The organism is Cupriavidus yeoncheonensis (assembly GCF_905397275.1).
GTDB lineage: Bacteria > Pseudomonadota > Gammaproteobacteria > Burkholderiales > Burkholderiaceae > Cupriavidus > Cupriavidus yeoncheonensis.
Window position 1 is genome coordinate 1 of sequence record NZ_CAJPUY010000013.1, and the last position, 57078, is coordinate 57078.

Consider the following 57078-nt stretch of genomic DNA (forward strand, 5'->3'; position numbering starts at 1 on the left):
GGAGCACGAGTTCAACGCCAGCACCTTTGCTGGCCGCGTGATCGCCGGCACGGGCTCGGACATGTACTCGGCCATCTGCGGCGCGATCGGCGCGCTGCGCGGCCCCAAGCACGGCGGCGCCAATGAAGTGGCCTTCGAGATCCAGAAGCGCTACGACAGCCCCGACGAAGCGCAGGTCGACATCACCCGCCGCGTCGAGAACAAGGAAGTCGTGATCGGCTTCGGCCACCCGGTGTACACCATTGCCGACCCGCGCAACCAGGTGATCAAGGAAACCGCGCGCCAGTTGTCGAAGGATGCCGGCTCGATGAAGATGTTCGACATCGCCGAGCGCCTGGAGACGGTGATGCGGGACATCAAGAAGATGTTCCCGAACCTGGACTGGTTCAGCGCCGTGAGCTATCACATGATGGGCGTGCCGACCGCGATGTTCACGCCGCTGTTCGTGATCGCGCGCACCTCGGGCTGGGCCGCGCATATCATCGAGCAGCGCATCGACAACAAGATCATCCGCCCGAGCGCCAACTACACTGGCCCTGAGAACCTGAAATTCGTGCCGATCGGCAAGCGGAAGTAAGGCGCAGAAGTAAGGCACAGAAGCAAAGCACGGAAGCAAAGCGCATGTGAGGCTCGCGTCCGCCACATTCCCGCGACTTTGGCCTGATTGTGTAACGAAAGGGCAGGCTGCTTGCCCTGTTTCGCAAATCGTAGAGAATAGCGGCGGAATCTGCCCGAGCCCCGGACCCCTCCGGGGCGTGCCAGACCATAAAGACACAAACTCTGAAAGGTTATTCCTATGAAAAAGCTCATTCTCGCAGCATGCATCGGCGCATTCACCCTCGGCACCGCCGGCACCGTGATGGCCCAGGAACCGGCCCACAAGACCACCACGAAGAAGGCGCCCGCCAAGAAGAGCAGCAAGGCAGCCCCGGCCGCCGCGGCCGCCGTGACGCCGACTGGTGAAAAATGGCAGTGTGAGCTCGGCAACGTCCTCTACATCTCGGGCAACATGCTGCGCGATGAAGTCCTGTCCGTGCACTGGCAAGGCCGCGACTACAAGCTGCCGCGCCAGACCACGGTCACCGGTGCCGACCGCTACTACGACGCGCGCTCCGGCCTGGACCTGGTCGTGATCCCAAGCAAGGCCATGCTGTTCAACCATAACCTCGGCCAGCGCCTGGCCGACGAGTGCCAGAACGCCGAGATGCAAGCCGGCGGTGCCGCCCCGACGCAGGCCGGCGGCCTGCGCGCGCCGGTGACCGCGCCGCTGCTGGCCACGCCGCCGCAGCAACCGCAGTCCGACGCAACCCAGCAGTCGGCTGCACCGAAGCAGTAAGTCCGGTGGCTCCCGGGCCCTGCCCGCCTCGGGCCGGGCCCGGTTTGCCATGCCGGCGGGGGATGGTTGCCGGCATGGCAGTCATTGCGCGAACGCGGTGTTCGCCAGCCACGCGCTGGCGGGCGGCGTGCGCGGCGGTTAGAGTATCAGTCGCAACCGACATCGGACCGCGGTGGTCGCCGTGACGGCGCACGCCGGGGTCAGGTCCGAGCCACCGCAACATTCCTCGACTGGAGTATGGCAATGCCCCACAACCTCAACAAGACGCTAAAAGAATTCAAGATCGGCTCTTCAGGCAAGGGCCAGTTCTATTCCCTGCCCCAGCTGGGCGAGGCGCTGGACGTGGCGATCGACCGCCTGCCGGTGTCGATCCGTGTCGTGCTCGAGTCCGTGCTGCGCAACTGCGACGGCAAGAAGGTGACCGAGGAACATGTCCGCCAGTTGGCCAACTGGAAGCCGAACGCGGACCGCGTCGACGAGATTCCGTTTGTGGTAGCCCGCGTCGTCCTGCAGGACTTCACCGGCGTGCCGCTGCTGGCCGACCTGGCCGCCATGCGCAACGTGGCCGAGAAGATGGGCAGGAATCCCAAGAAGATCGAGCCGCTGGTGCCGGTGGACCTGGTGGTCGACCACTCGGTGCAGGTCGACCATTTCCGCGAGAAGAAGGCGCTGGACCTGAACATGCAACTGGAATTCCAGCGCAACAACGAGCGCTACCAGTTCATGAAATGGGGCATGCAGGCCTTCGACACCTTTGGCGTGGTGCAGCCGGGCTTCGGCATCGTGCACCAGGTCAATCTTGAATACCTGGCACGCGGCGTCCACAAGAAGGACGGCGTGTATTACCCCGACACCCTGGTCGGCACCGACAGCCACACCACCATGATCAACGGCATCGGCGTGGTGGGCTGGGGCGTGGGCGGCATCGAGGCGGAAGCCGGCATGCTCGGCCAGCCCGTGTACTTCCTGACGCCGGACGTCGTAGGCGTGGAATTGACCGGCCGCCTGCGCGAAGGCGTGACCGCGACCGACCTGGTGCTGACCATCACCGAGATGCTGCGCAAGGAAAAGGTGGTGGGCAAGTTCGTCGAATTCTTTGGCGAAGGCACGGCCAGCCTGGCGCTGCCCGACCGCGCCACCATCGGCAACATGGCGCCCGAGTATGGCGCCACCATGGGCTTCTTCCCCGTGGACGAGAAGACCATCGACTACTTCAAGGGCACCGGCCGCACCGAAGAAGAAATCGCGGCCTTCGAGGGCTATTTCCGTGCGCAGAAGATGTTCGGCATTCCGAAGGCCGGCGAGATCGACTACAGCAAGGTGGTCAAGCTGGACCTCGGCACCGTGGCCCCGTCGCTGGCGGGCCCGAAGCGTCCGCAGGACCGCATCGAGATCGGCAATGTCAAGAGCACCTTCAGCTCGCTGTTCAGCAAGCCCGTGGCCGAGAACGGCTTCAACAAGGAGCCGGCCGACCTCGATCGCACTTACCAGACTGCCGATGGCATCGACGTCAAGAACGGCGACGTGCTGATCGCGGCCATCACCTCGTGCACCAACACCTCGAACCCCAGCGTGCTGCTGGGCGCCGGCCTGCTGGCCAAGAAGGCCGTGGAAGCGGGGCTGACGGTGGCGCCGCACATCAAGACCTCGCTGGCGCCGGGAAGCCGCGTGGTCACCGAATACCTGACGGCCGCCGGCCTGCTGCCCTACCTGGAAAAGCTGGGCTTCGGCGTGACTGCCTATGGCTGCACCACGTGCATCGGCAACGCCGGGGACCTGACGCCCGAACTGAACGAGGCCATCATCAAGAACGACCTGGTCGCGGCTGCCGTGCTGTCGGGAAACCGCAATTTCGAAGCCCGCATCCATCCGAACATCCGCGCCAATTTCCTGGCCTCGCCGCCGCTGGTGGTGGCCTATGCCATTGCCGGCAACGTCACGCGCGACCTGATGACCGAGCCGGTCGGCAAGGGCAAGGGCGGCAAGGACATCTGGCTGGGCGACATCTGGCCGAGCTCGGAGGAAATCCACGCGCTGATGAAATTCGCGATGGATGCCAAGACGTTCACGGGCAACTACGAGCAGGTCAAGAAGCCCAGCAAGCTGTGGGGCGCGATCAAGGGCACCAAGGGCCAGGTCTACGACTGGCCCAAGTCGACGTATATCGCCGAACCGCCCTTCTTCGACGACTTCACCATGGAGCCGTCCGGCGTCAGCGCCAGCGTGCGCGGCGCCCGGGCACTGGGCGTCTTCGGCGATTCCGTGACGACCGACCACATCTCCCCGGCCGGCTCTATCAAGGACACCTCTCCCGCCGGCAAGTACCTGCTGTCGCACGGCGTGCTGAAGGCGGACTTCAACAGCTACGGCTCGCGCCGAGGCAACCATGAGGTGATGATGCGCGGCACCTTCGCCAACGTGCGCATCAAGAACCTGATGATCCCGCCCAAGGCCGACGGTTCGCGCGTGGAAGGCGGCCTGACCCTGCACCAGCCGACCGGCGACGAAATGTCGATCTACGATGCCGCCATGAAGTACATCGCCGAGGGCACGCCCACGGTGGTGTTCGGTGGCGAGGAATATGGCACCGGCTCGTCGCGCGACTGGGCGGCCAAGGGTACGCAGCTGCTTGGCGTGAAGGCGGTGATCGCCCGCAGCTTCGAGCGCATCCACCGCTCCAACCTGGTCGGCATGGGCGTGCTGCCGCTGCAGTTCAAGGGCAGCGACAGCGCCCAGACGCTGGGTATCACGGGCAACGAGACCTTTGACATCGAAGGCATCGAGGGCGATCTCAAGCCGCAGCAGGACGTGGTGCTCGTGATCAGGCGCGCGAACGGCGACGAGCAACGCGTGCCGGTGCTGCTGCGCATCGACACGCCGATCGAAGTCGACTACTACAACCACGGCGGCATCCTGCCGTTCGTACTGCGCCAGTTGCTCGCCGCCTGACCGGCTCCGCGTACTGACGCCGCCCGCGCTGCCCGGCCCTGTGCCGGTCAGCGCGGGCGGTTTTCATTGGGCCGGGGCGCCCCGTCCGTCACTTTCCGGCATGCCCGCGTGTAAGTTCCACGCAAGCCAGCGCTGCCACACTGTGCCTCACAAGAACGGCGTTCAACGCCCGGAGGACAGCCAGCCATCCGGCCACGGTCCTCCAGCCCATGATTCCAGGAGACACCATGGTCAAGATCATCATCGCGTTCGTCGTCATCGCCGGCGCCGCCTTCTACCTGCTCAGCAAGGGCGGCGGCGATGTGTCGATGGGCGGTGAGCAGCACGGCACCGAAACCCACGCACCGGCTCCCGCCGAGCAAAAGTAAGCCTGCCGGCAAGAACATGACGCCTGTCCGAGCGGACTGGCGTCCTTCCTGTCGACGCAGCGAGTAGAATACCGTTTTACGCAAAAACGGACGGTTTCTCTATATGGCAGGTTTTCGCCCCAAGGCTTCCCCACGTCTTTCGCCCGATGCCGAGCGACTGGTGGCCGACGCGCTCGCCCTCGATGCGTCGGGCAGCCGCATGGAGGACGCGTACTGGGAACGGCGGCTCTCGCAACGCCTGGGCCGGCTGCTGAAGAACGGCAGCCAGACCGCGCTCGACGCGGCGCTCGAACACCTGTTCAAGCACAACGCTGACGCCTCCGACGTGCTGGCCGAGCAGGCCGAGACGCTGGCCGAATCGGCCACGGTGGAAGTCGACGGCGTGCGCTATGACGCCCTGCTGGTGGCCGCTCCCATCCTGGCGCATACCCGCTATGCCATCCCGTCCGGTTCGCTGAAGCCCGACCTGGCGCAGACCCTGGCCGTGCACCTGCAGGCACATGTGCTGGCCTCTAGCACCAAGGTAGCGCTGTCGCCGTACCTGTACAGCATCGACCAGCTGCCGCGCACCCACAGCGACACCTTTGCCCTCACCCACAAGCTGGCAGCCGCCGCGCTGAGCGGCACCGTGCCCAAGGTGGACCTGCGCGACCTGCCCGAAACCGCACCGATCCTGGCCGATCCGCGCTACCTGCTGGCCGTGGTGGTCGCGCCGCATGAGCAGGGACTATTCCGCTGGCAGGAAGATGCCAAGGAACACCACGCCGAGCGCTCGACCTGCCTCGAACAGTGGCGCAGCCAGGTGCAGGCCACCGTGGCCCTGCTGCTGCCGGGCTGCGAGTTCGAGCTGCTGCTGCCGGATGCCTTCTTCCTGTCCTGCCGCGAATCCGACAAGAGCATCCGTCCGCTGACCGTGCGCGCGGCCGTGAATTACCTGAGCGGCACGCTGGACGTTCCCGCCGGCCAGCTCGCGGCGGTGGTGGCGGCCTTCGGCGAGGAAGTGGTGGAAGAGTACCGTGTCGGCTTCACCATGCGCGGCGAGAAGGATGTGATCTACGGCATCGTCTGGCCGGTCTATGGCCGCGAAGCCGGCGAAGTGGATGCCGACGAAAAGGGCAACCCGCTCGAGCAGATCTGCGAAGAGCTGCGCAATGCCGGTGTCGAGGACATCTTCCGCCACGCCGCGCTGTTCGATCCGGAATACTGCGAAGACTGCGGCACGCCACTTTATGCGGACCGCAACGGCGAGATCGTCCACGCCGAGCTGCCCGAAGACGCGCCGACGCAGCAACCGCTGTTCCACTGAAGCAGGGAATTCGCCTCCGCCAACGCAACGGCCCGCACTGCGGGCCGTTGTGCTATGTGGCTAGCGCCGCGTCACGCAGCGCCAGAGGCCATGGCCCGATGCCGCGTACTTGCGCTCGAATGGCGTCATCGCGGTTTCGGGCTGCCACGCCTCGGTCGCGGACGGACGGCCGAGCATGCCCAGCGCCGTCGCAAACTCGTCGATATAGACCTTCCAGTTGCTGCGGCACTCCAGATAGTCGCCACAGGCCGCCAGCGCGGGAAACACGGCATGCCCCTGCCAGCGTCGTCCGAGGTGCCCGATCTTCGGCCAGGGATTCGGATAGAGCACGTAATGCCGCGCCACCGGCACGTGGTCATCCTGCAGCAGGCGCCACACGTCGACGAGGTCGGCGCGCGCCCAGCAAAAGTTGCCCGGCACAGGCGCATCGCCCCACCAGTCCTTGCCGGCGCCCAGGCGCTTCTCCGACTGGTCCACGCCGATCACGAAATGATCTGGATAGGCCGTGGCAAGCCGGAGCGTGCTTTCGCCCACGCCGCAGCCGGCGTCGAGGATCAGCGGTACGTCGCCGGCCTGCCGCCAGCGCGCCAGCGCCTGGTCCAGCGCCCGCCGGCTCACATCGCCGATCGGCTTGCGAAACGGCTCGGCAAGATGGCGCGCCACGCGCGCCGCGAGGTGTTCGTGTACGTCGGACTGGGCCGAGACAATGGTGGGGGAATTGGCAAACATGGCCGCCATTTTACCGGCGCCAGCCACCCGCGCCTGACCGGAAAGCCTGCATGGATGTCGTTTTGCCGGCACAATGCGGGCAAAATGCCTGACAACCCGCCCATGGCCGCGCGCCCTCCTCGCCCGCGGTCGCCCGGGCCAGCATGAGGAGCCTAGCGCCATGCATTTCCGCCGCCCTTCCACCACTTCCCGCGCCATCCGCACCGTGCTGCTGTGCGGCACCGTCTTCATGCTCCCGGCCGCCGGCAGCGCGCGCGCCGAAGACCTGCGCATCGGCCTGGCGGCCGATGTCACGTCCATGGACCCGCAGTGGAACAACGCCGGCCCGAACAACGCCATCGCGTTGCATATCTTCGAGTCGCTGGTGTTCATGGACAAGAACGCGCGCTATATCCCGGGGCTCGCGCTGTCCTGGAAGCCGCTCAACCCGACCACCTGGGAAATCAAGCTGCGCCCGAACGTGAAGTGGCACGACGGCTCGCCGTTCACGAGCGCGGATGTGAAGGCTTCGCTCGAGCGGCCCGAGAAGCTGGTCAACAGCCCGGGGTCGTTCACGAGCTACACCAAGCCGATCGCGCGCATCGACACGCCCGACGCCCTCACGGTGCGCCTGACCATGAACGCGCCGAACTACGCCAACCTGGCCAATGACCTGAACAGCGTGCCGATCATGCCGAAGAAGGTGGCCGCCACGCTCACGCAGGCCGACTTCGATTCAGGCAAGGCCATGATCGGCACCGGCCCGTTCAGGTTCGTGCGCTTCGCGCGCGGCCAGGAGATCGTGATGGCGCGCAACCCCGACTACTGGGGCGCCAGGCCGGAATGGGACCGCGCGATCTTCCGCATCATCACCGATAACGGCGCCCGCTCCGCCGCCCTGCTGGCGGGCGACGTGGATGTGATCGAAAGCGTGCCGGCGGCCGATGTGGCCAAGCTCAAGCAGAACCCGAAGTTCCGCATCGAGCAGACCGTGTCATGGCGCACGATCTTCTGGCAGATGGACCAGTCGCGCGACAACCCGCCGTACGTCACCGACAAAGCGGGCAAGCCGCTGGGCAAGAACCCGTTCAAGGATGCGCGCGTGCGCGCCGCCATCTCCAGGGCGATCAACCGCGACGCCATCGTCAGCCGCATCATGGAAGGCCTGGCGGTGCCGGCATCGTCACTGGTGTCGCCGCAGATCTTCGGGCACCCGGGAACCAGGCCCGAGGCCTACGACCCCGAAGGCGCGAAGAAGCTGCTGGCGGCCGCCGGTTATCCGAACGGCTTCGGGCTGACGCTGCACGCGACCAACAACCGCTACCTGAACGATGCCGCCGTGGCGCAGGCCACCGCCAGCATGCTGACGCGTGTGGGGATCCAGACGAAGGTGGAAACCCTGCCGGTGGCCGCGTATTTCACGCGCGCGCGCCAGGGCGATTTCTCGTTCGAGATGCTGGGCTGGGGCTCCGCCGCCGCCGACGTGGCGCTGCGCTCGATCACGGGCACGCCCAACCCGCAGACGGGCTACGGCACCTGGAACTGGGGCAAGTACAGCAACCCCCAGCTGGACAAGCTGATCGAAACGTCGCTTACCACGGTAAGCAGCGACAAGGCACGCGAGGACAATGCAAAGGCCGCCGCGAAGTTCGCGCTGGACGACCATGCGATCATTCCGTCGCACAGCCAGCTTGCGATGTGGGCGATGAAGAAGGGCCTGAAGTACGAAGCACGCACCGACGAGTGGTCGCTCGCGCAGTTCTTCCACAAGGAGTGACGGCCCCCCGCTGATGCCCCCGAACCTGGTTCCGGGGCGTCAGGTCACTGCATCAGATCACCAGCTTCGCTTCCTGCCGCGCATTGGCCGCGCGCAGCTTGTTCACCCAGTCGCGCGCCGGCAGCCCGGTCGCCTGCTCCACCACATCGGCACGCGCTTCCAGCGTTTCCCACGACACGTCGATGGGCGGCCCGTTGAAGGCCAGCGCGATGACGTTGCCGTCGTGGACTTCGGGGAACACCAGCACGCGGTTGTCGAACGCATCGCAGATGCGCTCGATATTCTTCGGGAAGCTGTCGTGGTCGCCGAACAGGTTGATGGTCATCACGCCCGGCGACTTCAGGGTACGGCGGCAGGCGCGGTAGAAGGCGGTGGTGTCGAGCACCGGGCCGCGCGCCGTGGCGTCGTACAGGTCCACCTGCAACGCGTCAACCGACTCCGTGCTGGTGGCGTCCATCACATAGTCCCAGGCATCCTGCTCGCGCACGCTGAGGCGCGCATCGTCCTCACGCAGGCCGAACATGCTGCGCCCGGCAATGATCACCGCCGGATTCAGCTCCACCGCGGTCACGCGGGCCCGCGCGAAATGCCGGTGGCTGAACTTGGTCAGCGCCGCCGCGCCCAGCCCGAGCTGCGCCACGTGGAAGTCCGGCGCGGACGGCGACAGGAACAGCAGCCAGGCCATCATCTGCTGGGCGTATTCGAGTTCGATGGCATCGGGCTTGCGCAGGCGCATCGCGCCCTGTACCCACTCGGTGCCGAAGTGCAGGTAACGCACACCATCCATTTCGGAGAAGGTGACCGGGGCAAAGCGCGGCGTCATGCGCTTTTCGTCCTGGCCCGGGCGTTCGCCACGGGTACGGATGCCGCGCGCGGGGCGGCGCGAGGCAACGGCCTCGATCGATTTGCGTTTCAGTAGGGTCATGTCTTGCTTGTTCGGACAGGCCAGTAGCCATCAACCAGCGCTGGAAAGCCGCGATTGTGACAGAAACGCGCGCGGTCATTGTCCGGCGCCGCCGGGAATACCGGCACCCGCGGCCGCCAGTCCCTCGACGGCTTGCGGCGTCAGCACCGGTTCGCCTTTCACGGCGCGGCCGATCAGGACGTCCGCCGCGTCCACGTGGATGCGCTGTTCCTGGTACCAGTCGTCGTCGTAGTAGGTCGTCGCGTACCGTTCGCCGCTGTCGCACAGCAGCGTGACGATCGCGCCGGCCTGTCCGGCTGCACGCATGCGCTGCGCGAGGTACAGCACGCCGACGAAATTGGTGCCGGTCGATCCGCCCACGCGGCGCCCGAAACGCTGCGCCAGGTAGCGCATGGCGGCAAACGACAGCGCGTCAGGCACCTTGAGCATGGCGTCGATGCACGTCGGAATGAAAGACCGCTCGACGCGAGGGCGGCCGATGCCTTCGATGCGCGAGCCCGTATCGAGCGTCAGCGCCGGATCGGGCTGGCCCGCCAGACAGCCACGGAAGTGATCGAAGAACACGGAGTTCTCCGGATCGGCGCACAGGATGCGCGTCTGGTGCCGCCGGTAGGCCACGTAGCGCCCCAGCGTGGCCAAGGTGCCACCCGTGCCGCCGCTGGCAACGATCCACGCCGGCACCGGATTCGACTCCTGCGCCATCTGCTTGAAGATGGACTCGGCGATATTGTTGTTGGCCCGCCAGTCCGTCGCGCGCTCGGCGTAGGTGAACTGGTCCATGAAATGGCCGCCCGATTCGCGCGCGATGCGGTGCGACTCGGTGTAGATCTCCGACGGGTTGTCGACGAGGTGGCAGCGCCCGCCGTAGAACTCGATGGCCTCCACCTTCGCACGCGAGGTGCCGGCCGGGATCACCGCCACGAACGGCAGCCCCAGCAAGCGCGCGAAATAGGCCTCAGAGATCGCGGTCGAGCCGCTGGACGCCTCCACGACCGTGCTGTCCGCATGCAGCCATCCGTTGCACAACGCATACAGGAACAGCGACCGCGCGAGCCGGTGCTTGAGGCTGCCGGTCGGATGGCTGGATTCGTCCTTGAAGTAGAAGCGGAGGTCCGGATAGCCGGGCAGGTCCAGAGGAATCAGGTGGGTATCGGAAGACCGGTTGAAATCGGCCTCGATACGATGGATCGCTTCGTGGGTCCATTCTGAATTCGGCATGGCACTTCCCCGGCAATACTGCGAGTGACAGGACCGGGCCGCTGGGGCGCCGGGGCAGTGGGGCGTGCCGTCATCGTACAGGAAGTGCCGTCTCGTCCCACGATCGCGGTGCCGCGGTGACTCTTTTCATCTGGCTCGCTTTAACACAATCTCGCCCGAGCCGCCGCCGGAAGCCGCAGGAGTCGTCCACCTCAGTTCCTCTCCCGAGAGGACAAAGGGCCTGCGCTGCTCGACGCCATTCCAGTTCGGGAAGGTACTGGACTCGATACGAAAGGTGATGATCTTATCGGCTTCGTTGACGACGTACGTACCAAAGTGGGCGATCGAACCTTGCACGACGGCGCGATATTCCTCCGCACTGCCCTTCATCCGGTCATTGGAGGCGTACTTGGGCAGGTCGCCGCGCGCGTTCACCAGCGCATAGTGGCCGTGGCCGTCAAAGATCACGAGACCGTGGGGATTGGGTCCGTACATCGGCGTGCGGCTGCCGTCAGCCTGGACAGTGTCAACCGAGACATAGGTCCATGCGCCGGTCAGTTGCTGGTCGATTGATGACTGCGCTGACGCTGCGCCCGATTGCAGCATCAGCCCCAGGAACACCAATCGCATGACGGTTGCGCTATGGATGGTTTTCATGGATCGCCTCGTGTATGCGCTGCCTTGCTCGCCCTCTGGCTGCAGGCGGTCAGGCATCGGGTTCGCCCAGCCATCCCGGCGGGCCGTTACCAGCACGCCGATCCTTAACGTACGCCCCCTGCCGGCTTCGCTCTGTTCGCTTCCCGACAGATGCACTGAGCCAGATGTAACAGCCCTTGATCTTCATTTAACCAATGCGTTAAATGACTTCATGCCGAACACCAGCGACCCCCTCTCCACCATCTTTGCTGCCCTGGCCGACCCGACGCGCCGCGCGATTCTTGCGCGGTTGTCCGAGGGCGACGCCCCGGTCAGCGAACTGGCGCGCCCGTTCGATATCTCCGGCCCGGCCATCTCCCGGCATCTGCGTGTGCTGGCCGACGCGGGACTGATCGAGCGGGAAATCAACGCACGCTGGCGTATCTGCCATCTGCGCCCTGGCGCAATGCGCGATGCGCACGGCTGGCTGGAGACCTATCGCCGGCTTTGGGAAGGCAATCTCGACAGGCTGGTGGCCTTTGTCGAGCAAACGCAAAGCGAGACCGCTGTCACCCATCGAAAAAAGGGGATCAAGTCATGACTGAAGCTGCAACGTTTCACCTGGAGATGACCCGCCAGATCCGCGCGCCGCGCGAGCGGGTGTTTGATGCATTCACCGACCAGGCCGCCCTGGCCGCCTGGCATTGCCCGCGGGGCATGCAGGTGCGGGAAGCCAGCGCCGATGCGCGCGTGGGCGGCCGCTATCGGCTGGTGATGGGGGCGAAGGACGGCGAACAGCACATCGTCGGCGGTGAGTATCAGGCGATGGATCGCGCCAACTTCCTGGCCTACACATGGCAATGGGAAGGCAGCGAACTACCCGCCGGCGTGCGCACGCTGATCGAGATCACGCTGACCGACAAGGATGGCGGCACGCACCTGCACATGCGCCACAGCGGTTTCCCCGACGCGGCCACGCGCGATTCGCACCATGCCGGCTGGCAATCGGTCTTCAACAACCTGAGCGACTTTGTGGATGCCGAAGGCAGCGCCGGCACGCTGACCGTCTACGGCGATGCGCGCAGCACCTACGTTCGCACGGTGCGCCTGGCGCTCGCAGAGAAAGGCGTGCGCTACACCTTCAAGCCGGTTGCGCCGCATCACGACGAACTGCTGGCCCACAACCCGTTCGGCCGCATTCCGGCATTCACCGACGGTCCGATCGACTTCTACGAGACGCGCGCCATCCTCAGCTATATCAACGAGGTCTTCGGCGGCCCGAACCTGATTCCGCAAACCGGCCCCGCGGCCCGCGCGCGCTGCGAGCAGTGGATCAGCCTGATCAACTGCCACGGCTACGATGCGATGGTGCGCCGCTACGTGCTGCATTACGTGTTTCCAAAGGGACCGGACGGCAAGCCCGATCGCGCCACCATCGAGGCAGCCCTGCCCGAGATCGAGCGGCAGCTCGATGCGCTGGAGCAGGCCTACGGCGGGCGCGATTTCCTGGTCGGAAATGCGTTGTCGATGGCCGACCTGTTCTTCGCGCCGATCGTCGAATACCTGGGGCGGTTCCCGGAAAGCGCGGCGATGCTGGAGACGCGGCCGAACATCCGGCGTGGCCACGCAGTCATGCGCGCGCGGCCGAGCTATGCGGCCACGCAGCCGGATTTCGGCTGATCGGTGAACCGATGCGCCGCTGGAACGCTAGCGCCGTTCCCCTGCCCTGGCAGGCAGCCATGCCTGCAATGCCTGCCAGGCGTGCAGCTTAGCTTCCAGATTCGTTTCAGATGAGCAAATAGCACGCCAGGCACTTCAGCGTCCGGCCGGCGCCGAGTCTGCCGCCCCTGCCTGCCCCGGCGCAGATACGATCCTCGCATCGACGTCACGCAGCAGCCGCTGGAACTCGGGCGATGCCATGATGATCTTCCCCGCCGCGGCACGCAGGCGGTCAACGGCCTCGTCCGGCAAGGAAAACGAGGTGGGCAGCTGGTTCAGGTAGTCCCGCTCCGCCGTGTCGGTCAATTGGGCAAACGACACGTCGATGGCATAGATCGTCGCGTCCGGCGTGCGTATTGCGCTGGCCACCGCGGCATCCTTGTTCGCAGCCATCGCCCGGGATTCCCGCACCCGCCGCATGGCTTGCCAGCGCGCCTGGGTGTCCTTCAGCAATTCAGTCGCCTCGTAGGAATAGTGGTCGATCGGAACGCCCGAGGCTTTGAGCAGTATCTGCACCGAGCCCGGCGGGGACTCCGACTTGTCCCAGTCCGTCTTGGGTGTGGACAGCGAGTTGACGACAAACACGACAAGCCTGCGCAATCTGTCGAGCGGCGAAGGCAACCCGACCAGATGCAGCGATTCCATGATCTCCAGCGTATCCAGCACGCTGCGCATGCCGAGGTTGTCTGAAACACCACCATCCACGATGTGGATGTACGGCCGGTTGACGCTGTCCCCGAACTCCCCCTCTTCCCTCAGATGGCGGGTCGCACGCGCGGCGGGCCTGGGCGGGTCGCCGGTGCCGATAAACGGCTTGATCCAGTCAGGCGGCGCATAGCCGCAATTGCCGCCGTAGTTGTTGAGCGTGACGGGCGTGAGCACCACCGGCACCGCCGATGAAGCGGCCGCGGCACGGGAAAGCCGCATCGAACTCAGGTCCGAGCAGAGCACATCGAAAATGTTCTGCGTAAAGGGAAGCCGGGCACCTGTAGTGATATCGGTGGCCGAGGCGACGATGAACGGTCCGTTGCCGCGATTGAGGTCGCCAAATGTTGCACCGTGGAACAGGATCTCGTCGTATAGATCGGCCGCCAGCTCGGATCGGCCCCAGCCGGTCGACCACAGCGATGGCCAGTAAGTTGGCGTGAACACACGGGCCGTGATCTCGCCCTGCACATTGCGCTTGAGGAAGTTCCGCTCATAGTCGTCAAAGAGCTTCTCACCGTAGAGTCCGTAGGCCAGCGCCGTGAAGCTTCCGCCCGATACACCGGTGATAACGCCGACATGGTCCAGCAGGCGCGACCGCTTGCCTTTCGGCCCGACCACCTCGGTATTGCGCAAGAATTCCAGGACCCCGTAGGAAAACGCGGCTGCGCGCGTGCCCCCGCCCGAAAAGGCCAGGACCACCAGATTTTCGTTGTCCACCGAGTACTGCGGCCTCGCGACAAATCGATAGCCGGCGTTCGGCTCGACCTGGGTGATCGGTGCATTGACCGGCCGGCTGGCGCACCCGCCGAGCAGGAGCAGGAGCAATAGCGCGAGCACCATCGATGCTGACTTCGGCAGTCTGGCCATTGCCCCTCCACAGAGATCCCCGACTCGCCCTGGCTGTCGGGGAATCGGCTACTACCTAGGATAGTCAGGAAAACCGCCCGGAATCGCCCCGGCCCGCAGCAAACCGTGTCAACAGTGCAACCGACGAGGTGAACCGCCCCGGAATTCGTGGAGGCTACTTCGCTTGCGTCAGGCCGACATGACCTGCTGCTCAAGTTGGTGATAGTAGTTGGCTTCGTACTCTGACGGTGGCACGTATCCCAGCGGTGCCATCAAGCGGTGATACTTAAACACGCGTCAAATGTGTTGTCATCCCGAGCGTCAGCCAGCTTTCGCCAGCCATATCCGCAACTCCCGCCAAACAAGCAGCTTCTCCGAATACGGCACGGTATACGCCGGACTACTGGAAGGAAGGCTGAGGACATGATGGCGATCACCATGCTGACCGAGCACCTTCAGACCAATACGCTCAGCCGTGCCACCATTGAACGCAATCGCTGCCAGATTTGGCATCGACTCGATCAAACCCAACAGATCATTCCCGGCATGACCGCGTATGTTGCTGTCCAGGCTGCCCTCTCGCCTGGCTTGCGCCACCACGTCCCATAGACCAACGTGATGCGCCAGAAGCGTTTGCAACCGGGCGGCATAGTCCATGCGAACCAGGTCCTCGCCAAGGACGTCGCCAACCAACCGCCAGAACTGATTCTGCCTGTGCGCGTAATACTGGCCCTGCGCCAGTGAGGCCTCGCCAGGCAAGCTGCCGAGGATCAGCACGCGTGTATCGGCGTCGACGACAGGGGGGAAACAGCGCTTCAGCGTCATGCGTCGTATTCAGTCGGGTCCATCATCATCGGGCCGCCCGGAAGGAAAAAGGGCCGGTCGCCCGGCCCTTTCCTTCACGCCCGTGTTCAGGCAAGCAGCTTGTTCACACGCTGCACATAGGCAGTCGGATCGTCGAGCATGCCCCCTTCAGCCAGCAGTGCCTGATCGAACAGCACCAGCAGGCGGTCATTGAAGCCGTCGCCCTCCGGCAGATCGCGCAGCTTCTTCACCAGCGCGTGCTCGGGATTGAGTTCCAGGATCGGTTGAGCATCTGGCGCCTTCTGGCCAGCCTGCTTCAGCAGGCGCTGCAGGTAGCCGCTCATGTCGCCTTCGTCCGAGACCAGGCAGGACGCGGATTCGGTCAGGCGCAGCGTCACGCGCACGTCCTTGGCCCTGCCTTCGAGGACGCTCTTGGCGCGCGCCACGACATCCTTCCATTCGGTCTCGGCCTTCTCCTGCTCGGCCTTTTCGGCCTCGTCGGCAAGCGTGCCCAGGTCGAGGTCGCCGCGGGCGACCGAGACCAGTTCCTTGCCATCGAACTCGCGCAGGAACGACAGCATCCACTCATCGACGCGATCGGTCAGCAGCAGCACTTCAATGCCCTTCTTGCGGAACACTTCAAGATGCGGGCTGTTCTTCGCGGCAGCCCAGGTGTCGGCCGTCACATAGTAGACCTTGTCCTGGCCTTCCTTCATGCGGCCGGCATAGGCGGCCAGCGACACGGTCTTGTCGGCGTTGTCGATGTGCGTCGAGCTGAAGCGCAGCAGCCTGGCGATGCGCTCCTGGTTGGCCTGGTCCTCGCCCATGCCTTCCTTCAGCGCCTGGCCGAATTGCTGCCAGAAGGTCGCGTACTTGCTGCGCTCGGCCTCTTCCTCGCTGTCGGCCAGCGATTCCAGCATCGACAGCACGCGCTTGGTGCTGCCTTCGCGGATGGCCTTGACGTCGCGGCTCTCCTGCAGCAGTTCGCGCGAGACGTTCAGCGGCAGGTCGGCGGAATCGATCACGCCCTTGACCCAGCGCAGGTAGGCAGGCAGCAGCTGCTCGGCGTCGTCCATGATGAAGACGCGCTTCACGTAGAGCTTGAGGCCGTGCTTGTGGTTGCGGTCCCACATGTCGAACGGTGCGCGCGCCGGGATGTACAGCAGCTGCGTGTATTCGCTGCGGCCTTCCACGCGGTTGTGCGTCCATGACAGCGGCGCCTCGTTGTCGTGCGCGATGTGCTGGTAGAACGCGGTGTACTGCTCGTCGGTGATGTCCGACTTCGGACGCGTCCACAGCGCGCTCGCCTGGTTGACGCTTTCCCACTCGTCGGTGCGCTTGTAGGTGCTGGCCTCGGCATCCCACACTTCCTTGGGCATGCGGATCGGCAGCGAGATATGGTCCGAGTACTTCTGGATGATGCTCTTCAGGCGCCAGGCCGAGAGGAAATCGTCCTCGCCTTCGCGCAGGTGCAGCGTGATGGTGCTGCCGCGCTCGGCGCGCGTGATGGCGTCGACGCTGAACTCGCCGTCGCCCGCGCTTTCCCAGCGCACGGCTTCGTCGGCAGCCAGGCCCGCGCGGCGGGTCTCGACCGTGACCTTGTCGGCCACGATAAAGGCCGAGTAGAAGCCCACGCCGAACTGGCCGATCAGCGCGGCGTCCTTCTGCTGGTCGCCGGACAGCTGCTGGAAGAATTCCCTGGTGCCCGAACGCGCGATGGTGCCGAGGTTGTGGATGGCCTCGTCACGGCTCATGCCGATGCCGTTGTCGGTGATCTTGAGCGTGCGGGCCGTGGCGTCGGCTTCGATGCGGATGGCCAGGTCGGCATCGTTTTCAAGCAGCGAGGGGTTCGCGATCGCCTCGAAGCGCAGCTTGTCGGTGGCGTCGGAAGCATTCGAGACCAGCTCGCGCAGGAAGATTTCCTTGTTGCTGTACAGCGAGTGGATCATCAGGTGCAGCAGTTGCTTCACTTCCGCCTGGAAGCTCATCGTTTCGTGCGGTGCGGACATGGTTCTCCTTTTCGAATCCGGAAAATCAGGGAATTGGGGTCGGCGCAGGGCCAATGCTCACGGAAATAGGGCCGGTTCCGGCCAATTTCAAGGCCGGCCCGCATATCAGCGACGGTTCAGCGCCGGTCCAGTTGCCGGGACAGGAAGTCGAGCATGTCGGGATCGCCGCTGCTGGCAACATTGAAGCGCATCCAGCCCGACGGCATCTGCGACGGCGAGAACAGGCTGCCGGGCGCGAACAGGTAGCCCTTGTCGTGCCCCGCCGTGGCGATGGCATTGGTATCGCGGCCGGTATCGGCCCACAGGTACATGCCCGCGTGCTGCCCCGGGAACAGGCGCAGGCCGCGGCGCTCCAGCTCGCGCCGCGTGTCGTCGCGGGCCCGGTCGAGGCGGCCGCGTACCCGCTCCACGTGCTTGCGGTAGTGGCCTTCGGTCAGCACCTTGTACAACACGCGCTCGTTGATTTCCGGCGTGGCCAGGCCGGCCAGCAGCTTGCTGTCGGTCAGCGTCGCGGCCAGGTCCGGGTGCGCGGCGACAAAGCCCACGCGCAGGTTCGCCGCCAGCGTCTTGGAAAAGCTGCCCAGGTAGATCACGCGGCGCAGCTGGTCCAGGCTGGCCAGTCGTGTCGCGGCGTGGCCAGGCGGGCACAGGTCGCAGTAGATGTCGTCCTCGACGATCAGGAAATCGTACTGCTCGGCCATCTGCAGCAACCGGAACGCCTTGGCGGCGGACAGCGAGGTGCCGGTCGGGTTGTGCAGCACCGAGTTGATGACGAACAGCCGCGGCCGGTGCGCCTGGACGATGCGCTCCAGCGCCTCCAGGTCCGGGCCTTCGGCCGTGTAGGGCACGCCGATCACCTGCGCGCCCTGCGCGGCAAAGCGGCCGAACATCACGAACCAGGCCGGATCGCCGACCAGCACGGTATCGCCCGGGCACAGGTAGAGCCGCGCAATCAGGTCCAGCGCCTGCGTGATGCCCGAGGTCAGCACGATCTGCTCGGCCGTGGCGCCGATCTCCAGCTCCTCCAGCCGCGTGCGCAGCTGCTGGCGCAGCGGCAGGAAGCCCTGCGGCGTGCCGCTGGCGAGGAAATGGTTGCCGGGCTGGCGGCCCAGTCCGCGCAGCGCGCTGGCGATCAGCTCGCCATCGAGCCACTCGTTGGGCAGGAACCCCAGCCCGGGCGCCTTGTGGGTCTCGGCGGTATGGAACATGCTGCGCAGCAGCCAGGTCACGTCGATATTGCGCGCGGCCACCGCCACGGGCGCCACCGGCGCGGCCGAGGCCTGCGCCCCGCGTTCGCGCACGTAGAAGCCCGAGCCGCGGCGCGACTCCAGGTAGCCCAGCGCGACCAGGCGTTCGTACGCCTCCACCACGGTGAAGCGCGAAATCCCCTTCTCCTGCGCCAGCTGGCGGATCGACGGCATGCGCATGCCCGCGCGGAAGACGCGTTCGTCGATGCGCATGCGGGCCCATTCGGTGAGCTGCTCGACCAGCGTCATCTGGGCCGACGGCACCGGGTCCGGCATGCGCTCCGTGCTGCCTGCCGTGCCCGGCGGCACGACCAGCCGCAAGGCGCGCCCCGATGCGTCCTGCGCGCCGCCTCCGCTATCCTTGCGCTCGGGCGCGGCGGAGGAATCCTGCTGGTGGCTGCCGTCCATGTGGTGCTCCCGCAACTGTACTGAATACGATCCGCATAACTGTACCGGTACTGTACCGACTACCTTGTCTACCATCAAGCCAACATGAAGCTCGCCCTCGATCACCTCGTCATCGCCGCACAGACGCTCGACGCCGGCACGGAATACGTCGCCGACGCGCTTGGCATTGCCCCGCACGGTGGCGGCGCCCATGCGGCCATGGGCACGCACAACCGCGTGCTCGGCCTGTTTGGCGGGATGTACCTGGAAGTGATCGCGCTGGACCCGGACGCTCCCGCACCGCAGCGCCCGCGCTGGTTCGGGCTCGACAGCGACAACGTGCGCGCGCGTCTGCAGGCCGGCCCCTTCCTGCTGCACTGGGCGGCGCGCGTGGAGCGCCCCGCCGACCTGACGCGCTGGCAGGCGCAGTATCCCGGGCAGATCGCACCGGTCATCCCCATGCAGCGCGGCGACCTGCGCTGGCGCATCACGGTGCCGGAGGACGGCAGCCTGCCCGCCTGGCACGGTGAGGCCGCCAGCGCCGGCGATGGCCTGTTGCCCAGCCTGATCCAGTGGGACGTGTCCCCGCATCCGGGCGCAAGCCTGCCGCGGCAGGACCTGGCGCTGCGCCGGCTCGCCGGCCGGCATCCCAATGCCGAACTGCTACGCCAGGGCCTGGCCTGGCTGGGCGGCGAGGCTCTGATGACGCTGGAACAAAGCGACGGGCCGCCGCAGCTCGTCGCGGAAATCGAAACGCCGCAGGGCGTCCGTACCCTGCGCTAGACCCGAACGCCCACAAGAACAAGACCGAACAAGACCACGGAGACCCACCGATGACCGTCACCCGCAAACGCTTCGACGACGATCCTTACCTCGACCATTGCAGCGCGACCGTGCTGTCGGCGAGCGATGCCGGAATCGAACTCGACGAAACGGTCTGCTATGCGCGCAGTGGCGGCCAGGCCGGCGACACGGCCACGCTGACCCTGGCGGATGGCCGCACCATCGAAATCACCGACACCGTCTATGCCGACGACCGCGCCCGCATCCTGCACGTGCCCGCGGCCGGCGCGGAATTGCCGCGGCCGGGAGACCGCGTCACGGTGGCCATCGACTGGCAACGCCGCCACCGGCTGATGCGCCTGCACACCTGCCTGCACCTGCTCGGCTCGCTGATTCCGGTGCCGGTGACGGGCTGCGGCATCTCGCCCGATTCGGCGCGCATCGACTTCGACCTGCCCGAATCGACGCTGGACAAGGCCGAGCTGACCGAACGGCTCAATGCGCTGATCCGCGCCAACACCGCGGTGCGCATCGAGCTGATCACCCCGCAGGAACTGGCTGCGCAGCCCGAGCTGGTGCGCACCATCGGCGCGGCGCCGCCGGCCGGCACCAGCAGCATCCGCATCGTCGAAATCCCGGGCGTGGACCGCCAGCCGTGCGGCGGCACGCATGTGGCCAACACCGGCGAGATCGGCGCCGTGGTCGTCACCAAGGTCGAGAAGAAGAGCCGCACCAACCGGCGCGTGGTCGTCAACTTCGCCTGAGCGCCATGACCGGAGATTTCCTGACCGGCCTGTCGGCCGCGCAATTCCTGGCGCTGATCACACTGCTTGCGGTGGGTTCGTTCACGCCGGGGCCCAACACCACCATCGCTGCCGTGACCGGGGCCAATTTCGGCCTGCGCGCCACGCTGCCCCATTGCGTGGGCGTGGCCTTCGGCTTTGCCAGCATCCTCGCGCTGTGCGCGGTCGGCATCGGCGCGCTGATCCTGCGCAGTCCGGCGCTGGCCACCATCGTGCATATGGCCGGCGTGGGCTACCTGCTGTGGCTCGCGGCCAGGCTCGCGCGCAGCACCGTGCTCGCGGAGAAGCAGGTCCTGCGCCCGCTCAATGTGTGGCAGTCAGCCGTGCTGCAGTACGCCAACATCAAGGCGTGGATGATGGCGCTGGCCACCGCGGCCTCGTACATGGCCGGCGCGCCCTCGCCCGCGCAGCGCGTGCTGCTGGTGTGCACCACATTCGGCATCTTCGGTTTCGTCAGCAACAGCCTGTACGGCGTGCTGGGCGCCTCGCTGCGGCAATGGCTGATGCAGGGCAACCGCGTGCGCTGGTTCAACCGCGCCATGGGCCTGGCGCTGGCACTCACCGCCGTGTGGATCGCCGTAAGCGTGCGCCCGGCGGCGCCCTGATCCGGCCACGGCCGCCAACCTCATCATGACTGCAACCCCCTCCGCTTCGCACCCGCCGCATTCCGGCGGCATGCTGCTCGGCTTCATCGGCGTGGCGATCTTCAGCCAGACGCTGCCGTTCACGCGCATGGCCGTGACGGAACTGGACGCCAGCTTCGTCGCGCTGGCCCGCGCCGTGATCGCGGCCGTGCCGGCGCTGGCGCTGCTGGCCATGCGCGGCGCACTCGACGCGCAGCGCCGCCCGCGTGGCGGGCAATGGGCCAGGCTTGCCGTGACCGCGCTTGGCGTGGTGGTCGGCTTTCCGCTGTTCTCGTCGCAGGCCATGCGCGAAGTGCCGGCGAGCCACGGCGCCATCGTGATCGGCCTGCTGCCGCTGGCCACCGCGGTGTTCGCCGCGTGGTTCGGCCGCGAACGGCCTTCCGTCGGGTTCTGGCTGTCGGCCGTGGCCGGCAGCGCGCTCGTGATCGGCTTTGCCGTGTGGCAGGGTGCGGGGGCGCTTCAGCATGCGGACTGGTACCTGTTCGGCGCCGTGGTGCTCGGCGCGCTCGGCTATGCCGAGGGCGGCAAGCTGTCGCGCGAACTGGGCGGGCTGGAGACCATCAGCTGGGCGCTGGTGGTGTCGCTGCCGGTGCTGCTGCCCGTGGTGGGCTGGCTCGGCTGGCACGACAGCGTCGCCATCGCGGCCGCGTCGCCGCGTGCCTGGCTCGGCATGGCCTATGTATCGGTGTTCTCGATGTTCATCGGCTTTCTGTTCTGGTACGCCGGGCTGGCAAAAGGCGGCGTGGCGCGTGTCGGGCAGATACAATTGCTGCAGCCGTTCCTGACGCTGGCAGGCGGCGCCCTGCTGCTGGCCGAGCCGCTTGACCCGGCCACCATCGCCTTCGCGGTGGCGGTGATCGCCGTGGTGGCCCTGGGCCGCCGCGCCGCCGTGCGGCAGGCCGTCCCCACGGTTCCCATGGTTCCCATGATTCCCACAAGCGGCGCCACCGCGGAAACGCCCCCTATCCTTCCCGAACGCACTCACTGACAGGAGATCACATGTCCGTCTACGACACCCTTGCACGCCTTGGCGTGGAACTGCCCACCGCCGGCGCCCCTGCCGCCGCCTACGTCATGGCCGCGCAGACCGGCAATACCGTCTTCCTGTCCGGCCACATCGCCCGCAAGGACGGCAAGGTATGGACCGGCAAGCTGGGCAAGGACATCGACACCGAAACCGGCAAGGCCGCCGCGCGCGCCATCGCCATCGACCTGCTGGCCACGCTGCACGGCCACGTGGGCGACCTGAACCGCGTCACGCGCATCGTCAAGGTGATGAGCCTGGTGAACTCCACCCAGGAATTCACCGAGCAGCACCTGGTGACCAACGGCGCGTCGGAATTCCTGGCCGAAGTCTTCGGCGACAAGGGCAAGCACGCGCGCAGCGCATTCGGCGTGGCGCAGATTCCGCTGGGTGCCTGCGTCGAGATCGAAATGATCGTCGAGGTGAACTGAACCGGCGGCCGCTTCCGCGATGCGCATCGACAACCTGCCCTTCGGCACCACCGACTGGTCCGCGCTCGAACCCACGCGCCACCCCGGCGAACGGGGCGAGGCGCTGTGGCGCACGCGCCAGTTCGGCGATATCCGGGTGCGCATGGTCGAGTACTCGGCCGGCTACCTGGCGGACCACTGGTGCACCAAGGGCCATATCCTGTTCGTGCTGGACGGCGAACTGCATACCGAACTGGAAGACGGCCGCCAGTTCGTGCTCCGCGCGGGCACGAGCTACCAGGTCGCCGACCATGCGGAACCGCACCGATCGTCCACGCCGACCGGAGCCAGACTATTCATCGTTGACTGAGCCGCCCGCCACGCGGCTCTTCCCAGAGAAAAGAGAACATCATGCAATGGGCCATCTCCCGCCGGGCGCAGCAACTGACCAGCTCGGCCATCCGCGAAATCCTGAAGGTGACCGAGCGTCCGGAAGTCATTTCCTTCGCCGGCGGACTGCCCTCGCCGGCCTCCTTCCCGGTAGCGGCCATGGAGGCGGCGACGGCCCGTGTATTCGCCGACAATCCGGCCGCCGCCCTGCAGTACGCGGCCACCGAGGGCTACCTGCCGCTGCGCGAATTCATCGCCAAGCGCCACAACGTGGGCGTGGAGCGCGTGCTGATCACCACGGGCTCGCAGCAGGCACTGGACCTGATCGCCAAGGTGCTGATCGACCCGGGCAGCAAGGTGCTGGTGGAAACGCCGAGCTATCTCGGCGCGCTGCAGGCGTTCTCGCTGTTCGAGCCGGAATTCACCTCCATTCCCACCGATGACAAGGGCCTGCAGCCCGAAGCGCTGACCGCCGAGCTGACCGCCGGCGCGCGTTTCCTGTACGCCCTGCCCAATTTCCAGAACCCGACCGGCCGCCGCCTGCCGCTGGAGCGCCGCCAGGCCCTGGTGGCGCGGGCCAGGGAGTTCGGCGTGCTGCTGGTCGAAGACGATCCGTACGGCGAACTGAGCTACACCGGCGACCAGCTCCCGACGCTGCTGTCGATGAACCCCGACGGCGTGATCTACATGGGCTCGTTCTCCAAGATCCTGGCGCCGGGCCTGCGCCTGGGCTTCGTGATCGCCCCGCCCGAGCTGCACTTCAAGCTGTGCCAGGCCAAGCAGGCATCCGACCTGCATACGCCGACGTTCACCCAGCGCGTGGCCTACGAGACGGTGCGCGACGGGTTGCTCGATCGCCACATCCCGACCATCCGCGAACTGTACGGCAAGCAGTGCCGGGTCATGCTCGACGCGCTGGCGCGCCACATGCCCGAAGGCGTAAGCTGGAACCAGCCCGAAGGCGGCATGTTCATCTGGCTGCAGCTGCCGCAAGGGTTGGGCCTGGACAGCATGGCGATCCTGGAAGAAGCGGTGAAGCGCAATGTCGCCTATGTGCCGGGCGCGCCCTTCTATGCCAGCAACCCGCAGCGCAACACGCTGCGCCTGGCGTTCGTCACGGTGCCGCCCGAGCGTATCGAACAGGGCGTGGCGATCCTGGGCAAGCTGTTCCGCGAAGCCATCGCCTCGGCGCCGCAGGCCCGCGCGGCCTGAAAAGCAACCGCAAAAGATCAGGGGAGAATCTTCATGCTGCGGATCTGGGGTCGACTGTCGTCGATCAATGTACAGAAGGTGGTCTGGTGCGCGCGCGAGCTGCACCTGGACCATGAGCGCGTGGACATCGGCGTCAGCCAGGGCGACCTGGACACCGAGGCCTATGTCCGGCTCAACCCCAACCGCCAGATCCCCGTGATCGAGGACTTCCGCGGCACGGACGTGGGCGGCGAGCCCTTCGTGCTGTGGGAATCCAATGCCATCGTGCGCTACCTGTGCGCGCAGTACGGCGAGGGCACGCTGTGGCCGGAAGACGTCAAGGCGCGCGCCTCGGCCGACCGCTGGATGGACTGGCAGACCACCACCTTCAGTCCGGCCATGGTCAACGCCTTCCTGAACATGGTGCGCGTCGCGCCCGGGAAGCGCGACGATGCCGCCGTGGCCGCATCCTGCGCACGCACGGAGCCGCTGGCCGCGCTGCTCGACAAGGCCCTCACCGGGCGCGAGTTCATCGGCGGCGACCGCTTCACCATGGCGGATATCTCGCTCGCCTGCGCCGCCCATCGCTGGATGGGCACGCCGGTCGCCCACGAACGGCGCCCCGAACTGGAGCGCTGGCTGGCCGCCATGCGCGCGCGCCCGGCCGCCGAAGGCATCCTGCAACTGCCGCTGCGCTGAGCGCGCGGCGGCAGGCCCGTGCTTATTTTCCGGCGCGCGAGCCCGACGCCGCCGTGAACACCCCGAGTCCGATGAAGGCCGCCGCCGTCAGGTAGCGGCCGGCCGCGCGCGCCCGTCCGGCACGGCGCAGTGCCGGCATCACGGCCGCTGCCGCGGTCACGTAGCAGACGTCGGTGGTCGCCGCGATCAGCACGAAACCCACGCCCAGCGCCAGGCTCTGCGTCAGCGCGGAACCGGCCGGGTTCATGAACTGCGGCAGGAAGGCGGCGAAGAAGATCGCGGTCTTGGGATTGAGCAACGCCACCACGAAGCCATCGCGCAATACCTGGCGCAGCGGACGCGCCGGCGGCGGCGTATCCGTGGCCACCGCGGGCGTGGCGCGCAAGGTGCGGATGCCCAGCCAGATCAGGTACGCCGCCCCGGCGTATTTCACGACCGTGAAGGCAAGCGCCGATACCGAAAACAGCACCGCCAGCCCGAGCGCCGCACCCGCTGCGTTGCCGAGGTTGCCCAAGGCCACGGCGCCGACCGACGCCAGCCCGGCACGCCGGCCCTGCGCCAGCGTGCGCGTCACGATATAGACCACGGCCGGGCCCGGCGTCACGGCCAGCGCCAGGCTGGCCAGCACGAAGGCGCCAAGCAGCGGCCAGGGGGGAAGAAACTCGGGCATGGTGTCTCCTTTTGCCGCATCCATACGGCATTCGGCAGACAGGCTACGCAGCCCGTGCGCCGTTGCCAAGCTGACATTATGGCCATCCTGTAGCTGGCATACATTTCTAAGAGGCGCCGTTTCGAGTACTCTGCCGCAAGGGCAGCACGTGCGCCATGCTGCCCCCAGGCAAACCCTGATCATGAATCCGGTTCATGTATGCCATGACCGGATTTAAGGCGGCGTGGCGGGAACGCATCCTTACAATCCTTGTTCGACTCGCGTGTGCGGCTGACGCCGCACGTCTGTACGCGATGTACAAGGGCAGCCAAGGGCACGGAGATCGCCCGGGCCGCCCGAGCCAAACCTGAGGAGGATTTCAATCGTGTGGAGTCAAGTCTATGACCCGCTAGGCAATATGGCGCTGTCCACCATTGCCGCGGGCGTCCCGGTAGCCGTGCTGCTAGCAGCGCTGGCTTTCTTTCACATGCAGGCCCACCTGGCCGCCGGCCTGGCACTGGTGGTGGGCGTCGTGGTGGCTGCCGCGGTCTTCGGCATGCCCGCAGCCATGGCCGGCAAGGCGGCTGGCCTGGGCATCGTCTCAGGGCTGTTCCCGATTGGCTGGATCGTTCTCAACATCATCTTCCTGCATCGCCTCACGACCCTGAACGGATCATTCAAGGTCTTGCAGAACTCCATCTCCGGCGTGACCGAAGACCGCCGCCTGCAACTGCTGCTGGTGGCCTTCAGCTTCGGCGCGTTCTTCGAGGGCGCGGCCGGCTTCGGCACCCCGGTGGCCGTGACCGGCGCCATCCTGATCGGCCTGGGCTTCTCGCCGCTGGCCGCTTCCGGCCTGGCGCTGATCGCCAACACCGCACCGGTGGCCTTCGGTGCGCTCGGCGCGCCGATCATCGGGCTGTCGTCGGTGACGGGCATCGACCAGGTCACGCTGTCGGCCATGATCGGCCGCCAGCTGCCGTTCTTCTCGGTGCTGGTGCCGTTCTGGCTGATCTGGGCCTTTGCCGGCTTCCGCGGCATGCTCGCGATCTGGCCGGCGATCCTGGTGGCGGGCGTGACCTTCGCGGTGCCACAGTTCCTGGTGTCGAACTTCCACGGCCCCTGGCTGGTGGACGTGATCTCCTCGCTGATCTCGATGGGCTGCCTGACGCTCTTCCTGAAAATCTGGCACCCGAAGGAGACCTGGACCTCGACCAAGATCCTCGGCCGCCATGACGACTCCAAGGTCGACCACCCCGAAGCCCTGGCCGCCGACGCCGCTGCCAGCGCCGCTTCGGCTGGCATCTCCGTCGCCAGGGCCTGGCTCCCGTGGATCATCCTGACCGTCTTCGTGTTCGTCTGGGGCATCCCCGAGTTCAAGAAATTCATGGATGGCCTGTGGGCGTACAAATTCCCGATCCCCGGCCTGGACAAGGCGATCATCAAGCATCCGCCGGTCACGCCGAAGGAAATCGCCGAACCGGCGGTGTTCCTCTTCAACGTGCTGTCGATGGCGGGCACCGGCATCCTGGTGTCGGCCGTGCTGGGCGGCCTGCTGATGGGCTACTCGCTGCCGCGCCTGCTCAGGGAATACTGGGAGACCATCAAGCTGACCAAGTTCTCGCTGCTGACCATCAGCGCGATGTTCGGCATCGGCTACCTGACCCGCTACTCGGGCCTGGACGCCACGCTGGGCCTGGCGTTCGCGCAGACCGGCGTGCTCTACCCGCTGTTCGGCACCATGCTGGGCTGGCTGGGCGTGGCGCTGACCGGTTCGGACACTGCCTCCAACGTGCTGTTCGGCGGCCTGCAGAAGACCACGGCCGAGCAGCTTGGCCTGTCGCCGGTGCTGATGGCCGCGGCCAACAGCTCGGGCGGCGTGATGGGCAAGATGATCGACGCGCAGTCCATCGTGGTGGCCTCCACCGCCACCAAGTGGTACGGGCATGAAGGCGACATCCTGCGCTACGTGTTCTTCCACTCGATCGCGCTGGCGTTCCTGGTGGGTATCTTCGTGACGCTGCAGGCCTACGTGCATCCGTTCACGCAGATGGTCATCCACTGACCTGGCAAGCCCCAAACCGGCAGCCGTTTCACCTGCCCCATGCAGCCCCGCCCCGGCGGGGCTGTTTGTTTTTGGGGGCGTATCATGTTGCGTCTGGCCCACCGCACCGACGCGCCCCCGGTTCCGGCCGCGCCATCCGACCCGGATGCCGCCTGGCCCCGAACGGACGCCATGGAACCGCCATGCCGATACGCCGCCTGGAACGCCTGATCGATCCCTTCCGCCATATGCCCGACAGCAAGCCGCCGGGCGAGGTATGGCGCTTCTACGCCTATTTCCTGCGCGAGGTCTGGCCGGTGTTCGGCGCCCTGCTGGTGGTCGGGCTGGTCGGCGCGCTGATCGAGGTATCGCTGTTCAGCTTCCTGGGCCGCCTGGTGGACCTGGCGCAGACCTCGCCCGCCGCGGGCTTCTTCAGCCGCCACCGCAACGAACTGCTGTGGATGGCGCTGGTCGCGCTGGTGCTGCGGCCGCTGTTCTTCGGCCTGCATGACATCCTGGTGCACCAGGTCATCAACCCGAGCCTGGCCAACCTGATCCGCTGGCAGAACCACCGCTACGTGCTCAAGCAGAGCCTGTCGTTCTTCCAGAACGACTTTGCCGGCCGCATCGCGCAGCGCATCATGCAGACCGGCTTCTCGCTGCGCGACTCGGCGGTGCAGGCCGTCGACGCGCTGTGGCACGTGCTGATCTACGCGGTCACCTCGCTCGTGCTGTTCGCCGAGGCCGACTGGCGCCTGATGATCCCGCTGCTGCTGTGGATTGCCTGCTACGTGGCGGCGTTGCTCTACTTCGTGCCGCGCGTCAAGCAGCGCTCGGTCGTCGCCACCGAGTCGCGTTCGCGGCTGATGGGCCGCATCGTCGACGGCTACACCAACATTGCCACGCTCAAGCTGTTCGCCCACACGCTCAAGGAAGAGGACTACGCGCGCGACGCCATGGCCGACCAGACCGACAAGGTGCGCCTGGCCGGGCGCATGGTAAGCGCCATGGACATCACCATCACCGCCATGAACGGCGCGCTGATCGCCGGCACGACCGGCATGGCGCTATGGCTGTGGAGCCAGGGCCGGGTCACGACCGGGGCCATTGCGCTCACCACCGGACTGGTGATCCGCATCAACAATATGTCGGGCTGGATCATGTGGGTGGTCAACGGCATCTTCGAGAACGTCGGCCAGGTGCAGGACGGCATGAAGACCATCTCCGTGCCGCGCACCGTGACCGACCGGCCCGACGCGCAGCCGCTACGCGTCACCGCTGGCGCGGTGCGCTTCGAACAGGTCGGGTTCCACTACGGCAAGGGCTCGGGCGTGATCGAAGGCGTGGAACTGGCGGTGCGGCCGGGCGAGAAGATCGGGCTGGTCGGGCCGTCGGGCGCGGGCAAGTCGACGCTGGTCAACCTGCTGCTGCGGCTCTACGACCTGGAGCGCGGCCGCATCCTGATCGACGGCCAGGACATTGCGGGCGTGACGCAGGAAAGCCTGCGCGCGCAGATCGGCATGGTGACGCAGGACACCTCGCTGCTGCACCGCTCGATCCGCGACAACCTGCTCTATGGCAAGCCCGATGCCACGGGGGCCGAGATCACCGAGGCCCTGCACCGCGCCCGCGCCGACGAATTCGTCCCGCACCTGGCGGATGCCAGCGGCAACGCCGGACTGGAAGCGCTCGTGGGCGAACGCGGCGTGAAGCTGTCGGGCGGCCAGCGCCAGCGCATTGCCATTGCGCGCGTGCTGCTGAAGAACGCGCCCATCCTGATCCTGGACGAGGCCACCTCGGCCCTCGACTCGGAAGTGGAAGCGGCGATCCAGGAAAGCCTCGAAACGCTGATGCAGGGCAAGACCGTGATCGCAATCGCGCACCGGCTATCGACCATCGCGCGCATGGACCGGCTGGTGGTGCTGGACCAGGGCCATATCGCGGAGAGCGGCACGCATGCGGAACTGCTCGCGCATGGCGGACTGTATGCGCGGCTGTGGGCCCACCAGACCGGCGGCTTCGTCGGCGTCGACTGATCCGGTCAGAGCACGCCGAGCAGGCCGGCCAGCCCGCCGAGGGCCACCAGCATCAACGGGTGCGCGCGCGTCTTCAGCATCAGCAAGACCGTTGCCACGGTGACGGCCGCCGCGCCCCAGCCGTGGTCGACGCTGCGCGCGAGCACCCAGCCCGACGAGAACAGCAGGCCGATCGTCAGCGCGGCCAGCCCGCGCCGGATCAGGCCGGGCCAGGTCGCATGCGGCGAACGGCCCGAGAAATATTCAAACGCGAGCGCGATCAGGCTGGACGGACCGCACATGCCGGACATGGCCACAAGCGAGCCGGCAAAGCCCGCCACCTGCCAGCCGAACAGCGAGACGAACAGCACATTGGGACCGGGCGCCGCCTGCGAGATGGCGTACATCGCCGAAAACTGCGCATCGGTCAGCCAGCCGTTGGCCTCGACCAGATAGCGGTGCATGTCCGGCAGCGTGGAACTCGCGCCGCCGATGGCCAGCAGCGACAGCGCGCTGAAATGGGCGAACAGGCTGCCCAGCACCTCGGCCGGGCTCACGTCCGCCCTCCGCGGCTCGCGCGCCATTCGAGCGCCAGCGAGAGCGGCACGAGCACAGCCATGACGGGCACGAGCGGCCAGCTCAGCAGGCCGATCACCAGGAAAGCCGCACCGCCGATCAGCACGGCGCGCGCGGTCAGCGACAGGCTTTGCGCCAGCCGGATCGCCATGGCAAGCATCAGGCCGGCCGACACCGCCGTCATGCCCGCCAGCATGCGCTGCACGGCGGGCACCTCCTGGAAGTGCTGGTACAGCAGGAGCAAACCCAGCACCAGTCCCATCGGCACCATGACGAGGCCGCTGAACGCGGCCAGCGCACCGCGCCAGCCGGCAAAGCGCAGGCCCAGCATCAGTGCCAGATTGATGACATTGGGGCCGGGCAGGACCTGGCCCAGGCTCAGCAGTTCGACAAAGTCCCGGTCATCCATCCAGCGGTTGCGCTCCACCACCGCGCGGCGCACGAAGGGCAGCACGCCGCCGAAGCCGGACAGGCCCATGCGGGCGAACTCGATGAACAGGGTGCGGGGTGTGGGGGGCGGTGCCAGGGAAGACATGGGAAGGAGAATGGCGACAACGGCAGGCGACAACGGCAGGCAACTACGGCAAGCAACGACGGCAGCGTGAAATCTGCCGCTGCGGTACGCCCCTCCCCCGCCTGCGGGAGAGGGGCGAAACCCTCGCGGGTTCAGTTCCCCGCAGGCGCCACAATCTTCACCGGATCAATCCGCACGCCCTTCAACTTCGTTTCCAGCGCCTTGCCCTTGCGCGCGCGCTTGCCGACATACGGCAGCAGGTTCGCGCCCGCCAGCTTCTGGGACTCAGGCTTGCCGCCACGCGGCGTGGTACCGGACACCAGCAGCCCCGGCGCGCCGACACCCACAGCCTGCAGCAGAGTCTCCTTCGGCTCCAGCTCCATCAGGATCACGCCGCGGCCGCCGGCCGACAGCACCTTGACCTCTTCCAGCGCCACCAGCAGCATGCGGCCGTTGCCGGACAGGCAGGCCACGTGCGTGGCCTCGTCGCCGATCGGCGTGGGCGCGAGCGGCGCATCGCCGTCATCCAGCGTCAGGAAGGACTTGCCGCCCTTCTGGCGGCCCGTCATGTCGCCGACCTTTGTCAGGAAACCATTGCCGCCCTGCGTGGCGATCAGCACGCGCTGCTCGGCACTGCCGGCAAGGGTATGGGCAATCTGGCTGCCCGGCTGCAACTCGATCAGCGTGGTCAGCGGCACGCCGTCGCCGCGCCCGCCCGGCAGGCCGGCCACCGGCACCGAGTACACGCGGCCGTTGGTGCCGAACGCCAGCAGCACGTCCACCGTGCGGCACTCGAACGTGTCGTACAGCGCATCGCCCGCCTTGAAGGTGAACTGCTGTGCATCGTGGCCGTGGCCCTGGCGCGTGCGCACCCAGCCCTTCTGCGACACCACGACCGTGACCGGCTCATCCACCACGCGCACCTCGGCGGCGGCGCGGCGTTCTTCCTGGATCAGCGTGCGGCGCGGGTCCTTGTCCTCCGGGCTGTATTGCTTCGCGTCGGTCTCGATCTCCTTGATGATGCGACGGCGCATCATGGTGTCGGACTTCAGCAGCACGTCCAGCTCGGCCTGTTCTTCGCGCAGCTCCTTGAGTTCCTTCTCGATCCGGATGGCTTCCAGCCTGGCCAGCTGGCGCAGGCGGATTTCCAGGATGTCCTCGGCCTGGCGGTCGCTCAGGCCGAAGCGCTCGATCAGCGCGGGCTTGGGCTCGTCGCTCTCGCGGATGATGCGGATCACCTCGTCGATGTTCAGCAGCACCAGCATCCGCCCGTCGAGGATGTGGATGCGGTCTTCCACCTTGGCCAGGCGATGGCGCGTGCGCCGCGTGACGGTGGCGAAGCGGAAGTCGATCCACTCGCGCAGGATGTCGCGCAGGCCCTTCTGGCGCGGACGGCCGTCCGTGCCGATCATCACGAGGTTGATCGGCGCGCCCGATTCCAGGCTGGTATGGGCCAGCAGCGTCTGGATGAATTCCTGCTGCTCGATGTTCTTGCTCTTGGGCTCGAACACCAGCCGCACCGGCGCGTCCTTGCCGGACTCGTCGCGCACGGCATCCAGCACGGCCAGCACCGTGGCCTTGAGCTGCTGCTGTTCCGGGGTCAGGGCCTTCTTGCCGGTCTTGACCTTCGGGTTGGTCAGCTCTTCGATCTCTTCGAGCACCTTCTGCGCCGAGGTGGCCGGCGGCAGTTCGGTCACCACCAGTTGCCACTGGCCGCGCGCCATTTCCTCGATGGTCCAGCGCGCGCGCACCTTCAGGCTGCCGCGGCCGGATTCATAGATCTGGGCGATATCGGCCGCGGGCGAGATGATCTGGCCGCCGCCCGGATAGTCGGGGCCGGGCATCAGCGCCAGCAGTTCGGCGAGCGTGATGTTCGGGTTGCGGATCATCGCCACCGTGGCCCCGGCCACTTCGCGCAGGTTGTGCGGCGGCACTTCGGTGGCCATGCCCACGGCAATGCCCGAGGCGCCGTTGAGCAGCACGAACGGCATGCGCGCGGGCAGCAGCCTGGGCTCTTCCATCGAGCCGTCGTAGTTGGCGATGAAATCCACCGTGCCCTCATCGATCTCGTCGAGCAGCAGGCGCGCGATCGGCGTCAGGCGCGCTTCGGTGTAGCGCATCGCCGCGGCGCCGTCGCCATCGCGCGAGCCGAAGTTGCCCTGGCCGTCGATCAGCGGATAGCGCAGCGAGAAGTCCTGCGCCAGGCGCACCAGCGCGTCATAGGCCGACTGGTCGCCGTGCGGATGGAACTTGCCCAGCACGTCGCCCACCACGCGCGCGGACTTGACCGGCTTGGAGTCCGCGCGCAGGCCCATCTCGTGCATGGCGAACAGGATGCGCCGCTGCACGGGCTTCTGGCCATCCGCGACCTCGGGCAGCGCGCGGCCCTTGACCACGCTGACGGCATAGTCGAGGTAGGCCCGCTCGGCATAGCGCGCCAGCGTCAGCGAATCCGCCGGCTCTTCAGGTTGAAACGTGATGTCTTGTTGTTCCATGGATTGGCAAGAAGACGGCGCGCCATGATGTGAAGCCGGCGCGCCGGGTGGCTTGTTTATCGGGAATCAGGTCAGGGCATGTTGCGCCGTCCGCCGATCACCATCTTGACGCGCGACGGCCCGCCGGCCGCCGCGCTGGTACGGGTCACGACCGGGCCGCCGCCGGGCTGGTAGAGCCGGTAGAACTGCAGCACGGTGCTCACATACTGCTGCGTCTCCGGGTACGGCGGAATCCGGTTGTTGTAGCGCTGCACCGCGCCCTCGCCCGCGTTGTAGGCGGCCAGCACCAGCTCCAGGTTGTCGGGAAACAGCTCCATCAGCCAGCGCAGGTAGCGCACGCCGGCCGAGATGTTGATGCGCGGATCGGCCAGCTTCTGCTCGACACTGCGGCGCGCATCGGCGCTCACGCCAAAGCGCGCGCCGGTGTCGGGAATGACCTGCATCAGCCCGATGGCGCCCTTGGGCGACACGGCCGACGGGTTGAAGCCGGACTCCACCGCCATCACCGCCTTGACCAGCGCCGGGTCGACGTCCTGCTTGTCCGCAATCTGGCGGATCATCGGTTCGACCTTGGCGATGTTCGGGTGGTTGACGATGTAGCGGTACAGCTTGTGCTGTTCCAGATCGATAGCGGCCGTGCCGGCCTCGCGCGAATTGCGTGAATCGCGCGAGGTATCGAAGCTGCCGCCGTCCTTCATGAAGAGCCTGTAGCGCGCGTCGAGCCTGCGGTCGGCGAAGTGGGCCACGCCATCCGCGTCGATGAAGCCATAGAGTTCGGCATGCGCCGCCGGCGCGCAGGCGAGACCGGCCACCATCAGCACGGCCGCAGCCGCGGAATGCCATGGTTTGCGTATCGGTCTCGTTGTCATGGTGCGATCCGGCTTGCGTGCGAGGACGCCAGAGGGGGCATTATCCCCCTTTGCCTGTCCGCGTACAGACCGCCCGTCAGATATCGGCCTCGACTTCGTTGCCCTTCTCTTCGAGCCAGCTGCGGCGCTGCGCGGCCTCGCCCTTGCCCATGAGCATGTTCATCATCTCGACGGTCTGCGGCAGGTCGAACTCGCCCAGCGCCACGGGCAGCAGGCGCCGCGTGTCGGGGTTCATGGTGGTCTCCCAGAGCTGTTCGGCGCTCATTTCGCCCAGGCCCTTGAAGCGGGAGATCTGCCAGCTGCCGTCCTTGACGCCGTCCTTGAGCAGCTTGTCCTGGATGGCTTCCAGCTCACCTTCGTCCAGCGCGTACAGCTTCTGCGCGGGCTTCTTGCCACGCGCGGGCGCGTCGACGCGGAACAGCGGCGGACGCGCCACGCAGACGTTGCCGGCGTCGATCAGCTTCGGGAAGTGGCGGAAGAACAGTGTCAGCAGCAGCACCTGGATGTGCGCGCCGTCCACGTCCGCGTCGGACAGGATGCAGATCTTGCCGTAGCGCAGGTTGGACAGGTCGGGCTCGTCGTTCGGGCCGTGCGGGTCCACGCCGATCGCCACGGCGATGTCATGCACCTCGTTGTTGGCGAACAGGCGGTCGCGCTCGGTTTCCCAGGTGTTGAGCACCTTGCCGCGCAGCGGCAGGATGGCCTGGAATTCCTTGTCGCGCCCCATCTTGGCCGAGCCGCCGGCCGAGTCGCCCTCGACCAGGAAGATCTCGTTGCGCGTGACGTCGGTCGATTCGCAATCCGTCAGCTTGCCGGGCAGCACGGCCACGCCGGAGCCCTTCTTCTTCTCCACCTTCTGCGCGGCGCGCGTGCGCGCCTGCGCCTGGCGGATCACGAGTTCGGCCAGCTTCTTGCCGTACTCGACGTGGTGGTTCAGCCACAGCTCCAGCGCCGGACGGCTGAAGGTCGACACCAGCCGCACCGCGTCGCGGCTGTTCAGGCGTTCCTTGATCTGGCCCTGGAACTGCGGGTCCAGCACCTTGGCCGAGAGCACGAACGAGGCGCGCGCGAACACGTCCTCGCTCATCAGCTTGACGCCCTTGGGCTGCAGCGCGTGCATCTCGATAAAGCTCTTGACCGCCTGGAACAGGCCTTCGCGCAGGCCGGACTCGTGCGTGCCGCCGGCCGGCGTGGGAATCAGGTTGACGTAGGACTCGCGCACCGGCGCGCCCTCTTCGGTCCAGGCCACCACCCACGAGGCGCCTTCGCCGTCGGCAAAGCCTTCTTCGCCCGGGTTGGCGTCCGGGTCGGCGAAATGCTCGCCCTCGAACATCGGGATCACGAGTTCGGCGCCGCTGCCCTGCGCCAGCGCTTCGACCAGGTAGCCCTTCAGGCCCTGGTCGTACTGCCAGGTCTGGGACTCGCCGGTCTTCTCGGTCACCAGCGTGACCTTCACGCCGGGCAGCAGCACGGCCTTGCTGCGCAGCAGGCGCTGCAGCTCGGCCTGCGGAATCGCGGCCGAGTCGAAATACTTTGCATCCGGCCACACCTGCACGCGCGTGCCGTTCTTCTTCTCGCCGCGCTCGAGCTTGCGCGAGGCCAGCGGCACGGTCACGTCGCCGCCGGAAAACGTCAGCGTCGAGGACATGCCGTCGCGCCAGACCGACACGTCCAGCTGCGTCGACAGCGCGTTGGTCACCGACACGCCCACGCCGTGCAGGCCGCCGGAGAATGCGTAGGCACCGCCCTTGCCCTTGTCGAACTTGCCACCGGCGTGCAGCCGCGTGAACACGATCTCGACCACCGGCACGCCTTCTTCGGGGTGGATGCCGACCGGGATGCCGCGGCCGTCGTCCTCCACGCTGACGCTGCCGTCGCGGTGCAGCGTGACCAGGATCTCGGAACCGAAGCCGCCCAGCGCCTCGTCGGAGGCGTTGTCGATCACCTCCTGCACGATATGCAGGGGGTTGTCGGTGCGGGTGTACATGCCGGGACGCTGCTTGACCGGCTCCAGGCCCTTCAGGACCCGGATGGAGGATTCGCTGTACTGACTGGTTTTGCTCGCCATGGAGTCGCTACGAAAGTGGAGATCCCGGCGGTTCGGGCGCGCATTCTTGGCTGCGCCGGGGTGCCGGGCACTGCATTGTAATGGAAGCCCGGACCGGCAATCGTGGTAGACAGGCGGGGCGCCGGTGAGCTTTCTTGCCCGCCGTCCGGATTACCATGCCGGCCGTCCGGACTTGCGGGCCGTGCCCGACGCGCTCCGGCCAGCCGGGGTAAACTCGCGCAGACCGGTCCGGCACCCGCATGCCGCGCCCGGCCAGCACAACAAGAACCACAACAACCGAGGCACCCCGCCGCCCGCAGCGAGCCCGATATGCAGAACCGACAACTCTCACTGACCACCGTACTCCTGTGCGGCGGCCTGCTCGTCACCCTCTCCATGGGTATCCGGCACGGCTTCGGCCTGTTCAACCTGCCGATCACGCAGACCCATGGCTGGAACCGCGAGACCTTCGCCTTCGCGCTGGCGCTGCAGAACCTGATGTGGGGCGCCAGCCAGCCCTTCGCCGGCGCGCTGGCCGACAAATACGGCGCGCTGCGCATCATGCTGATCGGCGTGGTGCTGTACGTCGGCGGGCTGGTGGTGATGGCGCTGTCGACCAGCGGCACGGCCTTCGCGACCGGCGCCGGCGTCATGATCGGCATCGCGCAGTCGGGAACGACTTACAGCGTGGTGTACGGCGTGATCGGGCGCGTGGCGAGCGCCGAGAAGCGCGTCTGGGCCATGGGCATTGCGGCCGCGGCGGGCTCCTTCGGGCAGTTCCTGATGATCCCGGTCGAGCAGACGCTGATTTCGGGGCTGGGCTGGCAGAACGCCCTGTTCGTGATGGCGCTGATGGCCTGCGCCATGCTGCCGCTGGCGTTCACGCTGCGCGAGCCGAACATGGCCGCGCATGACGGCGGGCATCACCAGACCATCGGGCAGGCCGTCCGCGAGGCCTTCGGCAACCGCAATTTCCAGCTGCTGACGCTGGGCTACTTCGTGTGCGGCTTCCAGGTGGTCTTCATCGGCGTACACCTGGCGCCTTACCTGAAGGACCAGGGGCTGGCCGATCCGAAGATCGCCACCGTGGCGCTCGCGCTGATCGGCCTGTTCAATGTGTTCGGCACCTATACCGCCGGCGCCATGGGCCAGCGCATGCCCAAGCGCTACCTGCTCTCCGCGATCTACCTGACGCGCTCGGTGGTGATCACCGGCTATCTGCTGCTGCCGCTGACGGCCGCCAGCACGTGGGTGTTCGCGGCCATGATCGGCTTCCTGTGGCTGTCGACCGTGCCGCTGACCAACGGCATCATCGCCCAGGTGTTCGGCGTGAAATACCTGTCGATGCTGTCCGGCGTGGTGTTCTTCTCGCACCAGATCGGCAGCTTCCTGGGCGCGTGGCTGGGCGGCTACCTGTATGACCGGACCGGCGGCTACAACACGGTGTGGATGATCGCGGTCGCGCTGGGCGTGATGGCCGCGCTGGTCAACCTGCCGATCCGCGAGCACGCGCTGGCGCGCCCGCAACCGGCCGCGGCATGACCACCGCCGCCCGCCAGCACGTACTGCGCGCCGCCGGCCTGCTGGTGCTGGCGGCGGCGCTGGTGCTCGGGTTCATCGGCTACCTGCGGCCGTCGTTCATGGTCGATCTGACCAATATGGTGCTGGCGTGGTGTGGTTAGCCCGCCTCGCCCTTCGACTTCGCCTCCAGCACTTCCCACCGCTCCAGCGCTTCCAGCAGTTCCATCTCGATCTCGTCGTGACGGGTGGCCAGCGTGGCGGCCTTTGCCGCGTCGCTGACATAGAGCGAGCCGTCCTCGAGCTGCGCGGCGATGGTCTTCTGCTCGCCTTCCAGCGCAGCAATCCGCTCCGGCAACCCATCCAGCTCGCGCTGCTCCTTGTATGACAGCTTGACCGTACGGTTGGCGCCGCGCGCGTCGCGCGAGTCCTTTGCCTTCACCGGCTCGGCCGCTTTCTGCTCGGCCTTGCGTCCCGCCTGCAGCGCGACGCTGCGCTCGGACTGGGCGACCCAGTCGGAATAGCCGCCGACCGATTCGCGCCATTGCCCTTCGCCCTCGGCCGCGATCGTGGAGGTCACCACGTTGTCCAGGAACGCGCGGTCGTGCGAGACCAGGAACACGGTGCCGCTGTAGTCCTGCAGCAGTTCTTCCAGCAGTTCCAGCGTGTCGATGTCGAGGTCGTTGGTCGGTTCGTCGAGCACCAGCACGTTGGCCGGGCGCGCGAACAGGCGCGCCAGCAGCAGGCGGTTGCGTTCGCCGCCGGACAGCGATTTGACCGGCGAGCGCGCGCGCTCCGGCGCGAACAGGAAGTCGCCCAGGTAGCTCATCACGTGCTTGCGCTGGCCGTTGACCTCGACCCAGTCGCTGCCCGGGCTGATGGTGTCGGCCAGGGACTTTTCCATATCGAGCTGGGTGCGCATCTGGTCAAAGTACGCGACCTGCAGGTTGCTGCCATTGCGCACGGTGCCGCTATCGGGCGGCAGCTCACCCAGGATCAGCCGCAGCAGCGTGGTCTTGCCCGCGCCGTTGGGGCCGATCAGGCCGACCTTGTCGCCGCGCATGATGGTGGCGCTGAAATCGCGCACCACCACCTTGTCGCCGTAGCCCTTGTTCACGTCGGTCAGCTCGGCCACGATCTTGCCGGAGCGGTCGGCCTGCGAGACCTCCAGCTTGACGTTGCCCTGCGCCTCGCGCCGCACCGCGCGCTCGTTGCGCATGGCCACCAGGCGCTGGATGCGCGCCACGCTGCGCGTGCGGCGCGCCTCGACGCCCTTGCGGATCCACACCTCTTCCTGGGCCAGCAGCTTGTCGAACTTGGCCTGCTCGACCTGCTCGGCCGCCAGGAGTTCTTCCTTGCGTGCCTGGTAGGCGCCGAAGTTGCCGGGGAAGGACAGCAGGCGGCCACGATCCAGCTCGACGATGCGCGTCGCCACGCGGTCCAGGAAAGCCCGGTCGTGAGTGATCAGCAGCACGCTGCCGCGGAAGACCAGCAGCAGGTCTTCGAGCCAGCGGATGGCCTCCACATCGAGGTGGTTGGTCGGCTCATCCAGCAGCAGGATGTCGGGCTCCGCGACCAGGCCCTGCGCCAGCGCCACGCGCTTCTGCAGGCCGCCGGACAGCGCGTCGACGCGCGTATGCGGATCCAGGCCCAGCCGGGCCAGCGTGCTTTCCACGCGCGTGCGCAGGTGCCAGGCACCGGCGGCGTCGAGTTCCGATTGCAGCCGGTGCAGTTCCGCCAGCGCAGCCTCGTCATGGCTGTCGGCCAGCCGCTCGGCCGCGGCTTCATAGCGCACCAGCAGGTCATGCGCCTGGCCCATGCCCTGCGACACGGCGTCAAAGACCGTGATGCCGGGCTCGAATTGCGGCTCCTGCGGCACGTAGGCCGAGGTCACGCCGGACTGGCGTGCGATCAGGCCGTCATCCGGCGCGGCCAGGCCCGCCACGATCTTCAGCAGTGAGGACTTGCCCGAGCCATTGCGGCCGATGAGGCCGACACGCTCGCCCGCTTCCAGCGAAAAATCGGTGTGGTCGAGCAAGGCCACGTGCCCGAAAGCGAGCTGGGCATCGGTAATGGAAAACAGGGCCATGGGAGGAAATCGGGCGGCAGAAGTGCAGGATCGGAAGGCGCGCCGGCAGCCGTGGGAGCTGGCGGCTTTGGCGCAAGGCAGGCCGCATTGTAGAACACCGGCGCGGGAACCCGTCCGCGGGCCTTGCGTCAGGTGACCGGTGCAAAAGAAGAAAGCCCCGCGGGCATGACCCGCGGGGCTTTCGCCGGAAATCTGGACCGGCCTGGCCGAAGGCTTAGTTGAAGGTATACGCAGCGCTCTTGCTGCTGTTGTCCAGCATGCGGTAGTTGAGCAGCAGTGAGCGGATGGAATTGGCGTTGAACGCAGCTGCCTGCGCGATTACCGCCGCCGAGGTCGCCCCCTTGGCCACCGTGGTGGTGGTGCTGTAGGTGCCGACCGGATCAACGCTGATCGCAATACCGCCGATCTGCTCAGCGGCGATGTTCTGCACCCAGTCCATGGTAGGCGACTGCTGCACGCCCGCGAGGCTGCCATTAGGATCGAGCAGTGCCAGCGAGCGGCTGCCCAGCGTGTTCCAGGGCAGGTTGACCGCCTGCGTGGCCGGGATCAGGTCGGTCAGCAGGGTTTTGCGGTAGGTGTAAGTGGCCGTGGTGTTGGAGCCATAGAAGAGCTCGATCTGGTACTTCGCACCGCGTGCGATGGCGCCGCTTTGGAGAGACCCATTTGCCCACGACACGCCACCCTGGTTGTTGCGGAAGGTGCCCGCGCCGGTGGCAGCCGTAATGCCGGCGGTGCGCCCGACCCAGTAATTCGGACAGTTGTAGGTCGGGTTCGGAGCGTTGGCAGGCAGGCCGCAACGACCGGTATCGCTTGTCACATCGCCGGTCTGGTTGGTCACGTCCATATAGTTCTGCCCCACCTCGGCGTCGACCGGGGCGGTATAGACCAGGCCCGCGACCGGCAGGCCCGGCCCCTTGATGCGCGCGCGCGTCAGCGTGTCGTTGCCGTTGACGCTGCCCGGACCCTTGGCGTTGACGCTGAACTGGATGCCACTCTGGAAGTGGCTGTAGTTGTTCGAGTTCGGGTTGCTGAAGCTCGGGTTCATCTGCTCCACGCGCCGCACCAGAGTCCTGACGGACACGTCCACCGGCTGGCCGTTGCCGGTCAGCCACCACGTGGACGCATGCGCGGCCGATGCGCTGTTGGGCACGTTGCTGGCGCTGACGATCTTGTTGCCCGGGTTGCCATTGGCATCCAGGTACTTGATGTTCAGCACGGCTTCGTCGCGCCCGGATGCGCTGTTGGCGGCCTTGGTGAACAGCATCACCTCCGGCACGCTGAACTGGGCGCCGGTCATGGTGTCGCTGATCAGCAGATCCACCATGAACTGGCCATAGGCGTAACCGTTGTGCAGGAATTCGATGCCGGCCCCGTTGCTGCTGCTGGCGCCGATGTTCTGGCATGCCGTGCCCATCGACGTCACGTTGTTGCCGCCCTGCGAAGCCGGCAGGTAGGCGCCGTCGAGCACGCGCTGCGGCTTGGTCAGGGCAAAGCAGGCGGTCAGCGCCTTGGCGAGCTGCTGGTTGGCGGCCGGCAGGTCGGCCACGCCCGCGGCCGGGGCGGCGAGCTGACCGCCGGCGTTGTCGGCCGTGGCCAGCACCACCGGGGTCGGGTTGTCGATGGTCGACAGGGCCAGCTTGCCGGTGGACGGATCGGTCACCACCTTGACCACGTCCAGCACCTGGTCGGCGGTGTTGCCGGTATTGGACACCGTGGCGGCGCTGATGGCGGTGCTGAAGGGGTTGTAGTTCGCCGGCGCGCCGATGGCGCTCAGCACGTTGCCGAGCTGCGTCAGCACATTGGCCGTGACCTGCTGCAGCTTGGCGGCATCCACCGTCTTGCTGTTCACCACGCTGAGCGCGTTGCCGTCCGCCGCGAGCTGGGCCACGATGGCCGTGGTCAGCGGCGTGGCATTGACGGTCAGGGCGGCGCCGGCCGCCGGCGCGCTGGTGGCTACGCTGACCAGCGGGGCCGTGTTGCCGCTGGGATCCGTGACCACGATGAAGAAAGGCGCTGTCGCGCCAGTCTTCAGCGTACAGGTATAGGTGCCCAGTGCCGAAGTGGTGATGCTGGCTTCCTCGCAAGGCGAGACGCCGTTGGCATCGGTCACCGAGACATTGGCATTGGCCAGCGCGCTGCCGGTGGCAGCGGTGCCGCTCAGCGTGGACTTGCTGACCGGCTGGTCGGGATTCGACGCCGCCGGCGGCGTCGTGTTCGTAGCGGTGTTGCTGTCTCCGCCGCCGCAGGCGGACAGGGTCAGCAGCGCGGCACCCGCCATGGCGAGTGCGAGCGCGTTGTAGCGTTGGCTCTTCATCAGGTGATTTCTCCGTTCCTTTTTCCTCAAGGCTGCCCGTCGGCCTTCGTAGGCCTTGTTCGTCCGTCCGTTGGGTCTGCATGCCCATGACGGCGAAAACCTCGCCCCTTTGAGTCGCGCCGCAACCAGGAGGCGGCGATTCAAGCAGGCGGGATGGCAGCAGGGGCAAAATCTACGCACCTTTGGTTGGTGCCGCACCCCCTCGAACGAGGTAAAAAAGAAAGGGCCCGCAACGCGGGCCCAAGAGTCTCTCCTCGGTGCCCTGCTCGCAGGACACGGAACCAAGCATATCAATCGCCGTTACATCACTCCAGTTCGGAGATATCCGTAAGGGAAAGCCCCGTCAACTGGGGTGGCGGCCCGCCGTTGCATGCGTCGTACGGCCGTCTTGTCGCATGGTTGTCTGCGACCCGGCGCACATGGAACAATAGCCCGCGCAGCACGCATGCGTCCGGGGACCACATTCCCCCGCATGCGTGCCTGTCCGGGGTACAGCGACAACGACAACTCAGAGCCGCACGGAACCAGACCTAACGGCCGCCACTTGCTTTTCGATTTTCCATTGACGGGGGTTTCCATGATCGAACCGGGTCAGTCGCGCCGGGCTTCGCGCCCGAATGTCGCCTTTGTCTTGTCTTCCCTGGCCTGCGCCGGCTCGCTGGCCGCCGGCGTTGCAGAGGCCGCCACGGCGCCGGTCCTGCAGCATATCCAGCAGACCGGCGTTATCCGCATTGCCCACCGCGAAAGCTCGGTGCCGTTCTCGTTCGTGGCCGACGGCAAGCCGGTCGGCTACGCGGTGGACCTGTGCCTGAAGATTGCCGATGCCGTGCGCACTTCGCTGCATCTGCCCGGCCTGCGCGTCGAATGGGTGCCGGTCACGCCGGCCAACCGGATTCCCGCGATCGTCGAAGGCAAGGCCGACATGGAGTGCGGCTCCACCACCAACAACCGCGAGCGGCGCGAACAGGTTGCCTTCACCATCCCGCACTACATCGCCGGCAGCCGCATGATCGTGAAGAGCGGCTCGGGCATCGCCAGGTGGGCCGATCTTCGCGGCAAGACCGTGGTCTCCACGTCCGGCACCACGCCGCTGGCCATGCTGCGCAAGATGGACGAAGGCGGCGTGATGCAGTGGCGCCTGATCGAGGCCAAGGACCATGCGCAGGCCTTTGCCATGGTGGAAGCCGGCAAGGCCGACGCCTTCGTGATGGACGACGTGCTGCTGTACGGCCTGCGCGCCAACGCCAGCCACCCGGCCGATTTCAAGGTCACGGGCGAGATGCTGACGATCGAGCCCTACGCCATCATGCTTCCCAAGGGCGACGCCGAATTCAAGAAGCTGGTGGACAAGACGCTGGTCGCCGCCGTCTACGACCAGGAAACGCCAAGGCTGTACCACAAGTGGTTCCAGGCCCCGATTCCCCCGCATGGCATCACGCTCGACATCCCCATGAGCTACCTGCTGCGCGATTCCTTCAAGTTCCCGAGCGACAAGGTGGCTGACTGACGGAAGCGGAAGCGGCAGCCCGGGCGTTGGTGCTGGCCGGCACTCATGCGAAGATGTCGGCCGTGCCGATTAGGCCCCATTTCCGCAGCCGTCCGCCATGCCTGCCGCTTCCCTGAAATTCTCCGACCTTTCCGTCTCGGCTGTCGTTGCCGGCCTGATCGCCACGCTGACCGGCTACACCAGTTCGCTGGTGCTGATGATCCAGGCCGGGCAGGCCGCGCACCTGAGCAGCGCGCAGATCGCGTCATGGCTGTGGGCGCTGTCCATCGGCATGGGCGTGACCACCATCGGCCTGTCGCTGGTTATGCGCGTACCGGTCGTGGTGGCGTGGTCCACCCCCGGCGCCGCGCTGCTGATCGCCAGCCTGCCCGGCGTGCCCTACCCGGAAGCGATCGGCGCTTTCCTGATGGCGGCGCTGCTGATGACGGCCGCCGGGCTGACCGGCTGGTTCGACAAGCTGATGCGCGCGCTGCCGGCCAGTATCGCTTCGGCCCTGCTGGCGGGCATCCTGTTCCGGATCAGCGTGGATGTGTTCGTGCAGGCGCAGGACCAGACCGTGCTGATGCTGGCGATGTTCGCGGCCTACCTGGCCGGCCGCCGCTGGTGGCCGCGCTACGCGGTGCCGGGCGTGCTGCTGGTCGGTATGGCGCTGGCCGGCGCGCTGGGCCAGTTGCACTTCGAAGGGTTCCGGCTGGCGGCGGCGGTGCCGGTCTGGACCACGCCGGCGTTCTCCTTCCAGGCCTTCGTCAGCATCGCCATCCCGCTGTTCATCGTGGCGCTGGCCTCGCAGAATATCCCGGGCCTGGCGGTGCTGCGCGCCGATGGCTATCACGTGCCGGCATCGCCGCTGATCACCGTGACGGGCTTCGCCTCGGCCGTGCTGGCGCCGTTCGGCTCGCACGGCATCAACCTGGCAGCCATCACGGCCGCCATCTGCACCGGCCCGCAGGCCGACGCCGATCCCGCCCGGCGCTACACCGCGGCCGTGGTCTGCGGCGTGGGCTACCTCGTGGCCGGCATCCTGGCCGCCAGCATTGCGGCGCTGTTCGCGGCATTCCCGAAGGCCGTGGTGGTGGCGCTGGCGGCCTTCGCGCTGCTGGGATCGATCGCCAACGGCCTGACCGTGGCCATGCAGACGCCGGACGAACGCGAAGCCGCCCTGCTCACCTTCATGATCACGGCGTCCGGCATGACACTGGCCGGCGTGGGCTCGGCCTTCTGGGGCGTGGCGGGCGGCATGCTGGCGCTGTTCGTACTGCGCCGCAAGACCGGCTGAGGCCGGCTTAGAGCACCAGGAAGGCGACATCCCTGAACCGGATGTCTTCGAGCGCGACGCCTTTTCGGCGCTGGAACAGCACGTGCTGGAGCACGCGGTCGCGATGTTGGCAGAACGTGGCGGTGTCGAAGCGCAGCGCCGCCACGCCGTAGTGCTCGGCCAGCAGCTTGTAGACGCGGTGGCGCACCAGCAGCATCTCGTTCTCGGTCTGCAGGCGGCCGACCTCGGCGGCCTGCTCCTCTTCGAGCTGGCGCATGCTGACCACCACGCGCGCGTGCATGCCGCGATAGCGGTCGACTTCCGCATGCGACTTGCGCAGTTCCTCGCGCAGCGCCCGGACTTCATGCATCAGCTTGAGATTGCTCTGGACCCCGCGGTGAATGCGCGACGCCTCCTCCAGGGCGTAGTCCGCCGCAGCGATGGTGTTCTGCCAGACACCCGATTCGTCAGCCTCCGCGACTGCCGTACGGGTGGCCGGCCAGACTGTCTCCCCGTCAATACCTTGATTGCTCATACCGCTCCCCCAGAACTGAAAACACCCGCCGCCGTGCGTTGTTGTGGATAGTCGGCCTGGTCGGGTACCGCTGCGATGCCGTGACAGCCTGCATGTCACTCAGACTGCACACTATCATTCAAGCCTGCAATTACGCTTTGCACAACCACCGCAAGGGAGGGCTACCGGCCTCCTGCGTTGTCTGCACAACCTTTGCCTGCTTCCGGCGCCGGCCATTCCCGCCCGCCGCCGGCTTTCTTTGTTTCACCTATGAACGGATATCTGCTCCTTACGTTGGCCATCGTGGCCGAAGTCATCGCCACCAGCAGTCTCAAGGCCGCCGAGAATTTCACCCGGCTGGTGCCCAGCATCCTGGTCGTGGCCGGCTACGCCTGCGCCTTCTACCTGCTGATGCTGGTCATGAAGACCGTGCCGGTCGGGGTCGCCTATGCCATCTGGAGCGGCGCCGGCATCGTGCTGGTCACGCTGATCGCCATGGTGCTGTACCGCCAGGTGCCGGACCTGGCCGCCTGCCTGGGCATCGTGCTGATCATCGCCGGCGTGGCGGTGATCCAGCTTTTCTCGAAAACCAGCGGGCACTAGGTGCAGTGGCACCTAGAATGAAGTCGGTTCCTGCCATAGGAGACCACCATGCTTACCGCCCTGCTCTTCGCCGCAGTCATCATTGCCCTGTACATCCTTGCCGTGCGGGCCGAATTCTTCCATAAGTCGCCGTTCTACCCGGAGCACGAACACCCGGTGCAGTACTGGTGGAATCGGCTGGTGCATCACAGAAAATAACCCGATGGCGGCGTGGATGCCGCCCTTCTGAAGCCGCCTCCGAGGCGGCTTTTATAGAGGCCTCGCCGGAGGCATGGCGCGCACTGGCGTTGCCAACTCCGCCCGGAACCCGCTCCAGGCGGGAGGATTTTGATATACTCCGCCCCGTCTTCAGGATCACCGCAACCCTGCGGAACGACGGTCCTGACAGCTCTGTCCCTCGCCGTAGTTCAATGGATAGAACGAGCGCCTCCTAAGCGCTAGATACAGGTTCGATTCCTGTCGGCGGGACCAAGCCTTCGCTTCATCCACACCCAAGCTCCCAGCACCCCTGTCACCGCCGCCGGCATTCGCCTGCCATCGGGGATCGCCCCTGCGAAGCCAGCCGCGCGCGGCGCGGGGCGTGGCGGCCGAACCTGCTGCCGGCGTGCCGGCCTCCCGCCGCGGCGACGGCAGGCTGGCCGTTGCGGTGGCTCTGGCGTCCGCGATACACGGCGCAATCTGCTCTGACGATCAGTCCGGACATGGCTGCCTCCTTGGTGTTCTGTACAAAAACGTTTCAGGCCGCCCGCAGGCTGACCTGCAGGGCGGTAGCCGCGAACCGCAACACGGCGTACAGCGCGGCGCGGGGGTGGCGCAGGCAGGCCTCCACCTGCTCGCTGCGGCTTTCGCCGGACAGGCACCATGAGCAGAAGTGCTCGCAGTTGTTGGAAAGCAGGCGGTAGCGGTTCTCGCCCAGGCGGGAACGGGCGCGTGCCACCGCCTCGACGCCGACAAAGCGGGCGCACGGCTCCAGCCGGACCGCCACGGCGCAACCGGCGGCAAACGCTTCCAGGCTGGTTTCCTCGACCGGGCCGGCCTGCAGCGTATGGGCAAATCCCGCATAGTGGATGACCCGGCCCCGGCCGGCGTAGATGCCGTGATGCGCGTAGCCGTGGCGCCCCGTTACCAGATGGGCGCCCAGCGGCAGGTCCGAGGCCAGGCTCGCGCCGTCATGGTGTTTGAATTGTTGTTCGTGCTGGTGTGGCATGGCTGGCCTCGGATGTCTGGTGTCTGGTTGCCGCAGTCATTGCGGCGTCGTTGCCAGACGCTCTGCACGAGGCGTGCCAAGGCGTCCTTTTCGTGCCAGCTCAATGATTGCCGGGAATGTGGCGCCATGGAGCCCCGGCAACTGTTGCCTGGCGGCCAACGCCATGGCGGCAAGATTGTTGGCCGGGCACCACCATTCCACCCCGCACCAGGGGCAACCTCGGAAACCGGGAACCAAGCGGATACGCCCGGAAACTGGTGGACAGAGCCCACCACTCCCGCGCCAGGATGTCGGTCCATCGCCAACGCTTGCTCCGCGCCGGCAACGCCAGCCCGCACGGGCATCGGCACGTAACCCGCCCCAGACAAGGCTCTCGCCGCCGCGGCCCGCGCCGGTGATGTCCATGGCACAGTGATTGCGTGGCCCATGGCACGGATGGACACTGCCCGGACCCTCGGACGCCGACGCCATGGCGCGTCCGTGGCGCAACGGCACGCCGAGGGCGTTTGGCTGGATGCATCCGTGCGTCCAGCGCACGGCGGTCTCCGAGGACGGAGACAGGCGATCAACTTTTACGAGATCAACAACAACTTCTATGCTGTTCAGATGAACAACCCGTTCCAGACCGTCGACGTCCGGAACCGCGCGCCCAGTCCGAGCATCGGCGCTGACGCCGATCAGGGCACGCGCACTGTCGGCCGGCTGAACTGAGCATGGCGTTGCCGGACGCGACCGCGTCCGGGACCTGCGCTGATGGAGGGCATCTTGACTGGCGTGACGCAATTCCGCTGGGCATCGGCGGCCTGCACCGACGTAGGCCGTGTACGCGAGCGCAATGAGGACGCGTGCCTGGATCTGCCCGATCAGGGCATCTGGGTCGTGGCCGACGGCATGGGCGGCCACGCCGTCGGCGATTTCGCGAGCCAGGCCGTCACGCAGGCGCTGGCGTCCCTGGCGGCACGGCCGTTGCTGGAAGAGCGGCTCGCCGACGTAGGCGCCGTGCTGCAGGACGTCAACCGTACGCTGATTGCCGAAGCCGCGCGCCTTCAGGTGCGCTGCGTAGGCACCACCGTGGTGGTGCTGGCAGCGGGCGACCGGCGTTGCGGATGTCTCTGGGCCGGTGACAGCCGGCTCTACCGGATGCGCGACGGACGCCTGCAGCGGCTGACGCGCGACCACAGCCAGGTGGAGCGGTTGCTCGCACGCGGGCTGATCACCGCGGAGGAAGCGCGGCACCATCCCGCGCACAACACCATCACGCGCGCCGTTGGCGCGGCCGACACGCTATTGCCGGAACAGCTGTTCGTCGATGTCGCCGGCGGCGATGTGTTCCTGCTTTGCAGCGATGGGCTGAGCAATGAAGTCGAAGAGGACGCCATTGCATCCGTGCTGGCCGCCGGGGGCGACCTGGATGCCGCCGCCCAGGAGCTGGTGAAAATGGCGCTGGATCACGGGGGACATGACAATGTCACTGTGGTGGTGGTACGGGCGGAGGATCCCTATGGGTCGGACAGGACGTTGGTGAATCCGGAGCTGTAAGCCCTGCTTCGTCTTTCACCGAGCCGGGCGCAGCGAACCGCCGCGGCCGGCTGAACACGCCAGGCCCCGGAACCCCATCACACCCTCACCCCTTCTCCCTCTGCCCCCGGAAATCCTTCGAATGGATCCCATGCTTCTTGAGCAGCATCTGCAGATGCGACCGGTTCATGTCGCAGCGCCGCGCCAGTTCAGCCACGGTCCCTCCCACCTCCTGCAAGCCACGCTCAAGGAACGCCCGTTCCGCCTCGTCGCTGGCAGCGCGCTTGGCCTCGCTCAGCGACGCGGGCAGCGCTGACACGGCGCCGACAGGGCCGATCGGCACCACCGCCAGCGCGGCCGGCTTCGGCCGGATATCCTGCGGCAGGTGCACGAGATCCGCCGTATCGCCCGCCAGGCAGGACACCCGGTACAACAGGTTGCGCAGTTCCCGGATATTTCCCGGATACTCGTAGTGCATCAGGAAATCCCGCAGCCGCGGCGTGAGCCTGACCGGCCGGCGCTTGAGCATGCCGGCGGCTTCGTCGCAGAAGAAGGCAACCAGCAACGGGATTTCATCGCGCCGCTCGCGCAGCGCGGGCACCGACACGTGGATCACGCTGAGCCGGTAGAACAGGTCTTCGCGGAAGGTCCCTTCCTTGCTCATGCTCCGCAGGTCCTTGTTGGTCGCGGCGACGATGCGCGTATCGACGGCAATCACTTCGTCCGACCCCACGCGCTGGATCTCGTGCGCTTCCAGCACGCGCAGCAGCTTGACTTGCCCCGTCAGCGGCAGTTCGCCAATCTCGTCGAGGAAGATGGTGCCCGTATGCGCGCTCTCGAACTTGCCGCGCCGGTCGCTGCTGGCGCCCGTGAATGCGCCCTTCTTGTGACCGAACAACTCCGACTCCAGCAGGCTGTCCGGGATCGCGCCACAGTTGACCGAGATGAACGGCCGATCCTGGCGCGAGCCGTTGGCGTGGATCACCTTGGCCATCAGCTCCTTGCCGGTGCCGCTTTCGCCGTCGATCAGCACCGGCAGGTCGGTAGGCGCCGCCTTCTCGGCGGTCTCCAGTGATTCGAGCAGCTTCGGGTTGTCGCCGAAGGTGCCTTCGAAGATGAAGCTGCGTTCGAGCAGCGCCTGGCGCCGCTCGCGCGGCATGCGCTCGACTTCTTCGTGCACCGGCGCCTCGCCGCCGGCCGCGGCCTGGACGAAGCGCTCCTTGTGCGACAGCCCCATGACCTCGTCGCGCAGCGTGGTGGCCTGCTTGAGCAGCTTCTCGATATCGGCCCGCTCCAGCCGCGATGACCAGCGCAGCGTGGAACGCAGGATCTCGATCTTCTCCATCAGCCCCGCGAACGAGACGGCGGAGTGGCTGGCGGCATCGGCTGCGGGCGGCCGTGCGCCCTGGTTGTATAGCTTCATGCTGTGCTCAGTTGCTTATGCACCAGCTGGTAGTACATGCCCTTGCGATCGAGCAGTTCCTCGTGACGGCCCTGCTCGACGATGGCGCCCTCGTACAGCACCAGGATCTTGTCGGCCTGCATGATCGTGCTGAGGCGGTGCGCGATGATCACCGCGGTGCGCCCGCGCAGGATCTCCTGCATGTTCGCCAGGATGTTGCTCTCCGACTGGGTGTCGAGCGCGGACGTGGCTTCGTCGAACACCAGCAGGCGCGGGTCGTGGTACAGCGCGCGCGCAATGCACAGGCGCTGGATCTGCCCGCCCGACAGCCCCATGCCGCGCTCGCCGACGATCTGCTCGTAGCCGAGCGGCAGCTTGGTGATGAACGGGTGCGCGTCGGCCATCCGGGCTACTTCCTCGATGCGGCGGCGGTCGGGGCTTTCGTCGCCGCAGGCGATGTTCTCGGCAATGGTGCCCGAGAACAGCAGGTTGGTCTGCATCACGTAGCCCACCTGCGCGCGGTAGAACTCGGTGTCGATCACGCCGATGTCGTAGCCATCCACCTTCATCGAGCCCTCGGTCGGCCGGTAGAACCCGACCAGCAGCTTGGCCAGCGTGGTCTTGCCCGAGCCGCTGCGCCCGACGATGGCCACCATCTCGCCCGGCCTGATATGCAGGCTGATGTTTTCGAGCACATAGGCCGTATCCTCGCCGCCATAGCGGAAGTAGAGCCCATCCATCTCGATCTCGCCCTGCAGGTCCGGCAGCATCACGCGCGACATCACGTCCTGCGGCTTCTGCTCGGGCTCCAGGTCCAGCACGTCGCCAAGCCGTTCCATCGCCACGCCCGCGTCGTTGAGCTGGCCCCACAGCGCCACCAGGCCCATCAGCGGCGCCAGCACGCTGCCCATGAACGCATTGAAGGCGATGAGCTGGCCGATGGTCAGCTCGCGCTGCAGCACCAGCGTGGCGCCTACCCACAGCACGGCGATGGTCGTGGCCGCGTTGAGCAGCTGGCTGACCAAGCCAACGAGGATATGGAAGGCCTGCGCCTGGTATTGCTTCTCCAGCGCCTTCGCGTACTTGGCCTCCCAGCGCAGGCGCACCGGCCGCTCGATGCCCATGCCCTTGACCGTCTCGGCACCGCCGAGCGTCTCCATCAGGTAGGACTTGGCGTCGGTCGAAGCGGCAAAGACTTCGCGCGCGTAGGTCTTCACCCGTGGCGTGACCACCACCGTCAGCGCCGCGATCGGGATCACGAACGCGATCAGCAGCAGCGTCAGCTTGACGTTGTAGAGGAACATGATGGTGAAGTAGATGAACACCATCAGCAAGTTCAGCGCCGTCGTCACCGTGGATTCGGTCAGGAAGGCGCGGATGGTCTGGTTCTCCTGGAAGCGCGCGAAGATGTCGCCGGTCTTGCGCTTGGCAAAGAACGACAGCGGCAATGACAGCGTGTGCTTGAAGAAGTGCGACATCATGGCGAAATCCATGTTGCGCACCATGAAGTTGGCCAGGTAGGCACGAATCGTCGCCATCAGCTGCGAGAACACATTGGCGATGATCAGCCCGACGATCAGCAGGTTCAGCAGGCCGACGTTCTGGTGCACCACCACGCCGTCCAGGATGTTCTGGATGATGAGCGGCGGCACCACGCCGAGCATCTGGATCACGAACGTGGCCAGGAACAGGTGCGCCAGGATCTTCTTGTACGGTGCCAGGTAGCTGATGAAGCGCAGCCACGGCGAGCGCTGCACCGACAGCTGCGTCATGCTCTCGCCGGGGCTGAACAGCAGGCAGGTGCCGCTCCAGCCGCGCTCGAACTCTTCCGCGCTCATCTTGCGGAAGCCGATGCCGGGGTCAGCCACCCATACCCAGCGCCCCGACACGCCGTACACGATCACGTAGTGGTAGCCCTCCCAGTGCACGATAAATGGCAGCTCGAAACCCATCAGCGAGTCCCGCGTGCACTGCACGCCGCGCGTGGTGAAGCCCAGCGACTCACCCGCGCGCGCCAGGCTTTCGAGCGTGGCGCCCTGCGTGGTCACGTTGGCCAGTTCGCGCAGTTTGCCCAGCGACATCGGGATGCCGTAGTGCTTGCAGATCATGGCCAGGCACGCGGCGCCGCAATCCATCTCCTCGGCCTGCTCGACCAGCGCGAAGCGGCGGATCAGCCGTTCGCCGAGCTCCGGCTTGGAATGCAGGTCCAGCAATACCGGCCGCTTGCGGCGCTCGGCCAGCTTCTTCTGCCGGTGCAGTTCGCGGTCCACCACGCGGATGCGCTCCTCGAGCACCTCGCGCAGGCGCGGGTTGCGCTCCAGGATGAGCTGCACGGTCTTCTCGGGGATCACCAGCAGGCGCACCTCGGTCTCGGCGATGGCCGAGGCGATCTGCTCCTGGCGCATCACGCAGGCGCGTTCGCCGAAGATATCGCCCTGGCCCAGCGTCGCCAGCGAGAATTCGTCGCCGTCCTCGCTGCGCACCATGCGCACGGTTCCCTGGCGCACCACGTAGAGCCGCCGGTCTTCCCGCCCGTCCTGCTTCAGGATCTCCTTGCCCGCGGCCACGCGCTTCACGCCCACGCTGCGCACCGCGTCTTCCAGTTCGCGCCGGTCCAGCTTGCCACGCAGGTCGAACAGCCGCGCCACGAAGCCGCCGGCCGAGCTGATGGCGACATAGCTCGTGATGAACGCCAGCGCGGCCTGGTTGCCCGCCACCACCTTCTCGCCGACGCTGCGCGGAATCATCAGCAGCTCGGTCTTGCCCGATGCGCGCACCGACGACTCATGGTGGTACTCGCGCAGCAGCGCAATGTCGGCGAACACCTCGCCGGCCTTGCGCACGCCCATGCTGATTTCCTTGCCGTGCTCCTCGTTGAAGACGCGCACGGAACCGGTCTTCACGATATACAGCCCGGGGGCCGGTTCGCCGGCATTGCACACGGTGTCGCCAAAGCCGAACGCCTGCGTCTGCGCCGCGGCGGCGAGCTGCTCCAGCTCCTCGCGCGTGAGGGCCGAGAGGATTTCCACGGTCGCCAGGAAATCAGCAAGCGGCGCGGCAAGCGAAGCGGCAACCGGCGCAGGGGACGTGGCCGACGGCGGCGGCACCTCTGCCGCCGCTCCGCCTTCGCTAGCGGGCTTCGATGACATGTTCCTGCGCCCTCGCCATCAGCCACTCTTCACGCAGGAGCCGGCGTATCTCCACCGCAACGTCGCCGTCCAGCGTCGCGGGATGCTTGGCGCGCACCAGGAAGACCTCGAAGAACGAGCGGTCCGGCGAGGCGAACGGTCCGAGCAGGTCGCCGGCCTCGGCATTGAAGACCTTGGCCTCGATATCGGTCTTGAGCGAACCGCGCAGCACCTTGCCGATGTCGCCGCCGCGCTCGCGCGTATCGGCAATCGAATGTTCTCGCGCCATGTCGGCGAAGCTGTCCGGATCATCCTGCAGGAACGAGATCAGCTCCTTGGCCTTGCCCTCGCTGTCCACCACGATATGGCTGACTTCGATGCTGTCGAAGCGCGGCGAATTGAGCTGGAAGTATTCGTGCACCGCCGCTTCGCTGCAGACTTGCTCCATCATCCGCTCCTGGTAAAGGCTGTCGGTGACGAAGACTTCGAACTCGTCCAGGCTCACGCCGAGTGCGTCGAGATAGTGGTTCATGTCCGCCGCGCGGTGCAGTCCCTGCACGCGCCGGAACTGGTCGGCGCGCTCCTGGATATCCTCCTGCGCCAGGGTCAGGCCCGCACGCCTGGCCGCGTGCACCGTCAGCTTGTCGCGCACCATCTGTTCGACCAGGCCTTCGAACTGCCCGGTGAACTTGAGCAGCCGGATGAATTCTTCGACGCCCAGTACCTCGTCGTCGATACGCACGATGCCAGTCATGGCCCTACCTCCTTTACCGGCCGCGCTGCGCGCGGTCGCGATTTGCCCGTGATATCCGTGTCCCGCTACCCCGCCACCTGCCGGAACGGATCCAGGCCCAGGTCGATCAGCCGGCGTTCGCGCACCACGATCTCGGCCGTGGCGGTCATGCCGTAGCGCAACGGATAACGGCTGCTTCCCACGGCGTAGTAGTCGCGCGACAGGCGGATGCGGCCTTCATAGACCGGCTGCTTGTCCGCCCCGCCCAGCTTGGTGGCCGGCGAGATGTATTCGAGCGTGCCTTCGATCAGTCCGTAGCGCTGGTACGGGAACGCGTTGAACTTGAGCTTGACCGGCAGGCCTTCCTTCAGGAACGCGCGGTCGCGCTCGGCAATGGCGATCTTGAGCACGGGGCGCGCGTCATTGGGCGCGATGCCGCCGATCGGCGTATTGGCCTGGATCTTGTCGCCGCGCTGGGTGGAGGTGACGTCGGTGATGACGCCCGACACCGGCGCCAGGATCAGCAGGAAATTGTCCTTGTCGATGTTCTCGAAGCGGATGCGCGCGGCTGCCTCGGCCACCAGGCGCGCGGTCTGCACCTGCAGGCGCAGCTTGTCCTCGGTGCTGGCGATGTCGCGCATCGCCGCGTCGTACTGCACGCGCAGCCCCGCCAGCTCCTGCCCGCTGCTTTCGAGCTGCACGTTGGCCTGGGTCAGCTCCTGGCCCTGCCGTGCTTCCAGTTCGGCCAGCCGGGACTGCGCCACGCGCAGGGTGTTGTCGGCCTCCTGCGTGGCCGCGCGCTTGGCTTCGACCTGCGACTGCGACACGCCGCCGCCGCCCGGCAGCGCGAACAGGCGCGTATAGCGGTCCTGCTCCTGGCGCGCGAAATCGCGCGCGCGCCGCGAATTCTCGACGTTGCTGCGCGCCTCCTGCACCTGCGCGCGCTGCTGCTCGGTGAGCCGTGTCGTGCCTTCGGCAATGCGCGTCTCGTGCTGGCGCGTGGATACGTCGATCTGTTGCTTGAGCGCGGCGGCGCGGCGTTCCATCAACGCCTTCTTTTCCGGGAACTGCTTCCACTCGCGTTCCGAGTCCTCGAGCTTGAGCTGCGCTTCCAGCGCGTTGGCCGCCGCCTCGATCGCGCCGCGCGCGTTCAGGCGGGCCAGCACGTCGTCCTTGGAGACGGGCTGCCCCTCCGCGACGTACAGGTCGGCCAGTTCGCCGTCGACCGGCGCATAGAAGCGCCTGACTTCCGATTCCGGCGCCAGCGTGCCCTCCGCCGTGACGATCACATCCGCGTGGCCGAAGAACGACCAGATCAGCGCGCACACTACCAGCGCAAACGTGGTCACCACCGTCAGCAGGCTCAGCCGCCACGGCTCGGCGGTGAGGATGGCGAGACCCTCGCCGCCGTGGTCTTCAAGCGCCTCGGAGAGAGGCCTGAGGCGATTGCCGCCTTGCGCGTCATTCATGGCCGCCCCTCTTTCGGCTTGTCCGGTGCCGTCGGCGCCGCTGCGGCTTGCGCTTCGGCACCCTGGCCTTCACCACCGAGCAGTTCGAGCTTCGCCTTGAGCACGGCCGGATCGAGCACCATGCGCAGTTCCTGCAAGGCACGGCGCTGCTGGTCCACCTCGGCGCGGATCTCTTCTTCAGACTTGTTCCACTGCGCAAGGTCGGCGCTCTCGCCCGCCTTGAGCTGGCTGACAATGCGGATGCCCTGCCGCGCGTCTTCCTGTGCCTGCGCAAGCCGCCGCGCCTGGTCGCGGAACTTCGGCGAGATGCCGGGTTCCAGCCGCTGATCGGCGCCGATCTGGCCGTTGGCGCGGTACTGCTTCCAGCCGGCGACGGCGCGGCTCATCAGCTCGCGCGCGCGCCGCAGCGCGCTGTCGCGGATTGCCGTGACATCGGTCTCCACCGCTTTGGCGTAGTACTTGTCTTCATCGGGGTCGAGCATCGCGTAGAAGCCGAGCAGCTTGTCCTCGTAGCCGCTGGCGCCACGCGCGCCCTGCAGCGCCGCGTACTGCGCGGCGACCTGCTGCTTGTGCGCGGCATCCTTCGTCACGTCGTCGGCCCACGGTCCCGCGCTGATGCGGCGCAGCCCCGCGATGGCCGTGGCGCTGTCGCCGCGCTGCCAGGCCTGCGCGGCCGCCGCGTACTGATGCACCATGTCCGCTCCGGGGAGGCGCTGCGCGAGCCGTGCGTACTGCGCCTGGAACGGCGGCGTGGCGAACTTCGCGTCAGCCATGCGCGCCACCAGCGGCCCCGGGTTGCGCGAGCGCAGCGGCTGCATCAGCGCGGTGTAGCGGCGCAGGTCGTCCTGCAGCTTGTCCAGGCCGGACAGACGCGGGTACTTCTCCTTGTAGTCGGCGAGCACCGGCTGCAGGGCTTCGGGCTGGTCGCGCGCTAGCTCCGTGGCGATGGTCGCATTGAGCCGCTCGATGGCGGCCAGGTAGACCGACTCGTCCGTCTGCAGCTTGCGCACATCGCTCAGCGCGTTGGCATAAACATCGCGGAATGCCGGCTCGTATCCGGCGATGCGGCCCAGCGCGCGCTGGTGCGCGGCGGTGTCCTGGTTCCAGTGCGTGAGCAGGCCGCGTATCACCGCCTCGTCGGTGTAGAGCCGGATCGGCGCATCGGCGCCGCCGCGCTGCGCGAAGTAGCGTTCGAGGTTGCCGATCCATTCAAGCTCGCCCACCAGCGGGCGGGCGTCCGCATTGTGCTGGCTGCCCGAGACCATCCCGGCAAGCACCGTGGCGGCGCCGCTGAAATCCCGCGCCTTGAGCTTGCCGGCCCATTGCGGCACGTAGGCGCGCAGCAGCGCCTCCGTCCCCATGGCCTGGAACGGCGCGTCGTCGGGATGCCTCGCGAGGTAAGCGTCCGCGGCTTTCGCCGCCTGGGCATACCGGCCATCGGCAAGCAGCGACTTCACGTCGCGCTCGGGCATGCCGCGCAGGTAGAGCACCGCCAGCCCCACCGCAGCCAGCGCCACCACTGCCGCGGCCCAGCGCCCCGCCCGCTTCATGCGCACCGGGTCGTTCAGGCCGAAGCGCCCGGCGATCTCCGCCGCCAGCATCGCCATGCGGCTGCTTGGGCGGCTCCGCTTGCGCGCCGACGCATCGGTGGCTGCCGCGGCTTGTGCTTCGGCCTCGGCGTTGACCTCGTCCTCCTGCCGCGCCGCATAGTCGACGCAGAAGATGTCGAGGAACGAGTCGGCTGCGCCG

49 protein-coding genes and 1 tRNA gene (1 of these 50 only partly in view) are annotated in these 57078 nt (G+C 66.9%); 27 read left to right on the forward strand and 23 right to left on the reverse strand.

Annotation, left to right across the window (positions count from 1 at the left end):
- The 5 genes from KHO22_RS18245 to KHO22_RS18265 all read left to right on the forward strand — a co-directional run.
- Positions 1-577, forward strand: a 577-nt coding sequence (locus KHO22_RS18245) for a citrate/2-methylcitrate synthase (RefSeq protein WP_275950842.1), incomplete at its 5' end; no start/stop codon positions are given.
- Between the two features lie 219 nt (positions 578-796).
- The gene (locus KHO22_RS18250) at positions 797-1336 is read left to right on the forward strand and encodes a hypothetical protein (protein ID WP_211948575.1); all 540 of its coding nucleotides are present in this window, start codon (positions 797-799) and stop codon (positions 1334-1336) included.
- Between the two features lie 243 nt (positions 1337-1579).
- Entirely contained in the window at positions 1580-4285 is a 2706-nt protein-coding gene (gene acnA, locus KHO22_RS18255; protein ID WP_211948576.1) for an aconitate hydratase AcnA, read from the forward strand.
- Between the two features lie 227 nt (positions 4286-4512).
- Positions 4513-4653 carry a hypothetical protein gene (locus tag KHO22_RS18260; protein WP_211948577.1) on the forward strand — a complete coding sequence of 47 codons (141 nt, stop codon included), beginning with the start codon at positions 4513-4515 and terminating at the stop codon, positions 4651-4653.
- 103 nt (positions 4654-4756) lie between these two features.
- The gene (locus tag KHO22_RS18265; RefSeq protein ID WP_211948578.1) at positions 4757-5959 is read left to right on the forward strand and encodes a DUF2863 family protein; all 1203 of its coding nucleotides are present in this window, start codon (positions 4757-4759) and stop codon (positions 5957-5959) included.
- Positions 5960-6019: 60 nt separating this feature from the next.
- Here KHO22_RS18265 and trmB read toward each other — a convergent pair whose 3' ends face one another.
- A complete protein-coding gene (trmB, locus tag KHO22_RS18270; RefSeq protein ID WP_211948579.1) occupies positions 6020-6697 on the reverse strand; it encodes a tRNA (guanine(46)-N(7))-methyltransferase TrmB in 678 nt (225 codons plus the stop codon).
- Between the two features lie 220 nt (positions 6698-6917).
- Here trmB and KHO22_RS18275 point away from each other — a divergent pair, with 220 nt between their 5' ends.
- Positions 6918-8444: an ABC transporter substrate-binding protein gene (locus KHO22_RS18275; RefSeq protein ID WP_230426929.1), complete on the forward strand. Its 1527-nt coding sequence runs from the start codon at positions 6918-6920 to the stop codon at positions 8442-8444.
- 52 nt (positions 8445-8496) lie between these two features.
- Here KHO22_RS18275 and KHO22_RS18280 read toward each other — a convergent pair whose 3' ends face one another.
- The 3 genes from KHO22_RS18280 to KHO22_RS18290 form a co-directional block, all read right to left on the reverse strand.
- Positions 8497-9369: a class I SAM-dependent methyltransferase gene (locus KHO22_RS18280; protein ID WP_211948581.1), complete on the reverse strand. Its 873-nt coding sequence runs from the start codon at positions 9367-9369 to the stop codon at positions 8497-8499.
- A 75-nt stretch (positions 9370-9444) separates the two neighbouring features.
- Positions 9445-10587: a PLP-dependent cysteine synthase family protein gene (locus KHO22_RS18285; protein WP_211948582.1), complete on the reverse strand. Its 1143-nt coding sequence runs from the start codon at positions 10585-10587 to the stop codon at positions 9445-9447.
- A gap of 126 nt (positions 10588-10713) precedes the next feature.
- The gene (locus KHO22_RS18290) at positions 10714-11223 is read right to left on the reverse strand and encodes a lipocalin-like domain-containing protein (protein WP_211948583.1); all 510 of its coding nucleotides are present in this window, start codon (positions 11221-11223) and stop codon (positions 10714-10716) included.
- A gap of 211 nt (positions 11224-11434) precedes the next feature.
- On the opposite strand from KHO22_RS18290, the gene KHO22_RS18295 reads away from it, so the two are divergent.
- Together KHO22_RS18295 and KHO22_RS18300 are read left to right on the forward strand one after the other, a co-directional pair.
- On the forward strand, positions 11435-11803 hold the full coding sequence (locus KHO22_RS18295; protein WP_211948584.1) for an ArsR/SmtB family transcription factor: 369 nt from the start codon (positions 11435-11437) through the stop codon (positions 11801-11803).
- On the forward strand, positions 11800-12882 hold the full coding sequence (locus tag KHO22_RS18300) for an SRPBCC domain-containing protein (protein WP_211948585.1): 1083 nt from the start codon (positions 11800-11802) through the stop codon (positions 12880-12882). The genes KHO22_RS18295 and KHO22_RS18300 overlap by 4 nt, the downstream gene beginning before the upstream one ends.
- A gap of 135 nt (positions 12883-13017) precedes the next feature.
- On the opposite strand, the gene KHO22_RS18305 is transcribed toward KHO22_RS18300, so the two are convergent.
- The 4 genes from KHO22_RS18305 to KHO22_RS18320 form a co-directional block, all read right to left on the reverse strand.
- Complete coding sequence (locus tag KHO22_RS18305; protein WP_211948586.1) at positions 13018-14496, reverse strand: patatin-like phospholipase family protein; 1479 nt, start codon at positions 14494-14496, stop codon at positions 13018-13020.
- A gap of 300 nt (positions 14497-14796) precedes the next feature.
- Positions 14797-15300 carry a DNA-deoxyinosine glycosylase gene (locus KHO22_RS18310; RefSeq protein WP_211948587.1) on the reverse strand — a complete coding sequence of 168 codons (504 nt, stop codon included), beginning with the start codon at positions 15298-15300 and terminating at the stop codon, positions 14797-14799.
- An 86-nt stretch (positions 15301-15386) separates the two neighbouring features.
- Entirely contained in the window at positions 15387-17288 is a 1902-nt protein-coding gene (htpG, locus tag KHO22_RS18315; protein WP_211948588.1) for a molecular chaperone HtpG, read from the reverse strand.
- Between the two features lie 116 nt (positions 17289-17404).
- Entirely contained in the window at positions 17405-18943 is a 1539-nt protein-coding gene (locus KHO22_RS18320; protein ID WP_211948589.1) for an aminotransferase-like domain-containing protein, read from the reverse strand.
- Between the two features lie 84 nt (positions 18944-19027).
- Here KHO22_RS18320 and KHO22_RS18325 point away from each other — a divergent pair, with 84 nt between their 5' ends.
- The 8 genes from KHO22_RS18325 to KHO22_RS18360 are packed head-to-tail and all read left to right on the forward strand — an operon-like array spanning position 19028 to position 24866.
- Positions 19028-19705, forward strand: a complete 678-nt coding sequence (locus KHO22_RS18325) for a VOC family protein (RefSeq protein WP_211948590.1) — start codon at positions 19028-19030, stop codon at positions 19703-19705.
- A gap of 50 nt (positions 19706-19755) precedes the next feature.
- A complete protein-coding gene (locus KHO22_RS18330) occupies positions 19756-20469 on the forward strand; it encodes an alanyl-tRNA editing protein (protein ID WP_211948591.1) in 714 nt (237 codons plus the stop codon).
- Between the two features lie 5 nt (positions 20470-20474).
- Positions 20475-21113 (forward strand): LysE family translocator, encoded by a 639-nt coding sequence (locus KHO22_RS18335; RefSeq protein WP_211948592.1) that lies wholly within the window; start codon positions 20475-20477, stop codon positions 21111-21113.
- 25 nt (positions 21114-21138) lie between these two features.
- The gene (locus KHO22_RS18340) at positions 21139-22140 is read left to right on the forward strand and encodes a DMT family transporter (RefSeq protein ID WP_230426920.1); all 1002 of its coding nucleotides are present in this window, start codon (positions 21139-21141) and stop codon (positions 22138-22140) included.
- 11 nt (positions 22141-22151) lie between these two features.
- Positions 22152-22607: a RidA family protein gene (locus tag KHO22_RS18345; protein WP_211948593.1), complete on the forward strand. Its 456-nt coding sequence runs from the start codon at positions 22152-22154 to the stop codon at positions 22605-22607.
- A 19-nt stretch (positions 22608-22626) separates the two neighbouring features.
- On the forward strand, positions 22627-22956 hold the full coding sequence (locus tag KHO22_RS18350) for a DHCW motif cupin fold protein (protein WP_211948594.1): 330 nt from the start codon (positions 22627-22629) through the stop codon (positions 22954-22956).
- Positions 22957-22997: 41 nt separating this feature from the next.
- Positions 22998-24188, forward strand: a complete 1191-nt coding sequence (locus KHO22_RS18355) for an aminotransferase-like domain-containing protein (RefSeq protein WP_211948595.1) — start codon at positions 22998-23000, stop codon at positions 24186-24188.
- Between the two features lie 33 nt (positions 24189-24221).
- On the forward strand, positions 24222-24866 hold the full coding sequence (locus KHO22_RS18360; RefSeq protein ID WP_211948596.1) for a glutathione S-transferase family protein: 645 nt from the start codon (positions 24222-24224) through the stop codon (positions 24864-24866).
- Positions 24867-24888: 22 nt separating this feature from the next.
- On the opposite strand, the gene KHO22_RS18365 is transcribed toward KHO22_RS18360, so the two are convergent.
- Complete coding sequence (locus KHO22_RS18365) at positions 24889-25536, reverse strand: LysE family translocator (protein WP_211948597.1); 648 nt, start codon at positions 25534-25536, stop codon at positions 24889-24891.
- Positions 25537-25900: 364 nt separating this feature from the next.
- Here KHO22_RS18365 and KHO22_RS18370 point away from each other — a divergent pair, with 364 nt between their 5' ends.
- Both KHO22_RS18370 and KHO22_RS18375 read left to right on the forward strand, forming a co-directional pair.
- Complete coding sequence (locus tag KHO22_RS18370) at positions 25901-27577, forward strand: L-lactate permease (RefSeq protein ID WP_211948598.1); 1677 nt, start codon at positions 25901-25903, stop codon at positions 27575-27577.
- 182 nt (positions 27578-27759) lie between these two features.
- A complete protein-coding gene (locus tag KHO22_RS18375; RefSeq protein ID WP_211948599.1) occupies positions 27760-29592 on the forward strand; it encodes an ABC transporter ATP-binding protein in 1833 nt (610 codons plus the stop codon).
- A gap of 5 nt (positions 29593-29597) precedes the next feature.
- Here the strand turns inward: KHO22_RS18375 and KHO22_RS18380 are convergent, their stop codons facing one another.
- From KHO22_RS18380 to KHO22_RS18400, 5 genes are all read right to left on the reverse strand, one after another.
- Entirely contained in the window at positions 29598-30128 is a 531-nt protein-coding gene (locus KHO22_RS18380) for a chromate transporter (protein ID WP_230426921.1), read from the reverse strand.
- Positions 30125-30682, reverse strand: coding sequence for a chromate transporter (locus KHO22_RS18385; RefSeq protein ID WP_211948601.1), 558 nt, complete (start codon positions 30680-30682; stop codon positions 30125-30127). Before KHO22_RS18385 ends, KHO22_RS18380 begins: the two co-directional genes overlap by 4 nt.
- Before the next feature lie 131 nt (positions 30683-30813).
- Positions 30814-33156, reverse strand: coding sequence for a DNA topoisomerase IV subunit A (gene parC, locus KHO22_RS18390; RefSeq protein WP_211948602.1), 2343 nt, complete (start codon positions 33154-33156; stop codon positions 30814-30816).
- Positions 33157-33227: 71 nt separating this feature from the next.
- A complete protein-coding gene (locus KHO22_RS18395; protein WP_211948603.1) occupies positions 33228-34025 on the reverse strand; it encodes a lytic transglycosylase domain-containing protein in 798 nt (265 codons plus the stop codon).
- Positions 34026-34101: 76 nt separating this feature from the next.
- On the reverse strand, positions 34102-36093 hold the full coding sequence (locus tag KHO22_RS18400) for a DNA topoisomerase IV subunit B (protein ID WP_211948604.1): 1992 nt from the start codon (positions 36091-36093) through the stop codon (positions 34102-34104).
- A 309-nt stretch (positions 36094-36402) separates the two neighbouring features.
- Between KHO22_RS18400 and KHO22_RS18405 the strand changes: the two genes are divergently transcribed.
- Positions 36403-37614 (forward strand): MFS transporter, encoded by a 1212-nt coding sequence (locus tag KHO22_RS18405; protein WP_211948605.1) that lies wholly within the window; start codon positions 36403-36405, stop codon positions 37612-37614.
- On the forward strand, positions 37611-37754 hold the full coding sequence (locus tag KHO22_RS18410; protein ID WP_211948606.1) for a hypothetical protein: 144 nt from the start codon (positions 37611-37613) through the stop codon (positions 37752-37754). Before KHO22_RS18405 ends, KHO22_RS18410 begins: the two co-directional genes overlap by 4 nt.
- Here the strand turns inward: KHO22_RS18410 and KHO22_RS18415 are convergent.
- Both KHO22_RS18415 and KHO22_RS18420 read right to left on the reverse strand, forming a co-directional pair.
- Complete coding sequence (locus tag KHO22_RS18415) at positions 37751-39679, reverse strand: ATP-binding cassette domain-containing protein (RefSeq protein WP_211948607.1); 1929 nt, start codon at positions 39677-39679, stop codon at positions 37751-37753. The two genes, KHO22_RS18410 and KHO22_RS18415, sit on opposite strands and share 4 nt — an antisense overlap.
- Before the next feature lie 214 nt (positions 39680-39893).
- On the reverse strand, positions 39894-41993 hold the full coding sequence (locus KHO22_RS18420; protein WP_211948608.1) for a hypothetical protein: 2100 nt from the start codon (positions 41991-41993) through the stop codon (positions 39894-39896).
- A gap of 577 nt (positions 41994-42570) precedes the next feature.
- Between KHO22_RS18420 and KHO22_RS18425 the strand changes: the two genes are divergently transcribed.
- Together KHO22_RS18425 and KHO22_RS18430 are read left to right on the forward strand one after the other, a co-directional pair.
- Positions 42571-43500, forward strand: a complete 930-nt coding sequence (locus KHO22_RS18425; protein WP_211948609.1) for an amino acid ABC transporter substrate-binding protein — start codon at positions 42571-42573, stop codon at positions 43498-43500.
- A 97-nt stretch (positions 43501-43597) separates the two neighbouring features.
- Positions 43598-44776 carry a benzoate/H(+) symporter BenE family transporter gene (locus tag KHO22_RS18430; RefSeq protein WP_211948610.1) on the forward strand — a complete coding sequence of 393 codons (1179 nt, stop codon included), beginning with the start codon at positions 43598-43600 and terminating at the stop codon, positions 44774-44776.
- Positions 44777-44783: 7 nt separating this feature from the next.
- Here the strand turns inward: KHO22_RS18430 and KHO22_RS18435 are convergent, their stop codons facing one another.
- Positions 44784-45290, reverse strand: coding sequence for a hypothetical protein (locus KHO22_RS18435; protein WP_211948611.1), 507 nt, complete (start codon positions 45288-45290; stop codon positions 44784-44786).
- Between the two features lie 249 nt (positions 45291-45539).
- Here KHO22_RS18435 and KHO22_RS18440 point away from each other — a divergent pair, with 249 nt between their 5' ends.
- The 3 genes from KHO22_RS18440 (at position 45540) to KHO22_RS18450 (ending at position 46343) form a co-directional block, all read left to right on the forward strand.
- On the forward strand, positions 45540-45872 hold the full coding sequence (locus KHO22_RS18440) for a DMT family transporter (RefSeq protein WP_211948612.1): 333 nt from the start codon (positions 45540-45542) through the stop codon (positions 45870-45872).
- A gap of 48 nt (positions 45873-45920) precedes the next feature.
- Entirely contained in the window at positions 45921-46070 is a 150-nt protein-coding gene (locus tag KHO22_RS18445) for a hypothetical protein (RefSeq protein ID WP_211948613.1), read from the forward strand.
- Positions 46071-46268: 198 nt separating this feature from the next.
- Positions 46269-46343 (forward strand) — tRNA-Arg (locus KHO22_RS18450).
- A 265-nt stretch (positions 46344-46608) separates the two neighbouring features.
- On the opposite strand, the gene KHO22_RS18455 is transcribed toward KHO22_RS18450, so the two are convergent.
- Entirely contained in the window at positions 46609-47079 is a 471-nt protein-coding gene (locus tag KHO22_RS18455; protein WP_211948614.1) for a lecithin retinol acyltransferase family protein, read from the reverse strand.
- A 480-nt stretch (positions 47080-47559) separates the two neighbouring features.
- Between KHO22_RS18455 and KHO22_RS18460 the strand changes: the two genes are divergently transcribed.
- Entirely contained in the window at positions 47560-47790 is a 231-nt protein-coding gene (locus KHO22_RS18460; RefSeq protein WP_211948615.1) for a hypothetical protein, read from the forward strand.
- Positions 47791-47832: 42 nt separating this feature from the next.
- Positions 47833-48618, forward strand: coding sequence for a PP2C family protein-serine/threonine phosphatase (locus tag KHO22_RS18465; protein WP_211948616.1), 786 nt, complete (start codon positions 47833-47835; stop codon positions 48616-48618).
- Between the two features lie 85 nt (positions 48619-48703).
- Here KHO22_RS18465 and KHO22_RS18470 read toward each other — a convergent pair whose 3' ends face one another.
- The 5 genes from KHO22_RS18470 to KHO22_RS18490 form a co-directional block, all read right to left on the reverse strand.
- Positions 48704-50020, reverse strand: a complete 1317-nt coding sequence (locus KHO22_RS18470) for a sigma-54 interaction domain-containing protein (protein ID WP_211948617.1) — start codon at positions 50018-50020, stop codon at positions 48704-48706.
- A complete protein-coding gene (locus tag KHO22_RS18475) occupies positions 50017-53148 on the reverse strand; it encodes a peptidase domain-containing ABC transporter (RefSeq protein ID WP_230426922.1) in 3132 nt (1043 codons plus the stop codon). The genes KHO22_RS18470 and KHO22_RS18475 overlap by 4 nt, the downstream gene beginning before the upstream one ends.
- Positions 53129-53881 (reverse strand): peptidylprolyl isomerase, encoded by a 753-nt coding sequence (locus KHO22_RS18480; protein ID WP_211948618.1) that lies wholly within the window; start codon positions 53879-53881, stop codon positions 53129-53131. The genes KHO22_RS18475 and KHO22_RS18480 overlap by 20 nt, the downstream gene beginning before the upstream one ends.
- Positions 53882-53946: 65 nt before the next feature.
- Complete coding sequence (locus KHO22_RS18485) at positions 53947-55329, reverse strand: beta-barrel domain-containing protein (protein WP_211948619.1); 1383 nt, start codon at positions 55327-55329, stop codon at positions 53947-53949.
- On the reverse strand, positions 55326-57078 hold the 3' portion of the coding sequence (locus KHO22_RS18490) for an FHA domain-containing protein (protein ID WP_211948620.1). 857 nt of this gene lie beyond the right edge of the window; only the last 1753 of its 2610 coding nucleotides appear in the window; the start codon falls outside the window, past its right edge — the gene reads right to left on this strand; it ends in the stop codon at positions 55326-55328. The genes KHO22_RS18485 and KHO22_RS18490 overlap by 4 nt, the downstream gene beginning before the upstream one ends.

Excerpts from the sequence above, each read along its gene's own strand:
- KHO22_RS18250 (WP_211948575.1), top strand. The coding sequence starts at position 797 with ATGAAAAAGCTCATTCTCGCAGCATGCATCGGCGCATTCACCCTCGGC.
- acnA (WP_211948576.1), top strand. The coding sequence starts at position 1,580 with ATGCCCCACAACCTCAACAAGACGCTAAAAGAATTCAAGATCGGCTCT.
- KHO22_RS18260 (WP_211948577.1), top strand. The coding sequence starts at position 4,513 with ATGGTCAAGATCATCATCGCGTTCGTCGTCATCGCCGGCGCCGCCTTC.
- KHO22_RS18265 (WP_211948578.1), top strand. The coding sequence starts at position 4,757 with ATGGCAGGTTTTCGCCCCAAGGCTTCCCCACGTCTTTCGCCCGATGCC.
- trmB (WP_211948579.1), bottom strand. The coding sequence starts at position 6,697 with ATGGCGGCCATGTTTGCCAATTCCCCCACCATTGTCTCGGCCCAGTCC.
- KHO22_RS18275 (WP_230426929.1), top strand. The coding sequence starts at position 6,918 with ATGCTCCCGGCCGCCGGCAGCGCGCGCGCCGAAGACCTGCGCATCGGC.
- KHO22_RS18280 (WP_211948581.1), bottom strand. The coding sequence starts at position 9,369 with ATGACCCTACTGAAACGCAAATCGATCGAGGCCGTTGCCTCGCGCCGC.
- KHO22_RS18285 (WP_211948582.1), bottom strand. The coding sequence starts at position 10,587 with ATGCCGAATTCAGAATGGACCCACGAAGCGATCCATCGTATCGAGGCC.
- KHO22_RS18290 (WP_211948583.1), bottom strand. The coding sequence starts at position 11,223 with ATGAAAACCATCCATAGCGCAACCGTCATGCGATTGGTGTTCCTGGGG.
- KHO22_RS18295 (WP_211948584.1), top strand. The coding sequence starts at position 11,435 with ATGCCGAACACCAGCGACCCCCTCTCCACCATCTTTGCTGCCCTGGCC.
- KHO22_RS18300 (WP_211948585.1), top strand. The coding sequence starts at position 11,800 with ATGACTGAAGCTGCAACGTTTCACCTGGAGATGACCCGCCAGATCCGC.
- KHO22_RS18305 (WP_211948586.1), bottom strand. The coding sequence starts at position 14,496 with ATGGCCAGACTGCCGAAGTCAGCATCGATGGTGCTCGCGCTATTGCTC.
- KHO22_RS18310 (WP_211948587.1), bottom strand. The coding sequence starts at position 15,300 with ATGACGCTGAAGCGCTGTTTCCCCCCTGTCGTCGACGCCGATACACGC.
- htpG (WP_211948588.1), bottom strand. The coding sequence starts at position 17,288 with ATGTCCGCACCGCACGAAACGATGAGCTTCCAGGCGGAAGTGAAGCAA.
- KHO22_RS18320 (WP_211948589.1), bottom strand. The coding sequence starts at position 18,943 with ATGGACGGCAGCCACCAGCAGGATTCCTCCGCCGCGCCCGAGCGCAAG.
- KHO22_RS18325 (WP_211948590.1), top strand. The coding sequence starts at position 19,028 with ATGAAGCTCGCCCTCGATCACCTCGTCATCGCCGCACAGACGCTCGAC.
- KHO22_RS18330 (WP_211948591.1), top strand. The coding sequence starts at position 19,756 with ATGACCGTCACCCGCAAACGCTTCGACGACGATCCTTACCTCGACCAT.
- KHO22_RS18335 (WP_211948592.1), top strand. The coding sequence starts at position 20,475 with ATGACCGGAGATTTCCTGACCGGCCTGTCGGCCGCGCAATTCCTGGCG.
- KHO22_RS18340 (WP_230426920.1), top strand. The coding sequence starts at position 21,139 with ATGACTGCAACCCCCTCCGCTTCGCACCCGCCGCATTCCGGCGGCATG.
- KHO22_RS18345 (WP_211948593.1), top strand. The coding sequence starts at position 22,152 with ATGTCCGTCTACGACACCCTTGCACGCCTTGGCGTGGAACTGCCCACC.
- KHO22_RS18350 (WP_211948594.1), top strand. The coding sequence starts at position 22,627 with ATGCGCATCGACAACCTGCCCTTCGGCACCACCGACTGGTCCGCGCTC.
- KHO22_RS18355 (WP_211948595.1), top strand. The coding sequence starts at position 22,998 with ATGCAATGGGCCATCTCCCGCCGGGCGCAGCAACTGACCAGCTCGGCC.
- KHO22_RS18360 (WP_211948596.1), top strand. The coding sequence starts at position 24,222 with ATGCTGCGGATCTGGGGTCGACTGTCGTCGATCAATGTACAGAAGGTG.
- KHO22_RS18365 (WP_211948597.1), bottom strand. The coding sequence starts at position 25,536 with ATGCCCGAGTTTCTTCCCCCCTGGCCGCTGCTTGGCGCCTTCGTGCTG.
- KHO22_RS18375 (WP_211948599.1), top strand. The coding sequence starts at position 27,760 with ATGCCGATACGCCGCCTGGAACGCCTGATCGATCCCTTCCGCCATATG.
- KHO22_RS18385 (WP_211948601.1), bottom strand. The coding sequence starts at position 30,682 with ATGTCTTCCCTGGCACCGCCCCCCACACCCCGCACCCTGTTCATCGAG.
- parC (WP_211948602.1), bottom strand. The coding sequence starts at position 33,156 with ATGGAACAACAAGACATCACGTTTCAACCTGAAGAGCCGGCGGATTCG.
- KHO22_RS18395 (WP_211948603.1), bottom strand. The coding sequence starts at position 34,025 with ATGACAACGAGACCGATACGCAAACCATGGCATTCCGCGGCTGCGGCC.
- KHO22_RS18400 (WP_211948604.1), bottom strand. The coding sequence starts at position 36,093 with ATGGCGAGCAAAACCAGTCAGTACAGCGAATCCTCCATCCGGGTCCTG.
- KHO22_RS18405 (WP_211948605.1), top strand. The coding sequence starts at position 36,403 with ATGCAGAACCGACAACTCTCACTGACCACCGTACTCCTGTGCGGCGGC.
- KHO22_RS18410 (WP_211948606.1), top strand. The coding sequence starts at position 37,611 with ATGACCACCGCCGCCCGCCAGCACGTACTGCGCGCCGCCGGCCTGCTG.
- KHO22_RS18415 (WP_211948607.1), bottom strand. The coding sequence starts at position 39,679 with ATGGCCCTGTTTTCCATTACCGATGCCCAGCTCGCTTTCGGGCACGTG.
- KHO22_RS18420 (WP_211948608.1), bottom strand. The coding sequence starts at position 41,993 with ATGAAGAGCCAACGCTACAACGCGCTCGCACTCGCCATGGCGGGTGCC.
- KHO22_RS18425 (WP_211948609.1), top strand. The coding sequence starts at position 42,571 with ATGATCGAACCGGGTCAGTCGCGCCGGGCTTCGCGCCCGAATGTCGCC.
- KHO22_RS18430 (WP_211948610.1), top strand. The coding sequence starts at position 43,598 with ATGCCTGCCGCTTCCCTGAAATTCTCCGACCTTTCCGTCTCGGCTGTC.
- KHO22_RS18435 (WP_211948611.1), bottom strand. The coding sequence starts at position 45,290 with ATGAGCAATCAAGGTATTGACGGGGAGACAGTCTGGCCGGCCACCCGT.
- KHO22_RS18440 (WP_211948612.1), top strand. The coding sequence starts at position 45,540 with ATGAACGGATATCTGCTCCTTACGTTGGCCATCGTGGCCGAAGTCATC.
- KHO22_RS18445 (WP_211948613.1), top strand. The coding sequence starts at position 45,921 with ATGCTTACCGCCCTGCTCTTCGCCGCAGTCATCATTGCCCTGTACATC.
- KHO22_RS18455 (WP_211948614.1), bottom strand. The coding sequence starts at position 47,079 with ATGCCACACCAGCACGAACAACAATTCAAACACCATGACGGCGCGAGC.
- KHO22_RS18465 (WP_211948616.1), top strand. The coding sequence starts at position 47,833 with ATGGAGGGCATCTTGACTGGCGTGACGCAATTCCGCTGGGCATCGGCG.
- KHO22_RS18470 (WP_211948617.1), bottom strand. The coding sequence starts at position 50,020 with ATGAAGCTATACAACCAGGGCGCACGGCCGCCCGCAGCCGATGCCGCC.
- KHO22_RS18475 (WP_230426922.1), bottom strand. The coding sequence starts at position 53,148 with ATGTCATCGAAGCCCGCTAGCGAAGGCGGAGCGGCGGCAGAGGTGCCG.
- KHO22_RS18480 (WP_211948618.1), bottom strand. The coding sequence starts at position 53,881 with ATGACTGGCATCGTGCGTATCGACGACGAGGTACTGGGCGTCGAAGAA.
- KHO22_RS18485 (WP_211948619.1), bottom strand. The coding sequence starts at position 55,329 with ATGAATGACGCGCAAGGCGGCAATCGCCTCAGGCCTCTCTCCGAGGCG.